This window comes from Paraburkholderia aspalathi (assembly GCF_900116445.1).
Classification (GTDB): Bacteria; Pseudomonadota; Gammaproteobacteria; order Burkholderiales; family Burkholderiaceae; genus Paraburkholderia; species Paraburkholderia aspalathi.
This window is the reverse complement of sequence record NZ_FPBH01000022.1, coordinates 1-57671: the sequence shown is the minus strand read 5'-3', so window position 1 is coordinate 57671 and position 57671 is coordinate 1. Positions and strand designations below refer to the sequence as shown.

Below are 57671 nucleotides of genomic sequence, written 5' to 3'. Positions count from 1 at the left end.
GCGGAGGTGGCGCCTTTGACGAGCTGGAAGCGCTCGTACTGATAGCGTTGATAGCCGCTGCCAAGCCCGGCTTCGACACGTCCGCCGCTCAACACATCGAGCGTGGCGAGTTCTTCCGCAATCACGAGCGGATGATGCAGCGGCACCGGCACGATCGCCGGACCGAGGCGCAGATGGTGGGTGCGTGCGGCGATATGGGACAGCAGCATCAGCGGCCGTGACGAGTGCGAGTAGTTCGTGAAGTGATGTTCGGCGAGCCACAGGTGGCTGAAGCCGAGCGTATCGGCGGCTTCGGCCATCGCGATCGCGCGCTGGTAGAGCTCGGCTGCCGGCTTCGGCTCCGGGGCAGGCAACGTCATGAACAAACCGAATTGCATCGTCGACTCCTCGGGTTACTGCGTGGCCTGATTCGCCGACAAGGCGACCGGCGCGCGGCCTTTAGCGCGGTAGAACATATAGGTCGCGCCGTACGGCACGAGCAGATGCGCGCCCTCGAGTTCGCACGACGGTTGCGGCGGCACACCGCCCGTGGTGTCGATGCGCTGGATCGAGCTGACGTCGGCGAAACGGCCCTCGCCCGGGCGCGGGGCCGCGACGAAGCGGGCCGTGTAGCGCGCCCAGGTCAGCGCATTGGCGCCCACCTGGCTTTCGGCGGCGACGTTGCCGATCACGTAGCTGCCGTCGTAGGAGAGAAAGTAGCGGCCCGGCGCGACGGTGCCGACGCTTTGGCCGGCGGCGTCGACGAGGGTTGCTTCGGAACCCAAAGGATCCCAGAGCAGCTGCGTGCCGTCACGGGCGACGCCAGGGATCGTGTCAGGCAGCGCGACTGGGCCCGCCTTGATGCGGCGGCATATGTAGGTTTCGTCGCCATGGGTGGTAATGACTTCCTGGAGCACCTCGTCCTGGTTGGCTCGCAAGGCCACGGGCAAGGACTCGTCTGCCGTCGGCGGGGGCGGTTTAGGCGGCGTCGCGCAGCCGGCGAGTGCGAGCAGGCAGCCGGCCACGAGGCAGGTCATCGACGGGCGCAGCAACTGCGCGGGGCGGGGCGGAAAACCAGTCATTGGCGGAAGGGGAAGGCGGGCGATGGTGCCATCACACCTGATCCGGCACGCCGCTGCGTGGCTCGACACGAAAGACTGCATTGAAAACCGCACGCAGTGGGTGGGACACGCATGCTGGCCGGCGCGCCCAGGCGCCAACCCTCCGCGGTTCGCATGAGCATGCATCCGTTCGTGATTCAGCTGAACGGGGGGCCGTGTCGGCCGATACTGGTTCGGGCTTGCCGCCGCGCCGCGCCTTGCGTATGGCGGCTTTCTCGCACACGTCTCGTCCGCTAACGGCCCGAGCGCCCACCCGAACCCGCGATGGAATTGAATCCTTCGAGTCCTTCTTCCGCTTCTTTGTCCGGCCCTGAGCCGCAGCTATCCATGCTGGTCGCCGACGACGAGCGCGCCTATGCGTATCTGGCGATGATCCGCCGCTACATTGGCGGCGCGGCCGACATTCACGACCTCGCGCAAGCCGCCGCGGCCCAAACTGCGCCAATCACCGCCGACGATTGCGTCGAACGGCTCGCCGATGCGGACCGTGTGTTTGCCGAATGGCTCGCGCCACTGCATCGCACGGCGGCTGAGGTTGCCGGGATCGATCCGGCGCGCATGGCGGATGCGCTCAACCACATGCACCACGAGTCGCGTCGTTTGACGATGTGCGACGACGTGCTACTCGATAACGTCGTCGAGTTGGCGCGCCTCGTGATCGACGAGCGCGTGCCGGGCGACTTCATCGAAACCGGCGTATGGCGCGGCGGCGTGACGATTCTGATGCGCGCCGCGCTGACCGCGTTCGGCGGCTTTGGTCGCAACGTCTGGGTGGCCGATTCCTTCGCGGGTTTGCCCGCGCCGAACCCTGCCACCGATTTGCGCGATGCCATCTGGCATCACCTGATGCGCGCGGTCGGCCTGCTGCGCAGCGATCTGGCGACCGTGCGCGAAGCTTTCGCGCGCGCGGGCCTGCTCGATCGCCGCGTGCGTTTTCTGCCGGGCTGGTTCGCCGATACGTTGCCGGACGCGCCGATCGAGCGCCTCGCGTTGATGCGTCTCGATGGCGACTGGTACGACTCGACCCGTGACGCACTCGAGGCCTTGTATCCGCGCCTGTCACCGGGTGGCTTCGTGATCGTCGACGACTATGGCCTGCCGACTGGCTGCGCACGCGCCGTTGACGAATACCGCGCCGTGCATCGCATCGACGCGCCGCTTACGCGTGTGAACACGCAAGCGGTCTACTGGCGCAAGCCATGGTGAGCATGACGGCGCATGTCGAACTCAGCGCGGTTCTGGAAGCGCGGCTTAGCGCACATTACGTGGCGCCGCCACAAGCGGTGGCCGTCGATCTGATCGTCAGCGATTGCGCGGATGCCAGCCGCCGTTTCACGTTTGGTCCGCGGATCGAGTCGACGTCGATCCCACCCGACGACGTGCACCGCGCCGCAGCCCGCATCACGCTGAGCCGCGCGTTGTTGAGCGCGATGCTCGACGATCCCACCGGCTTCGATCCGCGCAGTGCGGCGGCAATGGCGTTCGGCGGCGTGCGAATCGACGGCGCTGAGCGGCTCGCCGCTTACTGGTTGCAACTGCTCAAGCGACCCTCGGCGGCGGCCCGCATGGCGCTGGAGCGAGCCCGGCGGCGCGCACCCGCAGCGCTGGCGACCGTGCCGGCGCTGCAGGCCAGCGGCTGCGGCGATCAGGACCTGCACGCGGCACTCGCAGACACGCTCGATGCCTCCGTCCCGCTGGTGTTGCGCGGCATGGTGAGCTGGCCCGAAGTCGCCTGGACACTCGATGATTGGCGTACTCACGAGGGCGCTACTGTACTGCGCGCGAATCCGTCGAGCGGCCTTCCGCAAACCGTTGCCGACTTTATCGATGGATTCGCCGTACAGCCTCTCGCCAGCGCAGGCGCCGCCACCTACACGGAAGGCTGCCTCCTGCCGCCCGCATGGGAAGCGCGTTTTTCACTGCCGATGCTTCCGGCGCGCATGTTCGGCGCAGGGCAACTCTGGTTCGGGCGGGCCAGCGCCGCCGCACTTGTCACGCGTTTGCACTGCGATCTGGCGAATTCGTTTCTTGCACAGATTCACGGCCGCAAGCGGGTGCGGCTCTATGCGCCTGCTCAGGAAGGCGCCGTCTACGCGCTCGACGCATTCAACACGTATCGTCCTTGCCGCGTCGACGTAGCGGCTCCGGACCTGACACGCTTTCCGCGCTTTGCCGATGCGTCCAGCGTGGACGTCATGCTCGAACCGGGCGATCTGCTGGTGATTCCAACCGGTTGGTTTCACTGCGTCTGGGCGCTGGATCATGTGCTGTCGATCAGTCGTTTTGCTGACGACGAAAGTGCGTCGACGCTGCTCGACGGCAGGCTTTTACAACCGAATATAACGAGGACCGGATGATCGGCGTACCCCGAAGCGATTCGCCTTGCACCTCCTTTCTGCCATTCGTACGCGGCATGGCCGTGACAGCGCTGATTGCGTCGGCCACAGCGCTAAGCCCGTTATCCGCGCATGCACAGGCTTCGTCGGCAATGACGCAGGTCTGCACGACGCGTGCGAACAACGCGAAGCTGATCGCGCAGGACCGCGATGCTGGCGTCAGCAAGGAAGACGAGTTGCGCAAGGCGCAGCATGTAGCGGCGGCAATGCCGATTGAACGACAGTTGTACGCGCAGGCGGAATTGACGACCTTTATCGACCGTCTGTACGGACAGTACGCCAAAACGCCGCCGCAGCAGGCCTACGATAAGTACCTGGCGTACTGCGAAGAGCAGGCCGCGCGCGGCGCTGCGCAGGTCCAATGATGTGCCGTGCCGGATGCCACGCATTCCCCCTCACACAGACATGGCTTCGCATTTTCGGCCCGCTTTTCGCATGGGCCGAAACCGGCTCAGTTGGCCCAATTAGCATTAGACGACCCCGGACCGCCGCTGTGTTTCGTTTCACATCCGCATGACCGATGGCGGTCTATCTTCCCTTGCAGAGGATCCCATGACCGCTATCGCCAACGACGCCGTCTCCAGTTTTGCCACACCCAGCCTCGACTCGTCGTTCTCTTCAGAAGATCAGTCCATCCAGCAGCTGGAGCAGCAAGTCGATGCGATGATCAACCAGGTGTTGCAGCAAAGTTCGTCGTCGGTGGGACAGAACGCGATGGCGCAGAACGCGTCGGGCACGCTCGCGAGTTACATGAACCAGAACGGCATCAAGTCGCTCGACCCGAATCAGCTTTATCAACTGGCCAACAATCCGCCTGCCGGCACGCCGCCCGATGTGTCCGCCGCGGCGTCGTACATGCTGCAAAATCCGGACGTCTATAAGCAGATCGAGACGCACGACGTGTCAGGTGCTGACGGTATTTCCGGCGTGGGCAACTTCGAGTGGGCGGCGCAGGGTGGCCTCGATAGCGAGCCGTCGCCGAGCACGACCGATACGCTGGATTCGACCTCGACCCAAGGCGCCATGATGGATGCGCAAAGCGCGTCCGGCGCGCTGGCGAGCTACATGAGCCAGAACGGCATCTCGTCGCTCGATCCGGACCAGCTCTACAAGCTCGCCAATAATCCGCCCGCCGGCACACCGTCCGACGTGTCCGCCGCAGCGTCGTACATGCTGCAGAACCCGGACGTCTACAAGCAGATCGAGACGCACGACGTGTCCGGTGCGGACGGTGTTTCTGGCGTGAGCAACTTCCAGTGGGCCGCGCAAGGCGGCCTCGACCAGACGGTTTCCGGCAACGGTTCGTTCAATTTGCCCAACCTGAACACGGATCTGGCGCTCAATTCGCCCAATCTGAACCTTCAGCAGACGCTGTCCGTCTGATCGCCCAAGCGCGTGGCGGCTTACCGGCCGCCTTTCGCCTGATCCGCAAAAGACGGGCGGCCATGGTCCGGGCCTAACCGCAGAGAGCATTTTTGACCAAGACGACCTCCCATGAGACTGAGTATCCTAGGCGTAATCAGTCATTTCATGCGGGGAATTCAAGGTGGCGCATTATCTTTGCCATGAGCAGCCGGACTTACTCGAGTTTGAAACGAGCGTGATCGCCTCGCGGCCCGGCGCCGTCGTGCTAGGCCGCACGGCCTTGCACCCGGGCGGCGGAGGCCAGGTGTCGGACGCCGCAACCCTGACCCACGCGCACGGTGCCGTCCGCATTACCGGCGTCGCGCCGGAAGGCGGCATGCTCTGGCATCTGCTCGACGAACCGCTCGAACTGAATGGCGAGGTCCACGTGGCCGTCGACGCGGCCCGGCGTTCCACCGTCGCCCAGCTTCATACGGCCACGCATATTCTCAACGCCCTCGTGTATCAGCGCTTCGCCGGCGCACTCGTGACCGGCGCGCAGATCAATGCCGACGGCACCGCCCGCATGGATTTCGATCTGCCCGAGGCGGATAACGACGCATTGCGCCTGCTCGAGGAGCCCGCCAACGAGGTGATCCGCAGCGCCATGGACGTTCGGACCTACTACGTCAGCGCAGCGGAGGCAAAATCGACGCAGGGCCTGATCCGCAGTCTTTCAGTGGCGCCGCCGCCCACCTCCGACGGCACGGTGCGGATCGTCGAAATCGGCGACCTGGACCGGCAGGCTTGCGGCGGCACGCATCTGACCAACACGGCGCAATCGAAACCGATCCGCATCGTGAAGATAGAAAACAAGGGGCGCCGCAATCGCCGGGTCAGAATAGAGCTGGTTTGAAGGGCATCCCGGGAGACCGAGCTATGGACACATCGGATAAAAGCGAGCCGGAAGTAGTGTGCTGGCGAGACGGCGCGCTCGACGGCGCCTGTCTCGCGAGTGCCCGCTACGGCGAGCACAAATTCGACCGGCATCTGCACGACGAACTCGTCATTGTCATGACGCAGTCCGGTGCGGGGCAGTGTCATACGCGCACCGGCAGCGAAGTCGCCGGACCCGGCAGCGTGCTCGTGTTCGGACCGGGCGAATATCACAGCGGCGAGGTGTGGGAAGGCCGCGAATGGAATTACCGCGCCATTTATCTCGACATGGATGGCCTGGGCGCGCTGGGTGCTGTGTTTTCGCCCGACTCGCGTCCCGACAAACCGCTTCTGATCCCGCCGGGGCTCTATCAGGATGCGCATCTGGCCGGCCTGCTGGTCAAAGCGCATGCGAGTCTCGACCAGCACGGCTCGGTCTCGCTGATGGAGCGGCAGGCGAATTGGTGGGCGGCGATGGGAATGCTGGTCGGGCGCTACGGGCAATCGCGGCACGAGCTCGGCGAAGCACGGCGGGAGGCCCACAAGATGGCGCAGGTGCGTGAGTACGTCGCCGCCAACTATGCGCGCGATATTCCGGTCGATGAGCTGGCGGAACTGGTGGGGCTGAGCCGCTATTACCTCACGCGTGCCTTCTGTAAAGAGTTTGGACTGCCGCCGCACGCCTACGCGACGCAGGTGCGGCTACTTGCAGCCAAACGCATGCTTGCGGCGGGGCATAGCGCGGCGAGCGCTGCCGCGGCCGTCGGCTTTTACGATCAAAGCCATCTCAACCGGCTTTTCAAGCGGGCCTATGGGATCACACCGGGAACGTATGCGGCGCTGAAGCCTGGGCATTAAGTCCGCGCGTTGCACCTCTAACGTTACTCGGGAAGCGGAACGTCCTCGATCAGCGCCGACTGTACAGCGCGAATCCTGCGATCGACGAAGTAGCCACCCCCTTCCGTGTACCGCAGATAAAGACGGTCGCACAACGCGCACTGCCAGACGGCACAGCGGTTGTACGGGAAGTAACGTGGTGCGATGGGGGCGTCGGCCGACCAGTAGGTCGTTTTGCCCGGTAGGTATTCGCTGAACGTCGGTTCCGGATCGTCCTCCGGTGCAAGCGTGCCGATTTCCTTGAACTGCGTTTCGTCGAGAGAGAGAGGCTGCGAGTGCCAACCGTCAAGCGGCGTTTTTGTACACATACAAGGCGCGGCAGTGCGCTCTTCCGCACGTTGCGCGAGTTCAAGGAGCATTGCAGCGTTCAGATATTCCGCCATGAGGCACATGATTCCAGCAGGGTTGGGACGATGTTAGCTGGTTCGCCGCGACCCAAGCTACGCGGCGGGAACCAGTCAGCATCATGCACGCTCTGACGTCGTGCGTGAAGTCAGCCGTTCATCATCCGATCGCGATGCGGTACGACCCAGGAACGGTCGAAACTGCCATTGGCGATCGACTTCAACGCCGCCGTTTCTTTCGCATTCTGCCGCCGTGCGCCTTCGATCACCGCTTCCACGTCAGCCGGCGAGATCGCGAGCAAGCCGTCTTCATCGCCGACGATGATGTCCCCAGGATGAACCACCATCCCGCCGACCGTGACCGGCACGTTGATCTCGCCAGGACCGTTCTTGTAAGGCCCACGATGCGTCACGCCGCGCGCGTACACCGGAAAATCGCGCTGACGTAGCGCGCCGACATCGCGGATCGCACCGTCGATCACGAGGCCCTGCACGCCCAGACTCTCCGCGAAGCTGGCCATGATCTCGCCCATCAGCGCTTGCGTCAGTTCGCCGGCGCCGTCGATTACGAGCACATCGCCCGGCCGGCAAAAGTCGAACGCGCGATGGATCGCGAGGTTGTCGCCGGGGCGGGTGTGGACCGTAACCGCGGTGCCGGCCATCGGTTTGGGCTGATGATACGGCCGCAAGCCGACCATGCCGCTCGCGCGCGCCATGTTGTCGCTGAGAAGAGAAACCGCCAGTTCACGCAATGCGTCGAGCGTTGCCGGGTTGGCCTGAGGCGCGGATTCGTGTTCGCGCCAGCCGATGGGATTCGTAGTGACAGTCATATCGTTGCCCCTTGCGTGGCGAATTGCTTCTCGAGTTGATGGGACAGCCGCGGGTACACCGCGCGGGCGTTGTCTTCATAGATGTGCTGACGGTCCGCGGCGCTGAGCCATTCGATGGCGTCGATATAGCGCCGCGTGTCGTCGTAGTAGTGGCCGGTTTCCGGATCGATACCCTGAACCGCGCCGATGGTTTCCGAGGCGAACAGGATGTTCTCGACCGGAATGACTTTGGCGAGCAGTTCGGCGCCGGGCTGGTGATACACGCAGGTATCGAAGAACACGTTCTTCATCAGATACTCGCTGAGCAGCGGCCGCTTCATGTCCTGCGCGAGCCCGCGATAACGGCCCCAGTGATAGGGCACCGCGCCGCCGCCGTGCGGAATGATGAAGCGCAAGGTCGGGAAGTCGGCGAACAGATCGCCCTGCAGCAACTGCATGAACGCCGACGTGTCGCCGTTGATGTAATGCGCGCCCGTCGCATGAAAATTCGGATTGCACGACGAGGACACGTGAATCATTGCCGGCACGTCGAGGTCCACCATCGCTTCATAGAGCGGATACCACGAGCGGTCCGTAATCGGCAGCCCCGACCAATGTCCGCCGGACGGGTCCGGATTCAGATTGCAGCCGATGAACCCCAGCTCTTCCACGCAACGCCGCAGTTCGGCGATGCAATTGGCCGGCGCCACGCCCGGCGCTTGCGGCAACTGGCACACGCCGACGAAGTTGCGCGGAAACAGCGACACTACGCGATGGATGAGATCGTTGGATTCGCTCGACCAGACTGCATTGGCTTCGGCCGTGGCGAGGTGGTGTCCCATGCCGGCGGCGCGTGGCGAAAAGATCGTGAGGTCGGTGCCGCGTTCGCGCTGGATGCGAATCTGGCCGGTTTCGATGCTCTCGCGAATTTCGTCATCGGTAATGAGGGGCCGTGGCGGCGGCGAGCCGCCGTTTTTCAGCGCGGCGATCTGCTGCGCGCGCCAGGCCTCGTGCTGCGGCGGCGAGGTGGTGTAGTGACCGTGGCAATCGATGATCATGGTGTGAAAAATCCGTTGATGTCTTTGTGGATGTTTGTCTGCCTGCGCTGTGCGTTCGCTACGTTCGCTGTTTCACTGGTCAGGGCGCTCAGGTGCGCGGGGCAGGGTCGCCGGTCGCGAGCGAGGCGGCTTCATCTTCAGACGGCGTGACGCGCATCACGAGTGCGATGATTGTCGCGACCACCAGAAACGCTGCGATCGTCAGCAAGGCCAGCTTGAAATTGCCGGTGGCGTTGCGGACCAGCCCGATGCTCCAGGGGCCGACCAGGCCGCCGAACTGCGCGATGGTGTTGATCAGCGCAATCGTCGCGGCGCCCGCCGCGCCCGTTCTGAACGACGACGCGAGGCTCCAGAACAGTGGGTTACCCGCATAGATGAACAAACCGGTCAGGCACAGCAGCGCGTAGGCGATCACAGGGTTTGGCGCATACGCACTGCCGGCAATCGCCAATGCGCTCATGCCGTACACGAAGGCGAGGTGCTTCTTGCGGTCCCCCGTGCGATCGGAACTGCGGCTGATCAGGAACGTGCCCAACACGCCAAGCAGCGGCGGCGCGGCGGACAGAAAGCCGACCTCGATATTGCTCAGATGGCCGAGGCTTTTAACGATCTGCGGCAGCCATAGGAACAGGCCATAAATGCCGACCAGCGCGCAACCGAACAGACACGCGAGACTCCATACGCGGATGTCGCTCGCCACGCGCAGCAGCGGAAAATGTTTGGTGCCACCAACGGCTTCGCGTTCGGCTGCGAGCGTCGATTCCAGCCAACGCTTTTCGTCATCGGAGAGCCATTTGGCGTCGGCCGGACGTTCGGTCATGATGCGCAGCGTCAGCAGACCGAGCGCCATCGCCGGGATGCCTTCGAGGATGAACATCCATTGCCATCCCTGCAAACCGAGAATGCCGTTCGCGTAGGTCATCAACGTCGTGGAGATCGGACCGCCAAGCACCGCCGAAAACGAACCCGCGATGATGTAGCCACCCACCGCGCGTGCCCGGTAGCGCACCGGAAACCATTTCGTCAGATAAACCGCCACGCCCGGCAAAAAGCCCGCTTCCATCACGCCCAGCAGAAAGCGCAGCACATAGAAGCTCGAGTCGTTGAAGACGAAGGCGGTGGCTGCCGCAACCGCGCCCCACGTCAGCAGAATGCGCGCGATCCAGCGGCGTGCACCGACCCGATGCAGCAACAGGTTGCTCGGCACTTCCAGCAACATGTAGCCGACGAAGAAGATGCTGCCGGCGAAACCGAACACCGCTGGACTGAAGCCCAACTGCTTGTTCATGTCCAGCGCGGCGAATCCGATATTGATCCGGTCCAGATAGTTGAAGAACATCATCGCAAAGAGCAGGGGCATTAATCGCCCGTACACTTTGCGCATGGTGGTGGCTTCGTCGAATGAGGTCATGCTGTCTCCTACCTTGCTGCGACGGCTTCATGAGCCGTGGCGGCGTTCTTATGGTCGGCCTGCCGGATCGAACGCCGGCAGTGTCCCGATGGCCGCGTATTTGACGGCCGGGCTTCAGGGGTTACCGTTCGTGCCTGCAGGCGCTGATGCTGATGCGCTCATGAACGGACAGCGGCTGAAGCATGAGGCCCATGATAAGAACGCCCGGACGGAGAGTCCAAGACCGCTTGCTTATGCTTGTATAGGTTTTTACTTATAGTGTGGCGTCAGCAAGCGGCGCGGGGAGACAGGCGAGGAAGGCGCGTAGATGCGGTGAGGCGTCGTCCGTGCGAAAGGTGGCTGCGAGCGTCGATCGGTATGATGAACCGGGACCGCTGAGGTGGCGGTACACGACGTCCGTACGTCCATGGCGCGCAACCGATTCGCCGATAAATGTTACGCCCAGGCCCGCTGCTACGAGTGCAATCGCGGTCTGAATTTCATAGGCCTGGTGAGCGACGACCGGGGTTACGCCCGCATCGCGATAGAGCGTTTGCACCGAGCGTTTGAACTGTGCGTTCTGGTGCTTCGGATACAGAATCAAGGGCGTATCGGCGAGCTCGGCAATTCGCACGGTCTTGTGTGCGGCCAGCGGATGACCCGGTTCGAGCGCGACCATGACGCGCTCGCGCAGCAAGGGATAGGACGTGCAGCCTTCAATCGCGAGCGGCTGCCGCCCGATGCCGATGTGAATGCGCATGTCGCGCAACGCATCGGTTTGCTCCTCAGTGAGCAATTCGAAGAGCTTGAGTTCAACCTGCGGGAACGCGTTGTGAAACGCCTTGAGCGCGGGCGGCAGGATGCTGTACATCGCCGAGCGCGTGAAGCCGATGCTAAGCCAGCCGCGCCGGCCGACGCCGATTTCTTGCGCTGTAAGCGACACCTGTTCCAGCGAACCGAGTATCTGACGCGCCTCCGTGCAGAGGTAGTGGCCGGCTTCGGTCAGACTCAGCGGGCGTCTTGCCCGATCGACCAACTGCGTGCCGAGCCGCTCTTCAAGCGAACGGATCTGCTGACTGAGCGCGGGTTGCGCGATGTGCAAGCGCTCGGCGGCGCGGCTGAAATTGAGCTCCTCCGCCAGAATCACGAAGCACTGCAACGCCCTAAGATTCATATCCGTGTTTCCTGATCTTCAGTAGGAAGAGGATAACGGGTTATGCGGTGGACGGTGCAATGCTGGTGCGCTGGGGGAGGTTCTGGCGCCGCGGCGGCTCCTTCCTTAATCCAATCCGCCCTGGCACAGGTACTTGATCGACATGTAATCGTCGAGTCCGTACTTCGACCCTTCGCGGCCGTAGCCCGATTCTTTCACCCCGCCAAACGGCGCCGCTTCGCTCGACACAGCGCCTTCGTTGATGCCGATCACGCCCGCTTCGAGCTGGGCTGCGACGCGATTGATACGTCGCACGTCCTGCGTGTAGAAGTAGGCGGCGAGGCCGAACGGCGTGTCATTGGAAAGGCGGATCGCTTCGGCTTCGTCATCGAAGCGGAACAGCGGCGCCACCGGCCCAAAGGTTTCTTCGCAACAGACGATCATGTCGTCCCGTGCATCGGTCAGCACGGTCGGCGCATAGTAGTTCGGGCCGAGTTCGGTCAGGCGCTTGCCGCCTGTCAGCACTTTTGCGCCGTGTTTGACGGCATCTTCCACGTGCCGGGCAATCTTGTCGATTGCGCGTTCGTTGATCATCGGGCCGATTTGCGCGTCCGGATCGGTTGCGGGCGCAACCTTCAGCGCGGCGACCCGTTTCGCGAGCAGATCGGCGAAACGTGCGTAGACACCCGATTGCACATAAACCCGGTTCGGGCACACGCAAGTCTGACCGCCGTTGCGGAACTTGGAGGCCATCAGGCCGGTGACCGCAGCATCGAGATCGGCGTCGTCGAATACGATGAATGGCGCATTGCCGCCCAATTCCAGCGACAGTTTCTTCAGCGTGCCAGCCGATTCGCGGGCGAGATGCTTGCCGACCGGCGTCGAGCCCGTGAACGTGATCTTGCGTACGCGTCCGTCGGCGAGCCAGTCAGCGACCGCCGCAATGCCCTGGTCACGCGAAGCCGACAGCATGTTCAGCACGCCGTCCGGCAAGCCCGCTTCCTGGGCGAGCGCCGCCAGCGCGAGTGCCGTGAGCGGCGTATCTTCGGCGGGCTTGGCCACGACCGTGCATCCGGCTGCGAGCGCGGGCGCGATCTTGCGCGCAATCATCGCCAGCGGGAAATTCCACGGCGTGATCGCCGCGACCACGCCGACCGGTTCCTTCACCGCGCTCATGCGTTTGCCGCGCTGTTGCTGCGGGATCAGATCGCCGTAGATGCGAGTCGCCTCGTCGGCGAACCACGCGACGTACGAGGCGCCGTAGGCGACTTCGCCGCGGCTTTCCGCGAGCGGCTTGCCTTGTTCCGTCGACATCAGCTTGGCGAGGTCTTCGGTATTGGCGACGATCAGCGCATGCCAGCGACGCAGAATCTCCGCGCGTTCGCGCGGCAGCTTGTCGCGCCACGCGGGGAACGCGCGGGCCGCGGCGTCAGTGGCTGCGCGGGCGTCCGCTGCACCGCTGTTCGCGACTTCGACGATCAATTCGCCGGTGGCCGGGTTGGTGACGGGAAAGCGCGCCGAGTCTGCGGCGTCGGTCCACTTGCCGTCGATCAGGTTCTGCGGGCGAATCAGTTCTTTGCGGGTCAATGCGAGTGACATCGGGGTTGCTCCTTCGGGTTGCCCTGGATGAGGCGAGGGCGAGTCATCGATGCGGCGGCGCGGCCGCGCACTTAAGGTAGATTGCGGGCGACTAACACGTTGATCCTACGCGTACGCCGCAGTCAATGAAATCATCCCAGTGGGCCTTTGACGGTGCGCGGCGCTTTTTTTTCACGCCGCCACAGCATTTTCTGCTGAATGTGCGGTGAAGCGGCAGGCCGGGATGGGTGGTGAAGGCTGTGTTGCGCGGTCTGCGGTACGCGCTAGCTCGCGCCTCAACGTACCCGCCGCGGCCCCGTCGAAGCGCGTACGACGAGTTGCGGCGGTGGCGCGAGCACCATCGACGGTTGCTGTTCAGGCGTCTGGATCAGCCGGATCAGACTCTCGATCGACAACTCCGCGACGGCCGCCGTCTGGATCGCGATCGTCGTCAACGCAGGATGCACCTGGTGTGCGAGTTGAATGTCCGTAATGCCGATGACCGAGACGTCGTTCGGCACGGCGCGGCCAAGCGTTATCAATGCCTGGGCCGCGCCGATCGCGAGCAGATCGTTGGTCGCGAAAATCGCGGTGAGGTGAGGGCGGCTCGCCATCAACTGCATGCAGGCGGCGTAGCCAGCGTCGATCGAGTCGCGGATCTGCAGCACCGCGGCAGCGTCTGTTTCGATTCCGGCCTCGCGCATCACCGCGCGAAATCCGTTGGAGCGCGCGTCTTGCAAGCCGCCGCATCCATCGCCGATCAGAAGACCGATCTCGCGATGACCGAGTTCGAGCAGATGCCTCGCGGCAAGCGCACCCGCATGAGCAAAATCCACGGCGATGCAGGGCAGCGCGGGCGGAGCCTCAGGGTGTTCCCACATCGCCAGCAAGATCGGCGCGCTGTGCGTGGCCGACGCGCACAAGTCGTTGATCGCGATGTCCGTGTTCATCACGAGGACACCGTCTGCGAGCGTGCCGGCGATCTGGTTCAGGTACGCGCGGCCGATCTCCGCATCGTCATCAGTATTGCAAACCATCAGGAAGTACCCGGCTTTGCGTGCCGCTCGTTCGGCGGCCGAGACGAACTCTGGGTAGAACGGGTTCGAGATGTTCGACAGCATCAGGGCCAAGGTCGACGAGCGGCCCTCTGCCAGCGCGCGTGCGTTCAAGTTGGGCCGGTAGCCGAGATCGGCGATGGCCTTCAGTACGCGTTCGGCCGTCTCCGGGCGGACCTTCTCGCGGTTGCGCAGGACATTGGAAACGGTGGCGGCGGTGACGTGCGCGCGCTTTGCGACTTCGGAAAGGGTGACCATTTACTATTTATCCCATATTCAGGGAGCGCGATTCAAATGTTGCAAGCAACGGGCGACGTTGATAAGTTGCTGGAAAACACAGCGGAGACACTCATCATGACTTTTCCTCTCGGACTCGAATTTAAGCGATTAAATGCCTGCTGCACAAGAGCTGGCCGTTTATTTTTCCTAGAAATTTAAGCGGTTAAATCCAAAGGGCAACAACATGGCTACGATTCGTCTTACGAACGTGCAGAAGTCGTACGGTGACCATCCGCCGGTGATCCGGCGTGTAAATCTCGAGATCGCTCAGCATGAGTTCTGCGTGTTTCTCGGACCCTCGGGTTGCGGCAAGTCGACCCTGCTGAGAATGATCGCCGGTCTCGAAGACCTGAGCGAAGGCGAACTGCACATCGGCGGCCGCCTCATGAACGATGTGCCCGCCGCCGGGCGCGGCGTGGCGATGGTGTTCCAGAGCTACGCGCTGTTTCCGCACATGACCGTGTTCGACAACATGGCGTTCGGCCTGAAACTCGCGAAGCAGCCCAAGGACGTGATCGACCGGAAGGTGCGCGAGGCCGCGCGCATTCTGCAACTGGACGCCTTCCTTGACCGTTATCCGAAAGCGCTTTCGGGCGGGCAGCGGCAGCGTGTTGCGATCGGCCGCGCGATCGTCCGTGAACCCGGTGTGTTCCTGTTCGACGAACCACTGTCGAATCTCGACGCCGCATTGCGCGGCCAGACGCGTGTCGAAATCGCCCGCTTGCACCAGCGCTTCGCGAATGCGAGCGTGGTCTACGTAACCCACGATCAGGTCGAAGCGATGACGCTTGCCGACAGAATCGTGTTGCTGCATGCAGGAGCGGACGCCGAGCGCTTTGGCAGCATCGCGCAGAGCGGCGCACCGCTCGAGTTGTATCACCATCCGAAGTCGCGCTTCGTGGCGGGCTTCATTGGTTCGCCGCGCATGAATTTCATCGATGCCGTGGTCGATTCGATCGAAGCAGGCAAGGTAGCCGTCACGCTGACGGAAAGCGGCGAACGGCTGGTCGCTCACGTGGACGGTCAACGTCTTCAGCGTGGCCAGCCTGTCACGCTCGGCGTGCGCCCGGAACATCTGTGTCTGTCCGGCGACGAGCAATCCATTCAATGCGTCACGGTGCTATCGGAACGGCTCGGCGAGCACAGCTATATTCACGCCGATCACGCGGGCGGCACGCTCATCGCCAAGGCCGCGGGCGATACGCCGATCGGGTCGGGCGAGCGCATCTGCATTCACGTTCCGCCTGCCGCATGTCATCTGTTCGATGCGGACGGCGTTGCACTGCGGCGCAGCACGTTCGAGCCCGAGCGGGTCGCCGCTTGATCGCACAACCCTATTCCGCCAAAGAGCGGGTAAATCGTCTGGCAGCGAGCCGCTGCCAGCCAACAAGGTAGTCAAGGAGACATAAGATGATTTCTCTTCGCCTTCGCCGTCTGGCATACGCGTCGATTGCGGCCGCTCTGGTCGCAGGCACACTCTGCGCCACCGCGGCCGACGCGGCCACGCTGACCGTCAACGTATCGGCGCGCGGTAATCAGCGCTCGACGTGGCAGGACGCGTTCGACAAGTTCAAGAAAGCCAATCCCGACGTCGACCTCAAGGTGACCTACATCACCGAGGAAGCGTACAAGGTGCAGATGGGCGGCTGGCTCGCCACCGATCCGCCAGATGTCGTGTCGTGGCACGACGGCGAGCGCATGGCCTATTACGCGCAACGCGGCCTGCTCGAAGACCTGTCGTCGGACTGGAGCAAGAATGGCTGGTCGCAGCAGTATGCGTCGGTGAAGGAAGCCTCGACGTATAAGGGCAAGCAGTACGCCGCGCCGCTCGGTTACGACGCCTACGGCTTCTTCTATCGCAAGGATCTGTTCGAGAAGGCCGGCATCAAGGGCGAACCGAAAACGTGGGATGAATTTCTCGACGCCTGCAAGAAGCTGAAGGCCAGCGGCGTGGCACCGATCGCCGTTGCGGCGCGCGATAGCTGGACGCTTGCTGCTTGGTTCGACTATCTTGACCTGCGCATCAACGGCAACGCATTCCACCAGCAATTGATGGCCGGCGAAATTCCCTACACCGATGCGCGCGTTAAAAAGGTCTACACCGCGTGGAAAACGCTGATCGACGATCACTACTTCATCGACAACGCGCTCTCCTACGACCTCGATTCGATCGCACCGTTTCTCGTGAGCGGCAAGGCCTCGATGATGCTGATGGGCACGTTCTTCTCGGCGAGCATCCCCGCATCGGTCCGGCCGCAGACCGGCTTCTTCCGCTTCCCAGTGGTCGACGCGAACGTGCCGATGGCCGAAGACGGCCCGGTCAATGTGCTGCTGGTTCCGGCGAAGGCGAAGAACAAGGCCGATGCCCGCAGACTGCTGGCCTTCATGGAACAGCCGCAGATCAACGCCGATCTCGCGAAGGGTTGGGGGCAGTTGCCGTCGAACAGCCAATCCGCTGAACCGGAGGACGAGATTTCGAAGGTCGGTTTCCAGACCCTTGCCAACACGAAGGGCGGCATTGCGCAGTTCTACGATCGCGACATGCAGAAGGAAATGGCCGACGAAGGCATGAAGGCGATGCAGCAGTTCTACAGCGATCCGTCGCAACTCGACGCCGTGCTGGTCCGCCTCGAAGCGACCCGCAAGCGCATCTACAAGAAGTAAGCCCCCGGAGCGCCAGCAAGGCAGCAAGCGCTGGCGCTCGCCTTCGATCTTCTTCGATTTTCGACCAGGCCCGATCATGTCTCATTCCGCAGCGCGCCGCTTACCCGCGGCGCGGCACCGGCACGTCTCCACGACGCGCCGTCATCAGCACCGCGCGGCGCTTTTCTTCCTGCTGCCGGGCTGTGTGTTGTTTTGCCTGTGCGTGGTCTACCCGATCATCAGCAGTATTTCGCTCAGCTTTTACAACTGGGACGGCATGACGCCGAAGACGTTCGCGGGCTTCGATAACTACATCGAACTGTTTCATGCGGACACGTTCTATACGGCGCTCAAGAACAACCTGATCTGGCTCGCGCTATTCCTGTTGGCGCCGCCGCTCGGACTGCTGTTCGCGTTGTATCTGAACCAGCATATCCGTGGCATGCGGGTCGTGAAGTCGCTGTTTTTTGCGCCATTCGTGCTATCCGGCGTGGTGGTCGGGCTCGTGTTCAGCTGGTTTTACGATCCGGGTTTCGGCTTGCTGCGTCTGATCGTTGGTCATGGCATTCCTGTGCTCGGCGATCCGCACACGGTGACCTTCGGCATTATCTTCGCCGCGCTGTGGCCGCAAACGCCGTTCTGCATGGTGCTGTATCTCACCGGGCTGACAGGTATCAATCCCGAAGTGGTCGAGGCGGCTCGCATGGAGGGCGCAAAAGGCGTGCGTCTGCTATGGCACGTGATCCTTCCGCAACTGCGGCCAGCCACATTCATGGCAGTCGTCCTGACCGTGATTGGCGCGCTGCGCAGCTTCGACCTGATCGCGGTGATGAGTGGCGGCGGTCCCTTCGATAGTTCGACCGTGCTCGCCTATTACATGTACGACCAGGCGATCAAGTACTACCGCGAAGGCTATTCCGCGGCGATTGCCGTCGTGCTGTTCGCCATCATGCTCGTCTACATCGTGTTCCATCTGCGCCGCATGCTGCGCGAAGAACACTGATTTCCAGGAGTTACGCGTCATGTATCCCCTTCCCGTCGAACGCTGGAAACCGCTCAACCGCACGTTGTACAAAGCGTCGCTGCCGCTTGCGCTGCTGATATGGCTGCTGCCGATGCTGGCCGTGCTCGTCACGTCGATCCGCTCGTCGGACGAGTTGTCGCAAGGCGACTACTGGGGCTGGCCCAAGCATTTTGCGTTAATCGAAAACTACGGCACGGCACTCACGCAAACGCCGATGCTCCATTACTTCGCCAACAGTGTGTTAATCACGGTGCCCTCGGTGATCGGCGCGATCGTGCTCGCTTCAATGGCGGGTTTTGCGTTGGCGACCTACCGGTTCCCGGGCAATACCGCTGTGCTGTTCGCCTTTGTAGCCGGCAACTTCGTGCCGATTCAGATTCTGATGATCCCGGTTCGCGACATGGCGCTGAAAGTGGGCCTCTTCAACAGCGTATGGGCACTGGTGATTTTTCATGTGTCGTTTCAGACCGGTTTTTGCACGCTGTTTCTGCGCAACTTCATCAAGCAGTTGCCGTTCGAGATGATCGAGGCGGCGCGCGTGGAAGGGGCGAGCGAATGGACGATCTACTGGCGCATCGTGCTGCCGCTGATTCGTCCCGCGCTCGCCGCGCTGGGCATCCTCGTCTTCACGTTTGTCTGGAACGACTACTTCTGGGCGCTGTGCCTCACGCAAGGCGATGAGGCTGCGCCGATCACCGTGGGCGTCGCCGCGCTCAAAGGCCAATGGACCACGGCATGGAATCTGGTTGCCGCCGGCTCGGTACTCGCCGCTTTGCCCTCCGTGCTGATGTTCTTCCTGATGCAGAAGCATTTCGTCGCCGGCCTGACTTTCGGCGCAAGCAAGGGTTGATCGCCCGTTCGCCGTCATTTAACGAAGAGACTCTCTCATGCAACTTGGTGTTTGCTACTACCCCGAACAATGGCCGCGTTCGATGTGGGCCGACGATGCGAAACGTATGGTCGAGCTCGGCATCACGCATGTGCGGATCGCCGAATTCGCGTGGAGCCGGATGGAACCGCGCGCCGGCGAATTCGCCTGGGACTGGCTCGATGAAGCCGTTGAGACGCTCGCGGCTGCAGGCCTGAAACTCGTGCTGGGCACACCGACCGCGTCGCCGCCGAAGTGGCTGATCGACGCACACCCGGACGTGTTGCCGGTGCGTGCGGATGGTTTGCGCTGGAATTTCGGCTCGCGTCGCCACTACGATATTTCCAGCGAAACCTACCGGCGTGAGTGCGTACGCATTGTCACCGTGATGGTGGAGCGCTATGGACGGCACCCGTCTATCGTTGCGTGGCAGACGGACAACGAACTCGGCTGCCACGAGACTGTGCCGAGTTATTCGGGCGCGGCGCTGGCGCGCTTTCAGACGTGGTTGCAGCATCGCTACGAGCGCATCGAGGCGCTGAACGATGCATGGGGCAACGTGTTCTGGAGCATGGAGTATCCGTCGTTCGATACGATCGGCCTGCCGAACCGCACGCCCACGGACGCCAATCCGATCCATTTGCTCGACTTCCGCCGTTTCATGTCGGATGAGGTGGCGAGCTTCCATCGCGAGCAGATCGACGTGCTGCGTCAGCATGCGCCCAAGGCGGATCTGCTGCATAACTTCATGGGCTTCTTCACGACTTTCGATCATTACCGCTTTGCCGAAGACAACGCGCTCGACGTGGCGGCGTGGGACAGCTATCCGATCGCGCGCACGGAATCGATCGCACTGCCAGAAGAGCAGAAGGCGCGTTACGCACGTACCGCGCATCCGGACGTCTCGGCGTTCGATCACGATCGCTACCGCGCGATCGGCGCCGGCCGTTTCTGGGTGATGGAGCAACAGGCTGGGCCGGTGAACTGGGCGCCGTGGAATCCGGTGCCCGCGAAGGGCATGGTCAGGCTATGGGCATACGAAGCATTCGCGCATGGTGCGGAACTGGTGTCGTACTTCCGCTGGCGTCAGTGTCCGTATGCGCAGGAACAGATGCATTCGGGTCTCAACTTACCGAACAACGAACTGTCGCCTGGCGGCCTCGAAGTGCAGCAGGCGGCGCATGAAATTGCCTCGTCCGCGGCGCTATCCGGACTCGGTGCGCCGACGCGCGCGGCCACCGCGATCGTGTTCGACTACGAGACGCAGTGGATGTTCGAGATTCAGCGTCATGGCAAAACCTTCGATTACCAGACGCTGGCGTTCGACTACTACGAGGCGCTGCGTGAACTCGGCCTCGACGTCGATATCGTGTCGAGCAAAGCCGATCTTTCGCCGTACCGGTTAGTGGTGGTGCCGAGTATTGCCGTGATCAACGACACGCTCGTCGACCAGATCGAGCAGAGTTCGGCGCAATGGGTATTCGGTCCGAGGAGCGGTTCGAAGACCACGACCTTTGCCATTCCTTCGAGCTTGCCGCCCGGCGCGTTGCAACGCGTTCTGCCGATGCAGGTGCTCGAAGTCGAAACGCTGCGTCCGACGCTTACGCCAGCGCTTTCGATCGGAGACACGCAGGGCGTTGCACTGCATTGGCGCGAGCACGTTCGCGCCAATGGCGAGACAACCGTCGACGCGCAATTCGACGACACGTGGCCCGCGATCCTCACCCACGGAAGGGTTCGCTATGTGGCGGGTTGGTTGTCGCACGCGTTGCATCGCGAGGTGTTGCAGCGGGCCGCGAAAGATGCCGGCATCGAGACGCAGCACCTGGCTGATGGCTTGCGCATTCGCCGGCGCGGCGATCTGACCTTCGCGTTCAACTTCGGGCCGGAGCCAGTGCAAGCGCCTGCGCCAGCCAATGCGACGTTTGTGCTGGGACATTCGGAATTGAAAACCGGCGACGTCTGCGCGTGGAGGAACACGTAGGCCCTCGCGTCTGAACGTTTTATCAAGGTAGAAGAAGGCGTTATTGGAGGCAGAAATTTAAGCGCTTCAACCCGGAACAGGCGGCCTCTAGAAGAACCGCCATTCAATCGATGGAGGATGACAGATGAACAGAAGAGAAATGCTCGGATGGCTCGCATCTGCTGGGGCTGCCGCTGGTGTCGGCGCAACGGTCGGCGTGCCCGCCGTTGCCGGCGAACTTGGCGTGTTCGGTCATGGCCGCGGGTTTGCAAAGGGTGCGGACGTGTCGACGCTGCTGGAACTCGAGGCCAACGGCGCGAAGTTTTACGAGCACGGTATGCCGCTCGACTGTCTCTTCATTCTGAAGAGTCACGGTGTCGACTCGATCCGCATCAAAGTGTGGAACGATCCTGGCAATCCGAACTTTTTTCCGGCTGACCAGAGTCCCGCCGCCGGTTACAACAATGCCGAACATGTTCGCGTTCTGGCTCGCCGCGCCGCTGCGCTCGGCATGCGCATACTGATCGATTTCCACTACAGCGACTGGTGGGCCGATCCGGGCAAGCAGTATCCGCCACACGACTGGGCCGGCAAGGATATCGAGCAAACCTGCGCGTTGCTGTCCGAGTACACGTCGAAGGTCCTTACGATGCTCAAGCGCGATGGCGTGCATCCGGAGTGGGTTCAGGTCGGCAATGAAATCACGGGCGGCATGCTGTGGCCGCTCGGCAAGTACGATCAGTGGGACAACCTCGCGCAACTGCTGAAGGCCGGGCACGATGCGGTCAAATCGGTCGATGAACGGATCAAGGTCATGCTGCACCTCGACAGCGGCGGCAACAACGCAACGAGCCGCTGGTGGTTCGACAGCGCGGTGCAACGCGGCGTCACGTTCGATGTGATCGGCCTGTCCTACTACCCGCAGTGGCAAGGCGCGCTAAGCGACTTGCAGAACAATGCGAACGATATGGCGACGCGCTATGGCAAGGACGTGATGGTCGTCGAGACCGCGTATCCGTGGACCACGAGCGACGGCGACTCGGAACCCAACTCGATGACCAATACCGGCTCCACGACCTTCCCCCAGACACCGGCCGGCCAGGCGCAATTTATCGGCGCGGTGACGGATATCGTGAAAGCGATACCCGGCGGGCACGGCAAGGGCGTGTTCTGGTGGGAGCCGGAATGGATCCCGACGCCGAACGTGGGATGGAAAGTCGGCGCGGGCGATCAGTGGGACAACAACACGTTGTTCGATTTTCACGGCAACGCATTGACGTCGCTGGATGCGTTCAGGAAGCGCTAGCTCTGGCGTTAACCGCTAGTGCGGATAGCAGGCACTACTGCGCGGGTGCCTGCGATTTCTGCTGGTTGGCACAGTCCGAAGTGAACGCCATGCTGGCCTGATCGGGCGTCATGTGAGGGGCGTTCGGACTGTAGATTTTTTCGACGATGGCGGAGACTGCTTGCCGGTCGGATTTACCTTTGTAGTACTTGGCCGCTTGATCAAGTGCCTGCGCTTTCGTCTTCTTGTGGGCACGCCACGAGGCCACCTGGCCGGCAATATCGCCGATTGCAAAACATTGATCGCTGACTGTTTGTGCAACGGCTTCAACGGCCGGCTGCGCGAGGCACAGTGCGAGCACGGCCGATACAACTACGCGTTTCATTGACTGAATCCTGTCGTTAGATGGGCGACGGTGCAAAGGCAGTGGTATTGACCATTGCCATGCCCGCACGAATCAATAACGGCGTAGTTTATCGGGAAGTGACGGACGGTGCCTTTTACTCGCACTGCCCGCCTTTTCAATGCCCAAACGACTCCGCTTTCGCGCCGGTCCCTGCCGCCACATGCGGCCGTGCCGCCTGCTTGATCAGCAACGCCACGCACGAAATCAGACCCGCCACCGCAACCATCGCGAAGATGCCGCCAAAGGTGAAGTGGCGGCGCGTCAATTCAGCCACGAGGAATGAGCCGGCGATCCCGCCGAAGCGGCCGATCCCCAGCATCCACGCCACGCCCGTGCCGCGACCTTGTGTCGGGTAGAGCGCGGCGGCAAGCGCCGGCATCGACGATTGCGCGGTATTCATCAGCACACCCGCGACGAACACGATAAACACCAGCGCGCCGACATTGCCAACTGCCTGGCCGATGAAATACACGCTCACCGCGGTCAGCGCATAGCAGGCCGCGATGATGCGGTTCGCGTTGAAGCGGTCCATCAGCACGCCGCACAGTACGGCGCCTACGCCGCCGAGCGGGAACAGTGCGGAAATCAGCGTCGCGCGTTGCGGCGTGAGTCCGGCGTCCTTCAGCAGTATCGGCATCCAGTTGATCGACGCGTAGAAGATCACGAGGCCCATGAAATAGGCGATCCACAGCATCACCGAGCCGACGATGTACGAGCGCGACAGCACCACGCCCATGCCCTTGCCGCCGGTTTGCGGCGCGGTTTCGGTCATGACGAAGCCGTCGGCCTGCGCGGCGTCGCTCGAAATGCGTGCCAGCGCTGCACGAATCCGTTCGACTGGCTTGCTGTTGGCCACCATATAGCGGACCGATTCCGGCATCTTCAGCACCAGCACGATCAGCAGCAACAGCGGCGTGACGCCGCCGAGCACCAGCACGCTGCGCCAGCCGAAGTGCGGAATCATCCACGCAGCGAGAAAGCCGCCGAAGGCCGCGCCGAGCGGAAAACCGCAGAACATCAGATTGATCACGGTCGCGCGGCGGCGATCGGGGCAGTACTCGCCCATCATCGTCACGGCGTTCGGCATGGCCGCGCCGAGGCCGACGCCGGTGACGAAGCGCAATATCGTGAGGTGTTCGATGCTGTTCGAGAACGCCGAAGCAAGGCAGGTCACGCCGAACAGCAGCACCGAGCCGAGCAGCATCGAGCGTCGCCCAAGCCGGTCGGACAGCGGACCTGAGACGAGCGCGCCGCACGCGAGGCCGAACAGCGCCGCGCTTAACACCGGCGCGAGTGCCGGCCTGGTGATGCCCCATTCGGAGATCAGCGACGGTGCAATGAAGCCGATCGCGGCCGTGTCAAAACCGTCCAGCAGGACGATGATGAAACACATGAAAAAGATGAGCCACTGGAACGGCGAGAAGGGGTGGTCGTTGATAAACGTTTGAACGTTCACAGCGTTGCTGCGGCTCATGCTGGTCTCCTGACTGCACAATACGTAAAGGCCCGCCGTAAAGAGCCTTCCTTTCTTTTACGATCGTACGCCGGTTGGACGCGGTGCACGATGCCTATGCCGGTGGCGCGCTCGGTAAGCCGTCGCCGATGGTCGCGCCGGCCGTGATGATGAGGCCCGAACCGGCCGTGCCAGGCGCGTTGCCGTTGGTGCGCTGGAACGCCTGTAGTGCATACAGATCGATGCGCTTCGACAATGCATAGTACTCGGACAGGTTGACCTGCCTTGACCTGCGAGAAGATACAGCCGATCCGGGCGTCAATAAATTCGGCTGATTTGTTCGTATAAAGAACGCTGATTCTCTATAAGAACAGGCCGAACTGTAAGTAGTTTGACAACGAGGGGCAACGCGGGATTACCCGACTATGGCGCCGCTGCCTCATCGAATGAGGCAGCGCGACAGGACAGTGGGAGTGGCTGGGGATGCCGCGGCGCTGGGTGCGCCGGGATGGGGCGTAGCAGGTGTGGGGGCGAGCACCGGGGGCGGCGCCCGGGGTCGTGCTCAGAAGATCACGTAGACCTTCCGCATGGTTTCCTCGACTTCCCAAAGACCTTCGGTATTGGCTTCGAAAAAGAGCGTGTCGCCGCTTTCGAAATGGATGGTCTCTTCGTTATCGGGCGTGAAGCGGCCGCGTCCCGCGATGAAGTGCATCACCTCAGCCTGCTTGACCGAGCGGCGGTATGTGCCCGCCGTGCATTCGAAAATACCGGTGTCGATGGCTTCGCTGCCCTTGATCACGCGCTGCACGCCGGACACCTGAATCGGCGTCGTGCCCGGCAGCCCCGCCTTGCCCCAGTCCTCGAGATTCTGCAGATTCACGCTTTGCTTGATGCTTTGAACCTTCATTTTCACGTTACCTTTTGAATGTGCATGAGCCGATTCATCGGCCGCTTGTGTTTGCGTCGGCGTTCGTCACGGTTTGTTCGATCTTGCCCAGCCGCACGACGGTGACCCCAGGCCGCAACTGCCGCAGCGACGGCATCACGAGCATGCAGTTGTCGTAAGGCGTGACCACTGCTTCGCCGTTCGACCAGCCGATGACCGTGCCGGCATCCGGAAAGATCTCCAGGCCGGTGTAGGGCGCAGCGAAACGAAAATCCATGCTGGTCGCGACCACCGGCTGCGTGACGCGGACGATGTGCTGGGTGGGCGGCAGCGGCGCCAGCCAGCCGTCCGGCAGATCGGCTTCATCGATCACACCTGCCAGCAGCAGGAAGCGCGCGGTCGTATCGCGGGCCACGGCGACCGCGCTTCGTTCCCAGTGTTGTCCGCATTCGATCAGCAACGCATGCTTTGCGCTATCCGTCGTGCCGAAGCCTTCATAATCGCGCATGCGGCGGCCTTCGGGATGGCCCTCGTCGCAGATCACCGTAGCGGGCGTGCCGAGACGCACCGCAAGGTCGATGCCTTTCTGCAGCGGTCCCGCCACGATCAGCGGCTTGCATTTCTCATGCATCGAATGCAGATCGAGGAGTGCGTCGACCGTGTCGATCACCGGGCGCATCTCGCGTGCACGGGTCAATTCGCTTGACGTGCGCGACGTATCGTCGAGCACTGCGGCGGTCCACACGCGGTTGAAGTCCTGATCGACGAAGCGGGCGGCGTCGGGCTTGGCCGGGTCGAAGCGCCGATATGCAGCGACGTTCGCAAAGGCTAGCGTGAGGCGCCCACGACGCGGCCTCAACGCGCGCCGCAGCAGTTCGTCGACGACGATCGCCCCGCACACTTCATTGCCGTGCGTAAGCGCGTTGATCATCACGTGCGGTCCCGGCACGCCGGAATCGAACGTATGAACGTAGGCGACGCCGGACGACGATTGCTCGTGAACCGAGATATCCGGGAATTCGACTTCGATGGGATAGGTTTCCATGCTCATTCGAACGTGTCCTCGCAGAAGGTAGGGATCGACAGGCTCAGGCGAGTTTAGCCGCGATTGCCTGGCCGACTTCGGTGGTGTTCGCCTTGCCGCCGAGGTCGCCCGTATGCGGGCCTTCGACCAGCGTTGCTTCGATCGCCGCGAGAATCGCGTCATGCGCCTCGCGTTCCTTGCCTTCGTGATTGCCGAGGAAGTCGAGCATCATCGCGGCGGACCAGATCATCGCAATCGGATTGGCGATGTTCTTGCCGGCGATGTCAGGCGCCGAACCGTGCACCGGTTCGAACAGCGACGGAAACTTGCGATCCGGGTTCAGATTGCCCGACGGTGCAAGGCCGATCGTGCCCGTGCAGGCAGGACCGAGATCGGAGAGGATGTCGCCGAACAGATTAGTGGCGACCACCACGTCGAAGCGATCCGGGTTCAGCACGAAGCGCGCGCAGAGAATGTCGATGTGCTGCTTGTCCCACGCCACGTCCGGGTACTGCGCCGCGACGCCGGCCGCGCATTTGTCCCACCACGGCATGCTGATCGCGATGCCGTTGCTCTTCGTCGCTACGGTGATCTTCTTGCGTTCGCGCCGTTGCGCGAGGTCGAACGCGAACTTCAGCACACGTTCGCTGCCGTGCCGTGTGAACACGGATTCCTGCAGCACGAACTCACGCTCGGTACCTTCGAACATCACGCCACCCACCGACGAATATTCGCCCTCGGTGTTCTCACGCACGATCCAGAAATCGATGTCGCCAGCCTTGCGGCCCGCCAGCGGCGAAGGCACACCGGCGAAGAGCCGGGCAGGGCGCAGGTTGATGTACTGGTCGAATTCGCGCCGGAACTTCAGCAGCGACCCCCACAGCGAGATATGGTCGGGCACCGTGTCGGGCCAGCCGACCGCGCCGAACAGAATCGCGTCGGCGGATTGCAGTTGGGTTTTCCAGTCGTCCGGCATCATCTTGCCGTGCTTGGCGTAGTACTCACAGCTCGCCCATTCGATGTGCTGATACTCCAGTTCGATGCCGAAGCGCTTTTTCACCGTCTCCAGCACGCGAATGGCTTCCGGCATCACTTCGACGCCGATGCCGTCGCCGGGTATGACCGCAATCCGATAGGTCTTCGACATGTTCCTGCTCCTCCGTTGGGAATTTCGATGGTTCGATAGCGCTTATTTTATTCCTGCTGTTTGAGCTTAAAATAGTCGCTTTAGTTAAGCCACTGTGCACGAATCGTGTACAAACAATCTGCCACCGAGCGACCTATGAACGCCGTCCCATCACCCGATCTAGGCGATTTGCGCGTGTTTTGCGAAGTGGCGCGCAAATCGAGTTTCAGCGCGGCGGCGGAGGCGTTGTCGGTGTCCGCGGCGTACGTCAGCAAACGCATCAATGTGCTCGAGACTACGCTCGGTACGCGTTTATTGCACCGTTCCACGCGGCGCGTCGCGATTACGGAGGCTGGTGAACGGGTCTACACCTGGGCCGAAAAGATTCTCGACGACGTCGACCAACTGGTGGAAGACGTCTCGACCACGCGCCGCATCCCCGGCGGCAAGTTGCGCATCTCGAGCAGCTTCGGCTTTGGCCGCCGTTTCGTCGCTCCCGCGCTGGCCCGGTTCTCCGACCGGTATCCGCAACTGAGCGTGCGGCTCGATCTGTTCGACCGCCTCGTCGACGTGGGCGGCGAAGGCTTCGACCTCGATATCCGTATCGGCGACGAAATCGCGCCGCATCTGATCGCCAAACGGCTTGCGTCGAATCATCGGGTATTGTGCGCGTCGCCGGAATACCTCGCGCGGCACGGCGCGCCGCGTCAACTCGCGGACCTGTCGACGCACGCGTGTCTTGCGATCAAGGAGCGCGACCACCCATTCGGTCTGTGGCGTTTGACGGTGCGCGGCGAGGCGGCATCGATCAAGGTCACCGGACCGCTGTCGACCAATCACGGTGAGGTGGCCGTGCAATGGGCGCTGGCCGGACGCGGAATCGTGCTGCGCTCGATGTGGGATGTGCGACCCTTGCTCGACAGCGGCCAGTTGCAGCAGGTGTTACCGGACGTCACGCAACCTGCGAACCTGTGGGCGGTGTATCCGGCGCGGCTCGCTCAGTCGGCGAAGGTGCGGGTATGCGTCGACTTTCTGAGCGAGGAGTTCGCGCAATGGAGTCCGCCGCCTGATACCACGGCAGCGGAAAAGGCGAGCTGAATTCGAAAACGGCCAGCGTCAGATTTCCAGCCGGTAACCCACGCCGTACACGGACGCGATAGGCTCGCTATCCGGCCGCGCGCCTTGCAGCTTGCGGCGCAAGTTCTTGATATGGCTGTCGATGGTGCGGTCGGTGACCACCCGGTGATCGTCGTAGAGATGACTCAGCAGGTAGTCGCGGGAAAAAATGCGCCCCGGCGATTTCATCAGCAGCGCGAGGAGCCGCAATTCAAGCGGGGTGAGCTTGAGTTCCTTACCGTCGAGTAAGGCGTGATGAAACTGCTCGTCGACCTGGAGACCCTGTGAACCCGGTTGCCCCTGTGGCAAGCCGTCCGCAGCCGCCGCGGCGGGCGTTGCACGGCGCAGGATCGCCTTGACGCGCGCCACCACTTCGCGCGGACTGAACGGTTTGCAGACGTAGTCGTCGGCACCGATCTCAAGACCCAGCAGACGATCGATTTCGTCGATGCGCGCAGTCAGGATAATCACGGGCAACGCCGAAAATTGCCGTAGCTCGCGGCAGATATCCATGCCGCTGCGGCCGGGCAGCATGAGGTCGAGCAGCATCAGCGCCGGTGGCGTTGAGCGAATGAAGGGCATCACTTGATGACCATCGTTGAGGATCGTGGTGACGAAGCCCTCAAGCTGCAAATAGGCTTCCAGCACGGCGGCGAGCTTGGGTTCATCCTCGACGATCAGGATGTGCGAAGGGCGCCCTTCGGTCATGTTGTCACGTCTCCTTCCGATGGAAAGCGGGCAGTGATCCAGACGCCGCCCATAGGCGAGGCCTTGGCGCCGATCGTGCCGCCATGCGCCGTCACGATAGCGTGGCACAGCGAGAGGCCCAAGCCCGCACCGCCGTTCTGACGGCTGCGTGATTCGTCCACGCGATAGAAACGGTCGAACAGATGGGCGAGTGCGGTTTCGGGCACACCGGGCAGGGAGTCCTGCACGTCGAGTTGCCAACCGCCGGCGCTTTGCGAAAGCGACACGCGCACCTGGCCGTCCGGATCGGTATAACGCAACGAATTCTGCAACAGGTTTTTCAGCAGCTGTACGAAACGCGCGGGATCGACCGCGAAGGTCGTGTCCGCAATGTCCGGCATGCAGGTCAGGTCGAGCTCGATTCGTTTCGCCTTGAACGACTCCCGCATGGCCTCGATCGACGCGCGCGCCAGTTGCCCGACATGGGTCGGCGTCTTGCGATAGCTGAGTGCGCCGACATCGCTCAGCGACAGCTCGTACAGATCTTCGATGAGCTTGTTGAGCATGTTCACTTCGGTTTGCAGCGAAGTGAGCGAATCGCGGTTGAACACATGCACGCCGTCTTCGATGGCTTCCAGCTCGCCGCGGAGCACGGCGAGCGGCGTGCGCAGCTCGTGTGAAATATCCGCGATGAAATCGCGCCGGGAGCGCTCGGTTTTTTGCAGCGAATCGGCTAATACGTTGAAGTCGCCCGCCAGCCGGCCAAGCTCGTCGCGTCTGCCGGCCGGCACCCGGGCCGTGTAGTCCCCGCCGGCCAGGCGGTGGGTCGCATTCATCAAGCGCTTTACCGGTGCGAGCACGATACGCGCGAGGACCAGAGCGACTAGCGCCGCGAGCACGATCGCCACGCCCGCAATCTCCCAGGTCGCGCGCTTCTGCTGCGCCTGAAAGGCGATGTCGGCCGCGTCCGAAAGGGTGTCGGGCCCGTTCACGGCAAGCCAGCCGACCACCTTGCCGGCGTAGACGACGGGGCGCATCGTGCTGCCGGGCGGGGGCGGCTGGCCGGTGCTCGCCACGAGTTCATGGCGGGCGTCGTACAGTGTGACGGGCGGCCCCTCGGGCGGCGTGTCACGGGTCACACTGTCATGCGACGGGGGCGAGACGGGAGACGACGCCAAAGCGACTGAAGGGGGCGGCCGGTCATAGCGACTGTCGCCGCCCACTACACCGCTTGCCGACACACGGTCGCGCTCCATCGCGATGTCGGGACCGGACGGTGGCGCCGGTGGCAGGCGCATGCCCCAGTGCGGCCCTTCGGACGGGCCGGAGAGCGGCCCAAGCAGTTGCTGTACGCTGCCGCTCCCGGGAAAGGTTCGCCAGCCCGGCAGCTTGCCCGTCTGCGCTGTGGCGAGCTCTTCGCGCAAGGCGTCGTGCGCGGCGCCGTCCAGCAGCGCGAGCCATGCCTCGGGATGCTCCCGCAGGAAATTCCAGTTGCCGTGAGCGGAGTATTCGCTCGTCACCTTCGCCATGACGGCTTTGATGCGCCCGGCGTTGCGTTCCCGAACATAGTGCAGGAAGCCGTTTTCGAAGCTCACGCGCAAGGCGTAGCCCATCGTCAGGGAAATCGCCAGACAGGCGATTAAAACGGCGAGAAACATTTTCCACGTAATGCCAAAGCGCATCTTCGTTCGCTGCTGCCGCGCGCGCGAGAGAAAGGTCCCTAAAGGGCGGCTTGGACGAATTCGGATAGTTTCACTTTGCATGGCTGAATTCTAGATGAATGCTACGTCAATCCACACTTGCCGACGAATCTCCACAACTTCTCCATCCTTTCTTCGTTGTCTCTGCGTGTTGTCTGGATATGATGGTATGGCACTTTTACCGTGGTCTCAAAGAGGCCATGTCCGGTGATCAGATCCGTCAGTGGAGCAATCTCATGCAAGTCTCCTCACCTGTGAACCGTGCCGAGTCGCGCGGTTTCCGGCCCGGCCGAAAGACAGCAACAGCTGCCGCTACGCGCGGCACCGCTGAAAACGGCGCTAACGCACCACTCGCCACCGACGTCATGAAGATACGTGGCTGCCGCGTGTCCGCACCGCTCATGCAGCCGTGGGGCGAGTGCTGCCGGATTGTCGAATGGATCAACCGCAACGGTGAATACTCTTGCGTTGCCGTGCCAGGCGCCGCGACCGTGGCCGAGATTCGGGAACGCGTGCGGATGCATCGCAACGGTCAACGCCACACGCTGGCGGACGACCCTTCTGCACCTGCGGGACGCGGGCGTCTGCGGCGCGGTTGAGTGCTGCATAACCTCGTTGCTGCGTGTAATTCAGGCCGGTAGAAAGGGATTGTAATTGAGCCAAAAAAACTTCGTTATCCTACGGCTGTCTGACTTTCAAGATCAACTTTGAACACGTCCATTATGCGCATCATTATTGTCGTCCTGGTCGTGGTATCGATTTGCTGCGCTCCGATTCGCCATGGTTTGCGCCAGGAGAGTATTAATGCTCTCGCACTTGGGAATCACAGTGTTTCTGCCGGCGTTGTTGATGAGCTGAATAGCTGCGCGCCACGGCCACACTATGCCTCAGGGTTCAGGCCAATCGTTCCGGCAGACTTCCATTACGGATTCGGTGGCCTGCTGGCAGCGACCAGTGACCTGTATTCCGACTATGTGGGCTATGCCGACATCATCGACGTGATCGATGCCGCGATGACGGGGCCTATCATGCAGCTCGCGTTAGAAGAAGGCCAGAAATAACGCAGTATGGCGGCAAGCACGCAACGTGTCGTGCTATGCCGTTCGCTTTCGCCTGCCTCAAGTAAGGCTTGGTATCCGCACCATTCGAATCATTCGAACCATTCGATCTATTCAAGCGACGGTACGAACATATAGCCTCGTCCGCGCAAGGTCTGAATGAACCTGGGATTGCCCGGGTCTGTCTCAATCACGCCGCGCAAGCGGCAGACCGCAACATCCAGACTGGCCTTCTGGCTCTCCGCTCTTCCTAGCTGGCTGTTGACCATCGAACGCGTCAGGATTCGCATCGGATTGCTTGCGAAAAGCTTGAGCAACGCAAACTGGCCGGAGCGCAGCGAGATTTCGCAGCCGTCCTTGAGCAGGCGCCGCGTAGCGAAGTCGATCTGGTAGTCGCCGAACAACACCTTCTCACGAATTTCCGGCGCGTCGCAAAGCGATCGATTGCAGCGTTGCACGGCGCGTTTGATTCTGGCGGTCAATTCGTATGGATCGATCGGGTCGACGATATAGTCGTCCGCACCCAATTCGAAGGCGACGATTTTGTCGACGATCTCATCAGAGGTGCTTTGCACGAAGATGGGCATGTCGTAGCCGGCTAGCCGCAGTTGCCGGAGCGCCTCGCGCGCCTCGCTCATCGGCGACTCGGCGCGCAATAGAATCGCTGACGGACACTCCAGTTCCACCCGGCTGACAAGCTGAGCCGCGCTATACAGCACCGAGAGTGCGATCTGGTTCTTGTGAAGATGAAAGCGCAACTGATCCCGAATGGTTTGATCGGGTTCGACTACAAGAAGGCTGATCGTCATAAATCTGCGTTACCTCCCAACCGGAATCGACGGTTGCAGCCCGTGCGATGTTCACGTTCAGCCAATTCAACCATCTGCTGCTTTGGAGCGACCTATCGAACTCAGAAAGCGGACCGGACACGGTCGCGCTGATGATGAGCGAATGATAGATAGCAACGTTGGAGCAACGATGGTGAAAATAAGGAGACTTTGTGAACTTGGGGCGGGAGGGCGCAGATGCGGTGCTTTGAGCGGGCACCGAACCGGGTCATACCGGTTGGGCGCCTCTGCGCGGCTGAAAGCGGGAAGGAATGATGCAGATAACGCCCGCGGTCTTCATGTCATGACCGCGGGTGTTGGAAAGCAGAACGGCGTGATCAGAACGATGTGCCGATCTGAAACTGGAATACCTGGTACTTGTCGGTGGAGTGTCTGATCAGCGGGAAACCCAGCGACAGCTTGAGTGGGCCGATCGGCGAAATCCACTCAAGACCCGCGCCGTAGCTATACCGCAGGCCGTTGGCGCCATTGCTGTTGCCTTCTGTGCCCCAGACATTGCCCGCATCCATGAAGGTGAAGACGCGCAGCGTGCGGTCCCAGCCGCTGCCCGGCAGCGGGAAGGTCATCTCGATGTTGGCCACGACCATGCGCGAGCCGCCGATCGGGTCGCCGGTCGTCTTGTCGGTCGGGCCGAGCGAGCCCGATTCGTAGCCGCGTACCGAGCCGATACCACCCGCGTAGTAATTCTTGAAGATCGGATAGGCTTTTCCGGCGAAGCCGTTGCCGTAGCCACCTTGAAAATTCAAGCCGAGAATGTAACCGCGTGAGAACGAGTAGTAATACTGCGCCTGCACATCGGTCTTGTAGTACTCGGTGTTGCCAGCCGGTGTGCCCACTTCACCATTGGCCTGGAAGAAATAGCCGCGGCTTGGCACCAGTGCGCTGTCGCGGTTATCCCGAGCCCAGGCCGCGGTGAGCGGCACGTTGTTCACCACGCTGCCGAATTCGGCTACGTAGTCCTTGTAGCTCTGCGGTGTCGACGAATCAATGGACAACCGGTTCTGTTCGAGGCCGGCGCCGAAGTAAACGGTATCGGATTCGGAGAACGGAATGCCGAACTTCAGATCCGCACCCACGGTGATGATCCGGAAACTCGTGTCGGTGTAGTAGTAAAGCGGATAGGAGGTGCGGTAGTAGACGTCGGTGATCCGCTTGATGCCGTCCACCGTGAAATACGGATCGGTTTGCGTCACGGTCAGGGTGCGGTAGGTCTTCGCGGTGTTCACGTTCACGGCGAGGCTGGTGCCGGAACCGAACACGTTATCCTGCGAAATCCCGGCTGACAACACCACCTTGTCGGTGGACGAAAAACCCGCGCCCAAGGTAATCGCGCCGGTCGGCTTTTCGCTCACCTTGACGTCCACATCGACCTGGTCCGGTGAGCCTTCCACCGGCACCGTGGTGACGTCCACGTCCGTGAAGTAGCCGAGACGGTTGACCCGGTCTTTCGACAGCGAGAGTCGGTTCGAATCGAACCACGAACTTTCGAGCTGACGCATTTCGCGGCGCACCACCTCATCACGCGTACGGGTGTTGCCGACCACGTTGATGTGACGTACGTACACGCGGCGGCTCGGGTCCACTTGCAGCGTCAGGTCGACCTTGTGATGTTCCTGATCGATCTGCGGCAGCGCATTGACAGTGGCAAACGCGTAACCGTATTCGCCGAGCCTATCGACGATCGCCTTGGTAGTGGCTTGTAATTTTTCAGCGGAGAAACGCTCGCCGGGGTTGATATTGACCAGCTTCTTCAGCTCGGCTTCGCGATCGAGCAGATTGCCGGCGAGCTTGATCGACGAAACCGTGTACGGCTCGCCTTCGTGCAGCGTGACCGTGAGGTACATCTCCTTCTTGTCCGGCGAAAGCGATACCTGGGTCGACTCGAAGTTGAACTCCAGATAGCCGCGATTCAGGTAGTACGTGCGGATGCGCTCCAGGTCGCCGGTCAGCTTGTCTTTCGCGTACAGGTCGTTCTTCGTGTACCACGAGAACCAGTTCGGCGTGGACATCTGCATTTCGTCGCGCAACGTGTCCGTGCTGAAAACGTTGTTGCCGATGAAGTTGATCTGGCGGATCTTCGCGTTCGGCCCTTCTGCGACCGAGAACAGTATCGCGACCCGGTTGCGGTCGATCGGCGTGATCGTGGTGGTCACTTCGGCGGCATAGTAGCCACGCGTCAGGTACTGGCGTTTCAACTCCTGCTCGGATTTATCGACTAACGCCTTGTCGTAGTAGCGGCCTTGCGAAAGCCCGACCGCACCGAGTGCCTTGGTCAGATTTTCCTTGTCGAACTCGTGAATGCCGGCGAAGTCGATCGTGCCGACCGCGGGGCGCTCCTGAACGTGAACGATGACGACATTGCCTTCGGTCGAGATATTGACGTCATTGAAGAAGCCGGTGGCGTACAGCGCGCGAATCGATTCCGAAGCCTTATCGTCGTCAAATGTGGCGCCCTGCTTGATGGGCAGGTAGGCAAACACGGTACCGGGTTCGACGCGCTTCAAGCCCTCGATCCGGATGTCCTGCACCACGAACGGCTGCGCTGCGTGGGCTGCCCCGCTTGTCAGCGCGACACCGACGAGCGAGAGTGCGCCGGCGATACGGCTCGTTAAAACTTGAAGATTCATCTTGGGTTTTCAGTCCTGATGCAGCGCGCGGAGCGCAGACGGGAGCGCTCGAAGGCAAGCGACGCATTCGAAACGACGTTCCATGACACTGGAAAGCGCGAAGTATAGGGACGCGTTTTCTGCCGATCGTTACTGAAAACTTTCCGACCATTCCGGCCGCCAGGGTGCGCAGCGTGCACCCGCGCAGGCTGACGCCGATTGGAGCGCGAGCTTCGAAATAATGCGTTACAGACTCAAAAGAAGCGTAGTCCGCGCGTAACCTGGCGGCGACTTTGCACTGCTATCGTCAAATTGTCGATTCCGCTACCTGCGTAACGCGATCTGGAGAAGTGGTCATGATTGAATTTTTTTCACCGGCGGTTCTTGCTGCTGTCTTGCGCGTGAGTTCCTCACCGATCTATTCAGTCCATCTTGCGATGGCATCGGTGCGCACGCTTCGCGCCGTGCCCGGCGACACGGTGAGTGAGGCGGCAGGCCGCTACGAGGTTACAGGGGAGGGCGCGCGTCATGTCTGACCCGTCGACCTTCGTGCTGAATTCGATCACCGATATGCAGTTGACGGCGGACGGTCAATATCTGCTGATTCACGGCAATCAACCCACGGCGGCGCTGCACCGTTCGGTGCTCAACGACCTGCTGGTGGCGCTGCCGAACGCCATAGAACACGCCGACCGCGTGATTCATAACAATCAGGACATGGGCTTCGCGCTGCACTGCCAGGGTTGGGAAGTCGGCCGGCTGAACGGCATGGAAATGGTGGTGATCCGGTTCCGTCTGTCCGGTAGCGCGGGGTTGTCGTTTTCGTTGCCTGCGGAGCAGATTCCCTATCTGCTTCAGGCGCTGGGCGGCGCTGCGAGCGGGGCAGGCACGCCAGCGGACCCCCGCGCCAAGGACGTCACACTTCAATAGCGCAGTGTGTATTCGCTGCTGTTCATCCTGACGCAAGTCAGGGCTTCCGTTCGCCTTGATGCGTCTGTCATCCTTTCCGATCCTTATCTGTTTTGATACTACGCGGTGTATTTCGACGCCTACGCTTAAGGCCTCTCGTTTCTTTCGTGCTGGGTACGGCTGGATGCATGCCGCTTGCCGGGCACGCGCAATTAGTCGGTGCGTCTGCGATTCCGGAACCGCTCGACGGCGTCTGGGGTCTGCGGCTCGATCCGCAACTGACCGAGCAACCCCTGCGGCCGGGCGACAAACCCGTTACTGCGGCCATCGCCGATTCGGTGACCGCGACCACCGACACCGACGTTTCGCTAAAAGGTCACGCGCAACTGCGGCGTTACGCATCGATCGTTAAAGGCGATGCGCTGCACTACGACGTCGATACCGACAAGGTCGACGCGTACGGACAAGTGCGACTCGTCGACAACGGCAATGTGTTCGACGGCCCGGACGCGCATTTCTACGTCGAAGCGAATGAAGGCTACATGAGCGTGCCGAAGTACCGGTTTCATCTGACGGGAGGGTGGGGTAGTGCTCAACGCGTCGATCTGGTCGATAGCGAGCGCACGGTCGTTCATCACGGTACGTACAGCACTTGCCAATGCGAATCCGATCCCGCGTGGTATCTGAAGGCCTCCGAATTCGACATCGACAGCGGCGGCGATGAGGGAATCGCACACAACGGTGTGCTTTTTTTCCAGGGCGTGCCGTTGCTGGCGAGCCCGTGGCTATCGTTTCCCTTGTCCGGCGCACGTCGCAGTGGCCTCCTGCCGCCGACGTTCTCGATCAGTTCGACCAATGGTGTCGACGTTGCGTTGCCGTATTACTTCAACCTCGCGCCGAACTACGATTTAACTCTGACGCCTCGCATCATGTCGAAGCGAGGCGAGATGTTGACGGCGGACTACCGCTATCTGCAGCCGAACGATTCGGGGACGATCTCGGTCGCGTGGCTGCCACACGATGCGATCACCAACACCGATCGTTACTCGATCGCGCTGAAACAGAACTGGAACTTCGGCTCGGGCTTCGGCGCCTACGTCAATTACAACCGGGTGTCGGACTCGACAGTGGTCACCGACCTTGCGTCGGGTGTTGCGTTTCCGACGGGCTCCACCACGCTGTATCAGCAGGAAGCGGGTTTGACTTACTCAAACGGGCCGTGGAGCGTGCTGGCTCGCGAGCAACGGTGGCAGGCCTTTACCAGCGACTCGACCTATAACCGCGAACCGCAGGTCAATGTTAAGTACGCGCGTTATAACGTGGGGGGCTTCGACTTCGGCGCCGAAGCGGATGCGACGCGCTTCACGATTTCGTCGGCCGATGCAACGCAAGGCAGCCGCTTCGTTTTCAACCCTTACGTCAGCTATCCGATCGAGCGTCCAGGCTGGTTCATCACGCCGAAGCTCGCATGGCATTTCGCGGCGTATGACCTGACTACGATCGGATCGGATGCGCCCGCCGGGCAGCCCAAGACGTTTAACGTCAACGTGCCGACCTTCACCCTCGATTCGGGTATGCGCTTCGAGCGAAGCGTGCGGCTCTTCGGGCAGTCGTATATCCAGACCCTCGAACCGCGGCTGTTCTATGTGTACACGCCTTACCGCAACCAGGCATACGCGCCGCTGTTCGATACGGCTACGGCCGATTTCGGGTTGGCTGAACTGTTCATGCCGAACAGCTTCGTCGGCAATGACCGGGTGTCCGATGCCAACCGCGTTACGGCAGCGCTGACGACGCGCTTCATTGATGCGACGAACGGCGATGAGCGGTCCCGTTTCGTCCTTGCAGAGCAGTACGACTTTCGTACGCCCCGCGTGACGCTCAACACAGACGATGCGATTGGCACCGTGGCGCGCACGAGTGTGATTGTCGGCGCGTCGTACAAGCTGGGGGCGGGTTTTTCAGCGGAACAGGCCGTGGAGTACAGCCAGGCCAACCACTATCTGACGAATGCGGAAGCCGGCTTTGGCTGGTCGCCGGCTTCACGGGAGGTGTTGAATGTCGCGTATCGCTATACGCGCGCCAACACCACGCTCGATTATCAACCGGTCAATCAGTTCATCGTGTCCGAGCAATGGCCGTTAATGCACAACGTTGTGAGCGTGGCGCGCGTCAATTACGACATGAGCGCCCACCGGCTGATCGCGGGCCTGCTGGGACTTCAATACGATGCGGATTGCTGGTCGCTCGGCGTGGCGTTCGAGAAATACACCAACGCCACCAGCTCGACCACGTCGCCCAGCACCGGCACGCGTGTGTTGATGCAACTTCAGCTCAAAGGCTTTTCGCAGGTCGATAACGGTCTGCTCAATCAGTTTCGCGCGAATGTGCCAGGCTATACACCGGCGACAACGGAAACCGAACCGACATCCCGGTTTAGCGATTATCCGTAAGGGGCTGCTGGACTAGTTGTGGTTCTGCGAGAACAGCGTTTCGAGCGGATAGTGACTCTTCACGAACGGCGACTTGATGATCACGTAGCTGAAGTACTTCTCGATGCCGATATCGCGTTCCAGCAGACCCTCGATGATGCTTTGGTAGTGGCTCACGCTGCGAGTGACAAACTTCAGCAGGTAATCGTAGCCGCCACTCGCCAGATGGCACTCCACGATTTCGTCGACGTCTTTGATCGCGTTCACGAACTTGATGAAGTCTTCCCGCCGATGATCGGCGAGCGTGACTTCGGTAAACACGATCTGCACGTCGCCGAGCTTTTCGAGCTGGATCTGTGCGCCGTAACCGATGATGTAGCCGGCCTTCTCCAGACGCTTGACCCGGATCAGGCAAGGACTGGGCGAAAGGCCGACCGCGTCGGCAAGCTCGACGTTGGTTATGCGGCCTTTCTTCTGCAACTGGGAAAGTATGCGCAGGTCAATCCGGTCCAGCTTGCTGTCGCTGCTCATCGTAACGTTATCGCTCCGGCGATGGGTGAGAGGGTCTCGAAGGGCCCTCTACTCTAGCACGCAGCGGCATGAATTTTGACCTTCAGCGCGGCCCGGACATCGGCTTGCGCCAGAACGTCGTCGAGGGTTTTTTCGAGGCGTTCGAACAGCAGATCGAACTCGGCCTCGGTGTACGAGAGCGCCGGCGCAAAGCCGAGAATATTGTCGCCGAACGCGCGGAAAATCAGGCGGTTTTCATACGCCGCCGCAGCGATCCGCTCGGACAGTTTCAGCGCAGGATCGAATCCGGTCTTGCTGTCCTTGTCCGATACCAGTTCGAGTGCGCCGAGCAGGCCGCGATGGCGCGAGTCGCCCACCAGCGGGTGCGCGAGCAGCGCGTCGAGGCCGCGAGCGAAACGCGGGCCGCGTGCCACGCCGTTCGCAAGCAGGCCGCCTTCGTGATAGAGGCGCAGCACTTCGAGGCCAATTGCCGCGCTGACCGGGTGCGCCGAATACGTATGGCCGTGGCCGACGATCGCTTCGGCGTCGCCATCGGCGATACCTTGATAGATTTCATCAGACATCAGCACGGCGCCCATCGGCGCATAGCCGGAGGTCAAACCCTTTGCCACCGTCATCAGGTCCGGTTCGACGTTCTCGCCCTGGCACGCGAACAGCGGACCCGTGCGGCCAAAACCGGTGATGACTTCATCGGCGACGAACAGAATGCCGAGCTTACGGCAGCTTTCGCGCATCGCTTTCAACCAGCCGACCGGCGGCACGATCACGCCGCCCGAGCCCTGGATCGGTTCGCAGAAGAAGGCTGCGACGTTGTCCGCGCCGAGTTCGGCCACCTTCGCTTCGAGCGCGGCCACCGAGGCGGCGATCAATGCGGCGTCGTCGGCGAAATCGTTGCGGTACGCGTACGGCGAGGGCAGATGATGCTGGTTCGGCAGCGGCAGATCGAAATTGCGGTGGAAGGCTGGCAAGGCGGTGAGCCCCGCACCCATCGTCGACGAGCCGTGGTAGCCGCGTTGCAGCGCGATGATGTGTTTCTTCGACGGCCGGCCGGTCGCATTGAAGTAGTGCGTGATGAAACGGATGGCCGAATCGACTGCATCGGAGCCGCCGAGCGTGAAGTACACGTGTTGCAGCGAAGCGGGCGACACTTCCACCAGTTTTTGCGCCAGTTCGATCGCCGGGGCCGAGCCGAAATGGAAATAGCTGGTCGCGTAGGGCAGTTTCTTCATCTGCTCGGTGGCGACGTCGACAATGCTTTGCTGGCCGTAGCCCACATTCACGCACCACAGGCCGGAGAAGGCGTCGAGTAGTTCGTTGCCGGCCGCGTCGCGCAGGAACGCGCCGCTGGCGGACTCGAGGACGGTGACGCCGCGGGCTTCGTGCACGCGGTAGTTGATAACCGGGTGAATCAGATGCTTGCGGTCGGCTTCAATGAGCGAATGGATCGGCATGATGGGTTCTCGTCGCGGGAAAGGGCTGTTGACCGTTCCATACTACTGACCCAGGGCAATCGCCTGCTCACCTAAACAAATGCCTGAAAAGCGCGTCCGACGCGTTTTGACGTGTGACCTCAGCATTTTCTGCTGCGGACGCTGAAAAGCCGCGACGGGCGGGCGTTTCATTCAGCGCCGCGGCGCCGCGCTCAGTGTCCCGGAGTCAGTATCCCTGGGTCCGGTCAATCTGACCGAGCATCGGCAGGCCTTCGCGATGGCGGCGCAGATTCTCGAGCACCACGTCGACGGCGCTCTCGGGCCGTGTCGAGCTGGCGATATGGGGCGTGAGACGCACACGTGGATGCGTCCACAACGGATGACCGGCGGGTAGCGGCTCGGGATTGGTGACGTCGAGAATGGCGTTGTGCAACTGGCCGCTGTCCAGCGCTGCCAGCAGATCGGGCTGATTCAGATGCGGACCGCGCCCCGTTTGAATCAGCGACGCGCCGCGCGGCAGCTTCGCGAACAATTCAGCATCGAGCAGGCCGCGTGTGGCGGGCGTGAGCGGCAACAGGCAGATCAGAATGTCGGTGCGGGCGAGAAACGCATCTAGTGCGCCTTCGCCTGCATAACAATCGACGCCTTCGATCTCGCGCGGCGAACGGCTCCAACCCGCGCAGGTGAAGCCGAACAGCCGCAGCTTTTCCAGCACCGCCGTGCCCAGCACGCCGAGTCCCAGCACGCCAATGCGGCGAGCGCTGGCCGGCTGGGCGGGCAGTTCACGCCAGATTTGCTGTTGTTGCTGATGGCCGTAGTCGAACAGATCGCGATGAATCGTCAGCACGGCTTGCGTGACGTACTCGACCATCCCTTCAATAATGCCGGGCTCGATCATCCGTACCACCGGGATATGCGCCGGCACGCCCGACAGGTCGAACTGGTCGATGCCCGCGCCGACCGAGAACACGATTTCGAGGTTCGGGAAGGTGCGGGTGGGATCTTCCGGCGGTTGCCAGGCGGCGAGGTAGCGGATCGCGGCCGGGTCACCGAGATCGGGCCAGACGTGGAACGGCAGGTTCGGTGCTTTCTGCGCGAAAAGTTTGGCCCATTGCGCACCACGCGCCGGGTCGGCTTTATAAAGGAAGGCCATGGTGGATCAGCAGATTGCCTGGTTGATGATGCCGTATTGCAGATAGGGCGCGTCCTTGCGGGCGGCCGCAAGATCGGCCGGCGTGGCATGCCGAACCATTTTGACCACCGTATCCACCCGCGGCAGCCCTAACTGCTCCAGCCATTCGGTCAGCCCGCTTTCGCCCGGCGTATCGATACGCACGAACACGCCTTCGTTCAGCGCGAGCCAGTGGCTGATCAACGCTTTGGCGCGACTGGAATCTTCTGACTCTGGGGCGACCACCGGTCCGATCGCAAAGCCCCGTCCGAAGCGGCGAAACAGGGCAAAGCCGACCAGTTCGCCGTCGCGATCGAGGGCGATTCCATCGGCGGCGCTCAACAGGGCGGGCAAGACTTCTCCGCGATCCAGACCGCTTGCCTGCGAGGCCAGTTCGACCAGCCGAGCCGTATCGCTCGAACCGAGCGGGCGCAGGCGCTCCCCAGGCGGCAATGAAACGAGGGGCGGCTGAAATGCGGCGCCCTGATGTTGGTCGATCGTGCCGATCGCGCGAAAGCCGAGCTTTTCATACAAAGGCTGCCCCGCCGTGGTGGCGTGCAGCAACGTGACCCGGCCGCCGAGTTCTTCCAGCACCAACTCCATCAACTTCCGGCCGATGCCGCGCCCTTGCTGCTCGGGGGACACGATCACCATTCCGAGCGAGGCCCGGTCGGCGCCGTATTTCCAGCACAACGCCGTGCCGATCACGCCGCTCGCATCTTCCGCGACGAAGCCCACGCCAAGTTGAGCGACGAATCTCCAGTCGTCCGGGCGATGCGGCCATTTGAGCTCGACCGTCAACGCATGCGCGGCGGGGATGTCCTCGTGGGTAAAGCGTCTGTAGGTAATCGGATCGGACACGCCGTACTCCCTGGATGGCTGAAGGCTTACGCCGTCACTTTGTCATTCGGTGCGCGGTGTGACTAGGACGATCTTTTTATCCGGGCCGCTCGAGAGGGCCGCATCGCAAATCGATGCAAAACGCCGCGTTTCATCGTGCATTACAAGCGTGTTCTGCTGCGTGGGGATTTTTGTCGGCGATATATGCCGCGCCTGCGGCTCTACGATTTTGCCATGGCGGCGGCGCGCTCGAGACGCACCGCCCGGGACCCACAGCAGTCACACAGGAGACCCTTCTCATGGACAGCTTCAATCCGGACGACGTCGCGATTCGCAGCGGGCATTTTATCGGCGGTGAGTATGTCGACGAGAGCGAGCGCGGCGGTGAGCGCCGCATCGAGGTGGCGCGCCCCTCGGACGGCGTGATCTATGCCTCCGTGCCGGTCGCCGGCGGCGAGATGGTGGACCGCGCGGTGGAGAACGCCTGGCAAGCCTTCAGAACAAGCGGCTGGGCGCGCATGGCGCCGCGCGAGCGCGCGAAGATCCTGCGCCGCTTCGCCGAGCTGGTCGAAGCCGATGCGCCGTTCCTGGGCCGTCTGGAGGCGCTCGGTTCGACGCGTCCGATTGCTCAGGCAGTGGGCTGGGACGTGCCGTTCACCGCCGAAGGTATTCGCTTCTACGCTGAGTTCGCCGACAAGGTGGGGGGAGACGTGGCCGCGACCGATCATGACCACCTCGGCATGACGATCGCTGAACCGTACGGCGTGATCGGGGCGATCGCGCCATGGAATTTCCCGCTGGTCATGGCGTCGTGGAAGATCGCGCCTGCACTGGCGGCGGGCAATGCCGTCGTGCTGAAGCCCTCGGAAATGACGCCGTTCTCGGTGTTGCGGCTCGCCGAACTGGCCGTGCAGGCGGGTGTGCCGGCCGGCATCTTCAACGTGATTCAGGGCGATGGCCGTGTCACCGGTGACGAACTGGTGCGCCATCCGAAGATCAGCAAAGTTACCTTCACCGGTTCCACGCGTACCGGCGCCGCGATCATGGCAGCCTGCGCCAACAGCGGCACGAAGCCGGTCACGCTCGAACTGGGCGGCAAGAGTCCGCAAATCGTGTTCGCCGACGCCCCGCGTCTCGACGACGTGGCGCGCCGGATCGCCGGCGCTATTACCGGCAATGCTGGCCAGGTGTGCGTGGCGGGTTCGCGGCTGCTGGTCGAGCGAAGCCTGGCGGAACCGCTCGCCGAGCGCATCGGCAAGGTCTTCGCCGAGTTGAAACCTGGTGCGACGTGGGCCGCTGGCACGACGTTGTCGCCGATCATCTCCGCGCCACAGGCGGCGCGCATCGAAGGAATTGTCGGGCGCACGCTGGAGGCGGGGGCGACACTGCGCTTTGGCGGCGTGCGAGCCGACGTTGGGGCGAATGGTGCGTTCTATACACCTACCTTGCTCACGGACGTCACCGCTCACTCCGAAGCCGTGCGCGAAGAAGTGTTCGGCCCCGTGCTGACACTGCAAACCTTCGACACCGAAGAAGAAGCGCTCGCGCTCGCCCAGCATCCCGAGTACGGCCTCGCTGCCGGTGTGCACACCGCCGACCTCGGCCGGGCGCTGCGCCTCGTGCGCGGCCTCGAAGCGGGAACGGTCTGGGTCAACCGCTACGGCCGGACTTCCGACTTCATGATCCCCACCGGTGGCTACAAGCGTTCGGGCATCGGCAAGGACCTCGGTCGCCAGGCTTACGAGGCAAACCTGCGCTTCAAGAGCGTGTTGATCGACTTGCGGCCTTGATGTCAGCAAGGACTCGTAAGCGGAAACCCGTACGCGGTTTCACGGGTTCGGCTTTCACCGGTCCGTGCAACGAACCGGCCAGAGCCGAATCCCGCAAAGCCAATACGGACGGGGCTTTCAGCCCACCCACCGCAGACTGTGCTGCGCAGCGGCCTCAAAACGCATGGTTTGTGTCATCAGCGGCGCCCTAATCAGGAACATCTATGTTTTTGCGCTGATTAAATCTTTAACAGAAGTGAGCTTGAACTGTTTTCGTCACTGAACTCAATGTGAGTTCACCACCACGATAGGACTGCACCATGATCGATTTCGAACCGAAGTACATCACCTTCGACTGCTACGGCACGCTGACCAAATTTCGCATGGCCGACATGACCCGCGAAATGTTCGGCCATGTGCTGCAAGGCGACGACCTGGAGAAGCTCGTTACGTTCTACTCCGGCTATCGTCGTGACGAAGTGCTCGGTGCATGGAAGCCGTATCGCGACGTGGTCGTCAATGCGTTGCGCCGCGCCTGCAAGCGCATGAATGTCGAATTCAATGAAGTGGAAGCCGAGAAGATCTACACGGCGGTGCCGACCTGGGGTCCGCATCCGGACGTACCGGAAGGCCTCTCGCGTCTGGCGAAGAAGTACAAGCTGGTGATTCTCTCGAACGCGTCGAACAACCAGATCCAGAGCAACGTCGACAAGCTCGGCGCGCCGTTCCACGCCGTCTTCACGGCAGAGCAGGCGCAGTCGTACAAGCCACGCATGCAAGGCTTCGAATACATGTTCGACCAACTGAACTGCAATCCGGAAGACGTGCTGCACGTGTCGTCGAGCCTGCGCTACGACCTGATGACCGCACACGACCTGGGCATCAAGCACAAGGCTTTCGTCAAGCGCGGCCACGAACCGTCGACGCCGTACTACCAGTACTACGAAGTCAACGACATTCCGCATCTGGCCGCGGAACTCGGCCTGTAAGCGACGTTTGCACATTGATCGCCTCGCTCATTGCCCATCTCAAGGACAGACCGGATGAAGCTCGATTCCTATTGGCTCGACACCGCACCGCCGCTCGTTTCGGCGTGTGAAGGTCCGGTCGAAGGCCAAACCGATGTCGTTGTGATCGGCGGCGGCTTCACCGGACTCTCGGCGGCACAGGCCTTGGGCAAGCGCGGCGCTTCGGTGACGGTGCTCGACGCAGGGCGCATCGGCGGCGGCGCGTCCGGGCGCAACGGCGGGCAGGTCAATACCGGCGTCGCGCAGGACTTCGTCGCGCTGGTTGCGCAACTCGGTGTGGAGCGGGCGAGCGCCTGCTACCGCGCGTTTTCGGATGCGGTCGATACGGTCGAGCGTCTGATTCGCGAGGAAAGCATCGATTGCAATTACAGCGCGACCGGCAAGCTGAAGCTGGCGTCGAAACCGCATCACCTGGCGCATCTGGAGAAGACGGCGGAGTTGATCCGGCGCGAAGTCGATACGGATATCGAATTAATCGGACGTGAGCGGGTTCGCAGCGAGATCCAGTCGGACAGTTTTTACGGCGGGCTGCTACAACGGCACGGCGGCCAGATGCATATGGGCAAGTTCACGGTCGGGCTCGCCGATGCCGCGGTTCGCCGCGGCGCGAAGCTGTATGAAAACGCGGCGGTCACCGCGATCGCGAAGGACGGCGCCGGCTTCAAGATCACCACCGCACGCGGTGAAGTGCGCGCAAAGCAGGTGTTGATCGCCACCGGCCCGTCGCGGCATGGTCCGTTCGGCTGGTACCGGCGGCGGCTTGCGCCGGTGGGTTCGTTCATCGTCGTGACGGAACCGCTGGCGCCGGAACTGCTGGCACAGGTGTTTCCGAACCGGCGCGCGTATACCACCACGCGGTTGATGCATAACTACTTCCGCGTGACGCCCGATTCACGTTTGCTGTTCGGTGGCCGCGCACGCTTCACGGCGTCCGAGCGGCCATCGGACGCGAAGAGCGGCAGGATTCTGCAGCAAGGTCTCGCGGCGATGTTCCCGATGCTGGCCAATGCGCGCATCGACTATTGCTGGGGCGGCCTCGTGGATATGACCGCGGACCGCCTGCCGCATGCCGGGCAGCACGATGGAATTTACTTCTCGCTGGGTTACAGCGGCCACGGCACGCAGATGTCGACGCACATGGGCCAGGTGATGGCCGACGTGATGGACGGCCACGAAGAGCGCAATCCGTGGCGCGAGTCGGAGTGGCCGGCGATTCCAGGCCACACCGGCAAACCCTGGTTCCTGCCGCTGGTGGGGACGTACTACCGCATCAAAGACATTTTCTATTGATTCTTCACTGTTGCATTTGCCATTAAAAACCACGCTGCTATCCCTGTCACCCTCGCGGAGAAGTTCGATGAATAAGGAAACCTCACAATATGACGCTCTTCAACTCGGTACCGAGTTGGAGCGCTTGACGTCAAAAGGCGCGTCGCGGCGCGGCGTGCTGCGCGCGATGGCCGCGGCCGGGATGATGTCGGTGACGGGCGCGGGTCTTCTGACCGCGAGCGGCGAGGCATTTGCGCAAGCGAAACCGAAGCAGGGCGGCAAGATCCGGGTGGCGACGCAGTCCGCATCGGCCGCCGACACGCTCGATCCGGCAAAGGGCGCGCTCGGCACGGACTATGTTCGCGGCTTCATGTTCTACAACTGCCTGACCGAACTCGATTCGCATCTCGGCGCGAAGATGGCGCTCGCCACCGCGCTGGAGACGACGGATGCGACGGTGTGGGTCGTCAAGCTGCGCCCCGGAGTGCAGTTCCACGACGGCAAGTCGCTCGCGCCGGCAGACGTGGTGTATTCGATCATGCGCCATAAGGATCCGGCGACGGCGTCGAAAGCGAAGACGCTCGCCGATCAGATCAAGGAAGTGAAGGCGACGGGTCCGAACGAAGTGACGATCACGCTCGAAGGTCCGAACGCCGATCTGCCGGTGATTCTCGCCACCTCGCATTTCCAGATCATCAAGGACGGCACCAAAGATTTCAAAACGGCGGTCGGCACCGGCCCGTTCAAGGTCAAGGAATTCTCGCCGGGCGTGCGTACGGTTGGCGTGAAGAACGAGAAGTACTGGAAGCCGGGCCTGCCGCATCTGGACGAAGTCGAACTGATCGGCATTGGCGACGAGTCGGCGCGTGTGAACGCGCTGCTCTCGGGCGACGTGCAACTGATCAACGCGGTGAGCCCGCGTTCGACCACGCAGATCAAGGGTGCCGGCGGCTTCTCCGTGCTGGAGACGAAGACGGGTCTGTACACCGACCTGGTGGTTCGCGACGAAGGCGGCATTACCGGCAACGACGATTTTCGGCGAGGCATGATGTACCTGCAGGACCGCGAGCAGATGCGCCGCGCGATCTTCCAGGGGTACGGCGCGATCGGCAACGACCAGCCTATCGATCCGACCAACAAGTACTACCTGGCCGGCTTGCCGCAGCGTACCTTCGATCCGGACAAGGCGAAGTTCCATTTCCAGAAGGCGAAGGTCGGCAGCGCGCCGATCCAGATTTTTGCTTCGCCGGCAGCAGAGGGCTCGGTTGAAATGGCGATGTTCCTGCAGCAGGTCGCGCCGCAAGCCGGTCTGAATCTGCAGGTGTCGCGCGTGCCGTCCGATGGTTACTGGTCGAACCACTGGATGAAGCATCCGCTGGGTTTCGGCAACGTCAACGCGCGTCCGAGCGCCGACGTGATCTTCACCCAGTTCTTCAAGTCGGACGCACCGTGGAACGAAGCGAACTGGAAGAGCCCGAAGTTCGACCAGATGCTGCTTGCAGCACGCGGCGAACCGGATGATGCTAAGCGCAAGAAGATTTACGGCGACATGCAGGTGCTGGTGCATGAAAACGGCGGCGTCGGTATTCCGCTGTTCCAGAGTTCGCTCGATGCCTACACGACGAAACTCAAGGGCCTCGGCTCGATTCCGCTGGCTGGCCTGATGGGCTTCATGTTCGCGGAAAACGTCTGGCTGGATGCTTGAGCTGGTCTTGCCTGACATGCAGTAAAGAAGGGTTTCCAGTTTGACGAACTGGGAAGTCGAACCCGGCAATACGCACGCCGCCTGTTTGCGGCGTGCGGCTTTACCCTTGGAGCCGACTTTCGATGAAAGCACATGCGCAACGACTCATCGCCGCGCGCCTTGGCCTCGCGCTGCTTACGCTACTGCTGGTCTCCGCGGTCGTGTTCGCCATCACTGGGCTGCTTCCCGGCGATGCCGCTCAACAGGCGCTCGGCCAGGCGGCAACGCCGGAAGCCGTCGCGGCATTGCGGCATCAGTTCGGGCTCGACCAACCGGCGCTGCAACGCTACTTCGAGTGGCTTTTTCATATTGTCAGCGGCAACTTCGGCACCTCGCTGTCAAACAATCTGCCCGTGAGCGAGTTGATCGCCACGCGCCTGCCGAATTCGCTAGTGCTGGCTGGGCTGACGGCGCTGGTCTCGGTGCCTGTGGCCTTGCTGATCGGTATTTCGTCGGCAATGTTCCGCGGTTCGCTGCTCGATCGCACGCTCAACGTGCTCACGCTGTCGACGGTAGCCGTGCCGGAATTTCTGATCGCCACCATCGCCGTGCTGATCTTCGCCGTCAAGCTGCGCTGGCTGCCGGCGCTGTCGTATCTCTCGGAGGTCCATTCGTTCGGCGCGCTGCTGCGCATCTACGCGATGCCGGTGATGACGCTGTGCTGCGTGATCGTCGCGCAGATGGCGCGCATGACGCGAGCCGCGGTGCTCGATCAGCTCAATTCGTCGTATGTGGAAATGGCGGTGTTGAAGGGCGCGTCGCCCGCCCGTGTGGTGTTGCGGCATGTGTTGCCCAACACCATCGGCCCGATTGCCAATGCGGTGGCGTTGAGCCTGTCGTATCTGTTCGGCGGCGTGGTGATCGTGGAATCGATCTTCAACTATCCCGGCCTCGCGAGCCTGATGGTGGATGCCGTCACCAACCGTGACATGCCGCTCGTGCAGGGCTGCGTGATGGTGTTCTGCGCGGCGTATCTCGCGTTGGTGCTGATCGCCGACCTGTGTCAAATCGTATCCAATCCGAGGCTGCGTCGATGATGAGCCAACCTACCAATCCCCACGTTCCTCATGTTCCCCACGCCACTACCGAGCTGTACGACCTGGGCGTCGATGAACCCGTCATCGAGACGCCGGTCGTCGAAACGGCAACGCTTAAGCAGGGCGTGTTGAAACGGCTGGTGCATCGCTTCTCCGTGCTCGGCCTGATCGGCCTCGTGCTGGTGACCTTCTGGCTGATCGTCGCGTTCATTGGGCCGCTGGTTGCACCGTATAAAGGCGGAACGCTGACGTCGACGGAGATCTTCGGCCGCTATAGCGCGGCCTATCCGCTCGGCACCGACTATCTCGGCCGCGATATGTTGAGCCGGATTCTCTACGGCGCGCGCTATACGATGGGCCTCGCGCTGGCTGCTGCCGTGCTCGCCAGTTTGATCGGCACGTTCTTCGGTTTGCTCGCCGCGGTGTCCGGGCGTTGGGTCGATGAAATCCTGAGCCGTCTGTTCGACGCGTTGATTTCGATTCCGAGCAAGGTGCTCGCGCTCGTGGTGATTGCGGCGTTCGGTTCGTCGATCCCGATGTTGACGACTGTTGCCGCTTTGGCCTATATCCCCGGCGCATTCCGTATTTCGCGCTCGCTCGCGGTGAACCTGATGGGGCTGGAGTACGTGCAGGTGGCGAGAGCGCGCGGCGAAGGCATCTTCTATATCGCACGTGTCGAGGTGCTGCCGAACATGATTCATCCGATGCTTGCCGATTTTGGTTTGCGCTTTGTGTTCATCGTGCTGTTGCTGAGCGGGCTGAGTTTCCTCGGTCTTGGCGTGCAGCCGCCAAATGCCGATTGGGGTTCGCTTGTGCGCGAGAACATCGGCGGTCTGTCCGAGGGCGCGCCTGCCGTTCTGATGCCGGCCGTTGCGATTGCGACGCTGACCATCGGCATGAATCTGCTGATCGACAACTTGCGGCGTCGTGGCCGTAGCCATGGAGGTGCATGATGGCTGATCGGGACATGATTGAAGTGAAGGGGCTGCGGGTTGTCGCCGGTGCCGCGCCGGGGCCGGTGACGGAGATCGTCAAGGGCGTCGATTTTTCGGTGAAGAAGGGCGAGGTCCTGGCGTTGATCGGCGAGTCCGGCTCGGGCAAGACGACCATCGCGTTGTCCTTGCTCGGCTATGCGCGGGCAGGATGTTCGATCAGCAGCGGCTCGGTGCGCGTCGGCGAGGTGGATGTGCTGTCGCTCGACGCGAAGGGCCGTCGCGCATTGCGGGCACGGACTGTGGCGTATGTCGCGCAGAGTGCGTCGGCAGGCTTCAATCCGGCGCGCACGATCATGGATCAGGTGACCGAGCCGGCATTGCTGCATCACCTGATGACGAAAGACGCGGCGCGCGCGAAAGCGATCGACCTGTTTCGCGCGTTGGCGCTGCCCGCGCCGGAGACGATCGGCGAGCGGTATCCGCATCAAGTGTCCGGCGGCCAGTTGCAGCGCTTGATGGCCGCGATGGCGTTGATCACCGATCCCGCTGTGGTGGTGTTCGACGAGCCGACCACCGCGCTCGATGTCACCACGCAGATCGAAGTGCTCGCGGCCTTCAAGAAAGTGATCCGCGAACTCGGCACGACCGCCGTGTACGTGTCGCACGATCTGGCTGTGGTCGCGCAGATGGCGGACCGCATCGTCGTGCTGAATGGCGGCGCGGTGAAGGAGAACGGCGTGGTCGCGCAAGTGCTTGATGCGCCGGTGGATACTTATACGCGTCAACTGCTTGCCGCTACGCGCCGTCCGGAAGCGGAGCTGGAGACGCCGAAGAATCTCGGCAAGCACATTCCGCCGCTACTCGAAATTCGCGGACTCTCGGCGGGTTACGGACGTATCGATCGCTTCGGCAATCCCGCCGTGCGCGTGCTCGACGACGTCAGTTTGTCAATCCCGCGCGGCAGCACGCTCGGCGTGATCGGTGAATCCGGCTCCGGCAAGACAACGCTCGCGCGCGTGGTGGCGGGTCTTGTCGATCGTGCGGGCGGCGAAGTGTTGTTCGACGGCAAGCCGTTGCCCGCACAACTGTCGCGCCGCACGCCGGAGCAGTATCGGCAGATCCAGATCGTGTTTCAGAACGCGGATACGGCGCTGAACCCGAGCCATTCGATCGCAGATATTCTGGGCCGTCCACTCGCGTTCTATCACCATCTGAGTGGCTCGGCTGCGAAGAAACGCATGTTGGAGCTGCTCGATCTGGTGAAGCTGCCGGCGTCGATTGCCACGCGCACGCCTGCCGGACTGTCCGGCGGCCAGAAGCAGCGCGTGAATCTGGCGCGCGCGCTGGCGGCCGATCCTGCGTTGATTCTCTGCGACGAAGTGACCTCCGCGCTCGATACGGTGGTCGGCGCGGCGATCCTCGACCTGCTGGCCGAATTGCGCCGTGAACTCGGCGTGTCGTACATGTTCATCAGCCACGACATCTCGACCGTGCGGGCGATCTGCGACGAAGTGGTCGTGCTGTACGCGGGGCATCGCGTGGAAGCCGGGCAGCGCGATGTGCTCGCGGCGCCGCCGTATCACCCGTACACGGAATTGCTGGTGGATTCGGTGCCCGCTTTGAAACCGGGCTGGCTCGATGCGCGCCGCGAGATCGGTTGCGCCACGTTGCCGGCGATGGGTGAGAGCGCGGATATTCCCGAGTTGTGCGCGTTTCGCGCGCGCTGCCCAGTGCGTATCGACGGCATGTGCAATATGACGCCGCCGTCCCTTAAGAAATTGCCTTCGGGCGCGGAGATTCTTTGCCATCATCCGGCCGCCGAGTTGAATCGCTTGCAGACCGAAGAGGCGGCCCCGGTATGAACGGACGATTTGTGCGACTCGCGGAGACGGGGCGCAAGACGTTTCCGATTACCGTGGACGGCGTCGTGCGCGAAGCCGCCGAGGGCGACACCTTGATGGTTGCCTTGCTGACCGGCGTGAGCACGTTGCGCGATTCCGAATTCGGCGATGGCCGCCGCGCCGGTTTTTGTTTGATGGGTGCGTGCCAGGATTGCTGGGTCTGGACCGCACAAGGCGAACGCATGCGGGCGTGCAGTACGCCTGCGGCGCCGGGCATGTCGATCGTGACGAAGCTGGCCGAAGCCGCGGAGGGTGTATGGCCCCGCGTGTAGTGATCATCGGCACCGGGCCGGCGGGCGTGCGCGCTGCAGAGGCGCTGGTTGAAGCGGGGCTGCGGCCGACGGTTATCGATGAAGGGCGGCGTGACGGTGGCCAGATCTATCGGCGGCAACCGGAAGGGTTTTCGCGCAGCTACGAGACCTTGTACGGCACCGAAGCTGAACGCGCCGCTTCGCTGCACGAAAGCTTCGATGCGCTGAAGGGCAAGATCGATTATCTGCCGGAAACGCTGGTCTGGAATATTTCGCCGAACACCGTGCATCTGGCAAGCGGCACGCGCTACCAGACGCTAAGGTTCGATTCCCTGATCGTTTGCAGCGGCGCGACGGACCGGCTGATGCCGGTCAAGGGCTGGCACCAGGCCGGCACATATAGCCTCGGTGGCGCGCAGGTTGCGCTGAAATCTCAGGGCTGTGCGATCGGTTCGCGCATCGTGATGATGGGCAGCGGCCCGCTGCTGTATCTCGTTGCCGCACAATACGTGAAGGCGGGCGCACAGGTGGCCGCCGTGCTCGATACGTCGACGTTCATGCAGCGTGTGGCTGCGCTGCCGCGTTTGCTGGCGATTCCTGCCGCGCTCAAAAAGGGTATTGCGTTGACGCGTGTGCTCGCAAAGGCTCGCGTGCTGGTATATCGCGGCGTGCAGCCTTTGGAGATTCAAGGTTCGCCGCAAGAGGGCGTGAGCGGCGTCGTGGTTGCGTTGCCCGGCGGCGAACGCTTGGCGCTGGCGTGCGATGCCGTTGCGCTCGGTTATCACCTGCGTCCCGAGACGCAGCTTGCGGACCTCGCGGGGTGCCGCTTCCTGTTCGACGAAAACACGCAGCAGTGGCTTCCGCAAATCGACGACGACGGCCGTAGCAGCATCAAGGGCGTCTACCTCGCGGGAGACGGCGCAAGAGTGCGCGGTGCGGACGCAGCCGAACGTTCGGGCCGTCTCGCGGCCTTGGCGGCGTTGCGCGATCACGGCATGCATGTTGGAGGCGTCGAGCAGTTGCGCGCCGAACTCGCACGTTTCACGCGCTTTGCCGCGGGCTTGCGCGAAGCCTTTCCGTGGCCGGCGAAATTCGCCGCGTCCTTGCCGGATGAAACGATCGTCTGCCGTTGTGAAGCGATTACAGCCGGCGAGTTGCGTCGTGTGGTGCACGCGACCGGCGCGCAGGAAGCCAATCGCGCCAAGGCGTTTTCGCGCGTCGGCATGGGCCGCTGCCAGGGGCGTTATTGCGGTCACGCAGGCGCTGAGATCATTGCGGCGGCGGCTTGTGTGCCGTTGTCCTCGGTGGGACGGCTGCGCGGCCAGGCGCCCGTTAAACCGCTACCTGTGGCGCTTACCGAAGAGGTGAGCGAATGAGTACGACGACTACAAACGAAGCCGATGTGATCGTGATCGGTGGCGGCATCATGGGGACGACGACCGCCTTCTTCCTGCGTCAGCGTAAGCGTTCGGTGATCCTGCTCGAACGTGGGCTCACGGGACAACAGGCGAGTGGCGTGAACTTCGGCGGCATCCGGCGGCAGGGTCGCGCGTTGCCACAACTGGCGATGGCGAATCGCGCGCTGCGCACATGGCAACGCTCCACGGAACTGCTCGGTGAGGACATCGAGTTTCTGGCGTCGGGGCACACACGTGTGTGCTACCACCAGAAAGACGTGGAGAACTTCGATCAATATGCGATCGACGCCCGCGCTTATGGTCTTGACCTCAAGGTGCTGCACGGCGACGCCATGTTCCAGCGCTTTCCGTTTCTCGGGCGCGAGGTGCTGGCGGCATCGATTTCGCCACTCGATGGCCACGCCAATCCGCGTCTCGCAGCACCTGCATTTGGTCGTGCGGCCGCGCGGCTTGGCGCCCAGGTGATCGAGAACACCGAGATCGTGCGTGTTGAAAAAGAAGGTGAGCGGTTTCGCGTGGAGAGCGCGGGCGGCGAGGTGTATTGGGCCGCGCAACTCGTGATCTGCGCGGGCGCCTGGGCGAGCCGTCTCACCGAACAGTTCGGCGAACCCGTTCCGCTTGTCGCGAGCGGACCGCAGATGGCCGTGACCGAGCCGGTGCCGTATGTGTTCAAGTCGTCGATGGGTGTGTTCACATCGATCAAGGAAGAGAGCATCTATTTTCGCCAGATTCCGCGCGGCAATATCATTCTCGGCGGCGGTCCCGCTGGGCCGGCGGATGCCGTGACGTGCCGCGCATCGGTCCTGCCGCGCAATACCGTGCGGCAAGTCGCACAGTTGCGGCGGCTCGTGCCCGCGATGGTGCCGCTGCATGTGATTCGCGTGTGGAGCGGCGTGGAAAGTTATCTGACGGACGGTGAGCCGGTGATCGGGCCGAGCAGCAAGGTCGACGGTCTTTACTACGCGTTCGGTTTTTGCGGGTCCGGTTTTCAGATCGGTCCGGGTGTTGGCGAGACGCTGGCCGAGCTCGTCGATACAGGTCGTACGGACATTCCCCTCGACGTGTTTTCCGTCACCCGGTTCGCGAGGCAAGCCGCGCCCCGCTCGACTATCGCGACGTCATGAAACAGTCCATCAGCCTCAATGCCGCCCGGGCGTTTATCGAAGCCCATTTCGACGAGCCGGTGACGCTCGCGCAACTCGCCGCGCTGTCCGCGCTCAGCGTGTCGCGCTTTGCGACGGTGTTTCGTCAGCAGTATGGTTCGTCGCCTTATCGCTATCTGTGCGGGTTGCGGATTCAGCGGGCGCAGACTCTGTTGCTCGAAGGTGTGCCGGGATCGGTTGTTGCCACGGAGGTGGGATTCTTCGATCAAAGCCACTTCGGCCGGCATTTCAAGCGATGCTGCGGGATGACGCCCAGCATGTTCATCGCGCGCGCTGGCGCGAACGCGGCGAAGAATGCAGTGAAGCACGGTGGTGTCGTTCAGGCTACTGCGCCGCGTTCAGCTTCCGCCATAACGTCGTCTTGCTGATGCCGAGCGCCTGGCAAACCGCATCGCGATCGCCGTCGCAGGCGGCGAGGGCGGCGCGGATTTCGTCTGCTTCCACGTGACGGCTGCGCTCGCGTAACGTTAGCGCTGCTTTCTTCGTGCGCGTGTGGGGTTGATCGAAGATTTCAGGTGCGACGGTGCGCAGAACCTCGCGCGTGAAGAGGGTTTCTGGTGCGCTGTTTGAATCCGTGCCCGTGCCCATATCCGCATCTGCCAGTTCAACCGCAATCCGCTCGATCACGTTCTGTAGTTCACGCACGTTTCCCGGCCACGTGTGACGCTTAAACGGCTCGCTGAGACTAGCGAGAACGCGCTTCGCCGCATCCGCATCGGGCAGGCGAGCCGCCAGTCTCGGCTCACGCGACGCCGCCTGCAGCAACAGTTCGATCGCGAGCGGCAGCAGATCGTTTGGCCGCTCACGCAGCGGCGGCAGTGCGATGCTCAGAATGTTGAGCCGGTAGTAAAGATCGGCGCGAAAACTGCCGACCTCGATGCCCTCGGTCAACGCACGATGCGTCGCCGCGACGACCCGGATGTCCACTCGCGTCGGCTCCGTCGAGCCAAGCCGCACGACTTCACGTTCCTGCAGTACGCGCAATAATCGGCTCTGCAACGACAGCGGCATTTCGGCGATTTCATCGAGAAACAGCGTGCCGCGGTGCGCCACTTCGATCAGCCCCGCCTTGCCGCCTTTGCGTGCGCCGGTGAACGCGCCTTCCTCATAGCCGAACAACTCGCTCTCGAGCAAGGCCTCAGGAAACGCGCCGCAATTGATGGCGACGAAGGCGAAGTCGCGCCTCGCGCTCAGCTGATGCATGCTCTGCGCGACCATCTCCTTGCCGGTGCCGCTTTCGCCGAGAATCAGCACGGTGGCGTCCGATTTGGCGTAGCGCTGCACGAGCGTGCGGACCCGTTCGATCGAATCGGATACACCGACGATATCGCCAAGCTGATAACGCGCGCTGAACTGCTGCACGCGTTGCCGCGAGCGCAAGGTGCGGTCGAGCCGTTCGACCGCGCGCGATTCCTGAAACGTCAGCACGGTGCCTGCCGCCGAGCTGCTGCTCGCGAGCGGCCCGCGATGCACGATGTAGCTCGCGCCACGCACCGTGCAGAACGTGTCGCCGTCCGCGTCCGGCAAGCTGCCGGCGAGATCCGGTGCGAGATCGAGCAGCGCGCGGCCCACGGCCTGTGCTGCATCGATGCCGAGGACGCTGGCAAGCCGCTGGTTCATCGCTTCGACGCGTCCTTGCGCATCGAGTGCGACGACGCCGTCGCGCAGATGCTGCAGCAGATTGTCGAGCCGTTGACGCCGAACCGTTTCGCGGCGGGTGGCCTGTGCGACTTCGAGTGCGGTATCGAACGCAGCGCGTACCGAGGCGCGTGAGTACAGAAACACCGCGCCCATGCCGGCGTTCGCCGCGAGATCGGCGATGAGCCCCGGGCCGACCACGGCCTGGATGCCGCGATCGCGCAGGTCGAGAACGACACTCTCCGCATCCTGCGCCGATTGATACGACGCAAAGGTCACGTCGATGCCGTACGCGGCGATGAAACGCCGCACTTCGTCTGGCGTGTTGCCGTGCGTGACGAGTGCGACTTTGGCGCCGTCGCGCCGCGCTCGCGCGAGCGCGTGCATCACGTCGAAGCCGGTTGGACCGATCAGCACGACCGGTACGCTGACGCGCGTTTTCAGATACGCGCCGTTGGAGCCGCCGGCAATCACGACATCCGGACGCCCGGCACCGACCGCGTCGATCTCATGCACGGCGTCTTCGAAGCCATGCGCGACGATGCGCAGATCGGCGCGTTCGACGTACTCGCCGGCAATGTCGAAAAACAGATCACGCAGACGGCTGATGCTGACGGCCCAGATACGAGGGCGCTGCGCGGGGTCGAAGGGGGGCGTGCTCACGGCGGGGCTCGTTGTCTGGAGAGAGGCGGGAAGGGCGAGAAGTCCGCCTATTATGCACCTGTCGTTTTCGAATTTGAAATATGCGATTTCACTTGTGAAATCGGGTGGCTCTATGGCCGGGACAGGATTTTTTGTTAAATCAGGCACTTAGCGGCGTGCGTTCCGCATGGCCCATTCTTTGCGTTATAGCCTCCGTTTTCACCGGTTCCCGCATCGAAACCCCGCAAGACAAGCTCAGCGCGCTAATTGCCGCACGAACGCAACCCCCGCAGTTGGAGACGAAATTATGAGTGAAGCCGATAACAGCACGCCGAACGCAGGCGCCTTCAAACCGAAGAAATCCGTTGCGCTGTCCGGCGTGACGGCTGGCAACACTGCCCTTTGTACGGTCGGCAAGACCGGCAACGACCTGCATTACCGCGGCTACGACATTCTCGACATCGCCGGTGCCTGCGAATTCGAAGAGATCGCGTATCTGCTGGTCCACGAAAAGCTGCCGACGCAGGCTGA

The 57671-nt window shown here is 62.3% G+C and carries 52 protein-coding genes and 3 pseudogenes (1 of these 55 running past the window's edge); 31 read left to right on the top strand and 24 right to left on the bottom strand.

Annotated features, from left to right (window positions below):
* Together BM438_RS28630 and BM438_RS28625 are read right to left on the bottom strand one after the other, a co-directional pair.
* Positions 1-377: the 5' portion of an LLM class flavin-dependent oxidoreductase gene (locus BM438_RS28630; protein ID WP_093641288.1), read on the bottom strand. Its footprint begins 712 nt before the window's first position; only the first 377 of its 1089 coding nucleotides appear in the window; its start codon is at positions 375-377; its stop codon lies beyond the left edge, outside the window.
* Positions 378-392: 15 nt separating this feature from the next.
* The gene (locus BM438_RS28625; RefSeq protein WP_244179467.1) at positions 393-1142 is read right to left on the bottom strand and encodes a DUF3455 domain-containing protein; all 750 of its coding nucleotides are present in this window, start codon (positions 1140-1142) and stop codon (positions 393-395) included.
* Positions 1143-1364: 222 nt separating this feature from the next.
* On the opposite strand from BM438_RS28625, the gene BM438_RS28620 reads away from it, so the two are divergent.
* The 7 genes and pseudogenes from BM438_RS28620 to BM438_RS28595 all read left to right on the top strand — a co-directional run bounded on the left by BM438_RS28620 (position 1365) and on the right by BM438_RS28595 (position 6634).
* Complete coding sequence (locus BM438_RS28620; protein WP_208620718.1) at positions 1365-2306, top strand: TylF/MycF/NovP-related O-methyltransferase; 942 nt, start codon at positions 1365-1367, stop codon at positions 2304-2306.
* Positions 2300-3457 carry a cupin-like domain-containing protein gene (locus tag BM438_RS28615; protein WP_093641282.1) on the top strand — a complete coding sequence of 386 codons (1158 nt, stop codon included), beginning with the start codon at positions 2300-2302 and terminating at the stop codon, positions 3455-3457. The genes BM438_RS28620 and BM438_RS28615 overlap by 7 nt, the downstream gene beginning before the upstream one ends.
* A complete protein-coding gene (locus BM438_RS28610; protein ID WP_093641280.1) occupies positions 3454-3861 on the top strand; it encodes a hypothetical protein in 408 nt (135 codons plus the stop codon). Before BM438_RS28615 ends, BM438_RS28610 begins: the two co-directional genes overlap by 4 nt.
* 352 nt (positions 3862-4213) lie before the next feature.
* Positions 4214-4469, top strand: a pseudogene (locus BM438_RS47205) (hypothetical protein); the annotation flags it as partial.
* A 41-nt stretch (positions 4470-4510) separates the two neighbouring features.
* A pseudogene (locus BM438_RS47200) lies at positions 4511-4831 on the top strand (hypothetical protein); the annotation flags it as partial.
* Between the two features lie 211 nt (positions 4832-5042).
* Entirely contained in the window at positions 5043-5756 is a 714-nt protein-coding gene (locus BM438_RS28600; RefSeq protein WP_093641275.1) for an alanyl-tRNA editing protein, read from the top strand.
* 23 nt (positions 5757-5779) lie between these two features.
* On the top strand, positions 5780-6634 hold the full coding sequence (locus BM438_RS28595) for an AraC family transcriptional regulator (protein ID WP_093641272.1): 855 nt from the start codon (positions 5780-5782) through the stop codon (positions 6632-6634).
* A 23-nt stretch (positions 6635-6657) separates the two neighbouring features.
* Here BM438_RS28595 and BM438_RS28590 read toward each other — a convergent pair whose 3' ends face one another.
* The 7 genes from BM438_RS28590 to BM438_RS28560 form a co-directional block, all read right to left on the bottom strand.
* On the bottom strand, positions 6658-7056 hold the full coding sequence (locus tag BM438_RS28590; RefSeq protein ID WP_093641269.1) for a hypothetical protein: 399 nt from the start codon (positions 7054-7056) through the stop codon (positions 6658-6660).
* A gap of 110 nt (positions 7057-7166) precedes the next feature.
* Positions 7167-7847, bottom strand: coding sequence for an RraA family protein (locus BM438_RS28585; protein WP_093641266.1), 681 nt, complete (start codon positions 7845-7847; stop codon positions 7167-7169).
* On the bottom strand, positions 7844-8884 hold the full coding sequence (locus BM438_RS28580) for an amidohydrolase family protein (protein WP_093641263.1): 1041 nt from the start codon (positions 8882-8884) through the stop codon (positions 7844-7846). The genes BM438_RS28585 and BM438_RS28580 overlap by 4 nt, the downstream gene beginning before the upstream one ends.
* Positions 8885-8972: 88 nt before the next feature.
* Entirely contained in the window at positions 8973-10295 is a 1323-nt protein-coding gene (locus BM438_RS28575) for an MFS transporter (RefSeq protein ID WP_093641261.1), read from the bottom strand.
* Between the two features lie 253 nt (positions 10296-10548).
* On the bottom strand, positions 10549-11448 hold the full coding sequence (locus BM438_RS28570; protein WP_093641258.1) for a LysR family transcriptional regulator: 900 nt from the start codon (positions 11446-11448) through the stop codon (positions 10549-10551).
* Between the two features lie 105 nt (positions 11449-11553).
* Positions 11554-13026 (bottom strand): NAD-dependent succinate-semialdehyde dehydrogenase, encoded by a 1473-nt coding sequence (locus BM438_RS28565; protein ID WP_093641255.1) that lies wholly within the window; start codon positions 13024-13026, stop codon positions 11554-11556.
* Positions 13027-13301: 275 nt separating this feature from the next.
* Positions 13302-14318, bottom strand: coding sequence for a LacI family DNA-binding transcriptional regulator (locus BM438_RS28560; RefSeq protein ID WP_093641252.1), 1017 nt, complete (start codon positions 14316-14318; stop codon positions 13302-13304).
* Between the two features lie 205 nt (positions 14319-14523).
* Here BM438_RS28560 and BM438_RS28555 point away from each other — a divergent pair, with 205 nt between their 5' ends.
* From BM438_RS28555 to BM438_RS28530, 6 genes are all read left to right on the top strand, one after another.
* The gene (locus tag BM438_RS28555) at positions 14524-15663 is read left to right on the top strand and encodes an ABC transporter ATP-binding protein (protein ID WP_093641249.1); all 1140 of its coding nucleotides are present in this window, start codon (positions 14524-14526) and stop codon (positions 15661-15663) included.
* A gap of 86 nt (positions 15664-15749) precedes the next feature.
* Positions 15750-17003, top strand: coding sequence for an ABC transporter substrate-binding protein (locus BM438_RS28550; RefSeq protein WP_093641246.1), 1254 nt, complete (start codon positions 15750-15752; stop codon positions 17001-17003).
* A 76-nt stretch (positions 17004-17079) separates the two neighbouring features.
* Positions 17080-17985: a carbohydrate ABC transporter permease gene (locus BM438_RS28545; protein WP_093641242.1), complete on the top strand. Its 906-nt coding sequence runs from the start codon at positions 17080-17082 to the stop codon at positions 17983-17985.
* 19 nt (positions 17986-18004) lie between these two features.
* Positions 18005-18856, top strand: a complete 852-nt coding sequence (locus BM438_RS28540) for a carbohydrate ABC transporter permease (protein WP_054039330.1) — start codon at positions 18005-18007, stop codon at positions 18854-18856.
* Positions 18857-18893: 37 nt separating this feature from the next.
* Positions 18894-20858 carry a beta-galactosidase gene (locus BM438_RS28535; RefSeq protein ID WP_093641239.1) on the top strand — a complete coding sequence of 655 codons (1965 nt, stop codon included), beginning with the start codon at positions 18894-18896 and terminating at the stop codon, positions 20856-20858.
* Between the two features lie 124 nt (positions 20859-20982).
* A complete protein-coding gene (locus tag BM438_RS28530; protein ID WP_093641236.1) occupies positions 20983-22143 on the top strand; it encodes a glycoside hydrolase family 53 protein in 1161 nt (386 codons plus the stop codon).
* A 34-nt stretch (positions 22144-22177) separates the two neighbouring features.
* Here BM438_RS28530 and BM438_RS28525 read toward each other — a convergent pair whose 3' ends face one another.
* The 6 genes and pseudogenes from BM438_RS28525 to BM438_RS28500 form a co-directional block, all read right to left on the bottom strand.
* On the bottom strand, positions 22178-22507 hold the full coding sequence (locus BM438_RS28525) for a hypothetical protein (protein WP_093641233.1): 330 nt from the start codon (positions 22505-22507) through the stop codon (positions 22178-22180).
* 136 nt (positions 22508-22643) lie between these two features.
* Positions 22644-24002 carry an MFS transporter gene (locus BM438_RS28520; protein ID WP_093641230.1) on the bottom strand — a complete coding sequence of 453 codons (1359 nt, stop codon included), beginning with the start codon at positions 24000-24002 and terminating at the stop codon, positions 22644-22646.
* Between the two features lie 94 nt (positions 24003-24096).
* A pseudogene (locus BM438_RS28515) lies at positions 24097-24267 on the bottom strand (porin); the annotation flags it as partial.
* A gap of 276 nt (positions 24268-24543) precedes the next feature.
* Positions 24544-24888: a cupin domain-containing protein gene (locus BM438_RS28510; protein WP_093641227.1), complete on the bottom strand. Its 345-nt coding sequence runs from the start codon at positions 24886-24888 to the stop codon at positions 24544-24546.
* A 34-nt stretch (positions 24889-24922) separates the two neighbouring features.
* Positions 24923-25918: a M14 family metallopeptidase gene (locus BM438_RS28505; RefSeq protein ID WP_093641224.1), complete on the bottom strand. Its 996-nt coding sequence runs from the start codon at positions 25916-25918 to the stop codon at positions 24923-24925.
* A gap of 37 nt (positions 25919-25955) precedes the next feature.
* Complete coding sequence (locus tag BM438_RS28500) at positions 25956-27038, bottom strand: tartrate dehydrogenase (protein WP_093641222.1); 1083 nt, start codon at positions 27036-27038, stop codon at positions 25956-25958.
* A gap of 135 nt (positions 27039-27173) precedes the next feature.
* Between BM438_RS28500 and BM438_RS28495 the strand changes: the two genes are divergently transcribed.
* Positions 27174-28115 carry a LysR substrate-binding domain-containing protein gene (locus BM438_RS28495; protein ID WP_093641219.1) on the top strand — a complete coding sequence of 314 codons (942 nt, stop codon included), beginning with the start codon at positions 27174-27176 and terminating at the stop codon, positions 28113-28115.
* Positions 28116-28133: 18 nt separating this feature from the next.
* On the opposite strand, the gene BM438_RS28490 is transcribed toward BM438_RS28495, so the two are convergent.
* Entirely contained in the window at positions 28134-28841 is a 708-nt protein-coding gene (locus tag BM438_RS28490) for a response regulator (RefSeq protein WP_093641216.1), read from the bottom strand.
* Entirely contained in the window at positions 28838-30502 is a 1665-nt protein-coding gene (locus BM438_RS28485; protein WP_093641213.1) for an ATP-binding protein, read from the bottom strand. Before BM438_RS28485 ends, BM438_RS28490 begins: the two co-directional genes overlap by 4 nt.
* A gap of 254 nt (positions 30503-30756) precedes the next feature.
* Here BM438_RS28485 and BM438_RS46340 point away from each other — a divergent pair, with 254 nt between their 5' ends.
* Together BM438_RS46340 and BM438_RS28475 are read left to right on the top strand one after the other, a co-directional pair.
* Entirely contained in the window at positions 30757-31119 is a 363-nt protein-coding gene (locus BM438_RS46340) for a DUF2866 domain-containing protein (protein WP_234486647.1), read from the top strand.
* 108 nt (positions 31120-31227) lie between these two features.
* A complete protein-coding gene (locus BM438_RS28475; RefSeq protein ID WP_143131763.1) occupies positions 31228-31581 on the top strand; it encodes a hypothetical protein in 354 nt (117 codons plus the stop codon).
* Positions 31582-31688: 107 nt separating this feature from the next.
* Here BM438_RS28475 and BM438_RS28470 read toward each other — a convergent pair whose 3' ends face one another.
* Positions 31689-32387, bottom strand: a complete 699-nt coding sequence (locus BM438_RS28470; protein ID WP_093641208.1) for a winged helix-turn-helix domain-containing protein — start codon at positions 32385-32387, stop codon at positions 31689-31691.
* 356 nt (positions 32388-32743) lie between these two features.
* The gene (bamA, locus tag BM438_RS28465) at positions 32744-35053 is read right to left on the bottom strand and encodes an outer membrane protein assembly factor BamA (protein WP_208620716.1); all 2310 of its coding nucleotides are present in this window, start codon (positions 35051-35053) and stop codon (positions 32744-32746) included.
* A 335-nt stretch (positions 35054-35388) separates the two neighbouring features.
* Here bamA and BM438_RS28460 point away from each other — a divergent pair, with 335 nt between their 5' ends.
* The 3 genes from BM438_RS28460 (at position 35389) to BM438_RS28450 (ending at position 38394) form a co-directional block, all read left to right on the top strand.
* On the top strand, positions 35389-35568 hold the full coding sequence (locus BM438_RS28460; protein ID WP_093641205.1) for a hypothetical protein: 180 nt from the start codon (positions 35389-35391) through the stop codon (positions 35566-35568).
* Complete coding sequence (locus BM438_RS28455; protein WP_093641202.1) at positions 35561-35962, top strand: hypothetical protein; 402 nt, start codon at positions 35561-35563, stop codon at positions 35960-35962. The genes BM438_RS28460 and BM438_RS28455 overlap by 8 nt, the downstream gene beginning before the upstream one ends.
* A 146-nt stretch (positions 35963-36108) precedes the next feature.
* Positions 36109-38394 (top strand): LPS-assembly protein LptD, encoded by a 2286-nt coding sequence (locus tag BM438_RS28450; protein ID WP_208620715.1) that lies wholly within the window; start codon positions 36109-36111, stop codon positions 38392-38394.
* A gap of 12 nt (positions 38395-38406) precedes the next feature.
* On the opposite strand, the gene BM438_RS28445 is transcribed toward BM438_RS28450, so the two are convergent.
* The 4 genes from BM438_RS28445 to BM438_RS28430 all read right to left on the bottom strand — a co-directional run bounded on the left by BM438_RS28445 (position 38407) and on the right by BM438_RS28430 (position 42366).
* On the bottom strand, positions 38407-38904 hold the full coding sequence (locus tag BM438_RS28445) for an Lrp/AsnC family transcriptional regulator (protein WP_054039304.1): 498 nt from the start codon (positions 38902-38904) through the stop codon (positions 38407-38409).
* Between the two features lie 53 nt (positions 38905-38957).
* On the bottom strand, positions 38958-40355 hold the full coding sequence (locus BM438_RS28440) for an aspartate aminotransferase family protein (RefSeq protein WP_093641196.1): 1398 nt from the start codon (positions 40353-40355) through the stop codon (positions 38958-38960).
* A gap of 205 nt (positions 40356-40560) precedes the next feature.
* Complete coding sequence (locus BM438_RS28435; RefSeq protein WP_093641193.1) at positions 40561-41487, bottom strand: 2-hydroxyacid dehydrogenase; 927 nt, start codon at positions 41485-41487, stop codon at positions 40561-40563.
* Between the two features lie 6 nt (positions 41488-41493).
* Positions 41494-42366 (bottom strand): GNAT family N-acetyltransferase, encoded by an 873-nt coding sequence (locus BM438_RS28430; RefSeq protein ID WP_093641190.1) that lies wholly within the window; start codon positions 42364-42366, stop codon positions 41494-41496.
* A 278-nt stretch (positions 42367-42644) separates the two neighbouring features.
* On the opposite strand from BM438_RS28430, the gene BM438_RS28425 reads away from it, so the two are divergent.
* From BM438_RS28425 to BM438_RS28375, 11 genes are all read left to right on the top strand, one after another.
* Complete coding sequence (locus BM438_RS28425; RefSeq protein ID WP_093641188.1) at positions 42645-44135, top strand: aldehyde dehydrogenase family protein; 1491 nt, start codon at positions 42645-42647, stop codon at positions 44133-44135.
* Positions 44136-44434: 299 nt separating this feature from the next.
* Positions 44435-45103 carry a haloacid dehalogenase type II gene (locus BM438_RS28420; RefSeq protein WP_093641185.1) on the top strand — a complete coding sequence of 223 codons (669 nt, stop codon included), beginning with the start codon at positions 44435-44437 and terminating at the stop codon, positions 45101-45103.
* Positions 45104-45157: 54 nt separating this feature from the next.
* On the top strand, positions 45158-46432 hold the full coding sequence (locus tag BM438_RS28415; protein ID WP_093641183.1) for an NAD(P)/FAD-dependent oxidoreductase: 1275 nt from the start codon (positions 45158-45160) through the stop codon (positions 46430-46432).
* Between the two features lie 67 nt (positions 46433-46499).
* Positions 46500-48116, top strand: coding sequence for an ABC transporter substrate-binding protein (locus tag BM438_RS28410; protein WP_093641180.1), 1617 nt, complete (start codon positions 46500-46502; stop codon positions 48114-48116).
* Positions 48117-48238: 122 nt separating this feature from the next.
* The gene (locus BM438_RS28405; RefSeq protein ID WP_093641177.1) at positions 48239-49192 is read left to right on the top strand and encodes an ABC transporter permease; all 954 of its coding nucleotides are present in this window, start codon (positions 48239-48241) and stop codon (positions 49190-49192) included.
* A complete protein-coding gene (locus tag BM438_RS28400) occupies positions 49189-50145 on the top strand; it encodes an ABC transporter permease (protein WP_093641174.1) in 957 nt (318 codons plus the stop codon). The genes BM438_RS28405 and BM438_RS28400 overlap by 4 nt, the downstream gene beginning before the upstream one ends.
* Entirely contained in the window at positions 50145-51989 is a 1845-nt protein-coding gene (locus BM438_RS28395) for an ABC transporter ATP-binding protein (RefSeq protein ID WP_093641171.1), read from the top strand. The genes BM438_RS28400 and BM438_RS28395 overlap by 1 nt, the downstream gene beginning before the upstream one ends.
* The gene (locus BM438_RS28390; RefSeq protein WP_054039288.1) at positions 51986-52300 is read left to right on the top strand and encodes a (2Fe-2S)-binding protein; all 315 of its coding nucleotides are present in this window, start codon (positions 51986-51988) and stop codon (positions 52298-52300) included. Before BM438_RS28395 ends, BM438_RS28390 begins: the two co-directional genes overlap by 4 nt.
* A complete protein-coding gene (locus BM438_RS28385) occupies positions 52285-53655 on the top strand; it encodes an FAD/NAD(P)-dependent oxidoreductase (protein ID WP_093641168.1) in 1371 nt (456 codons plus the stop codon). Before BM438_RS28390 ends, BM438_RS28385 begins: the two co-directional genes overlap by 16 nt.
* On the top strand, positions 53652-54821 hold the full coding sequence (locus BM438_RS28380) for an NAD(P)/FAD-dependent oxidoreductase (protein WP_093641165.1): 1170 nt from the start codon (positions 53652-53654) through the stop codon (positions 54819-54821). Before BM438_RS28385 ends, BM438_RS28380 begins: the two co-directional genes overlap by 4 nt.
* Positions 54818-55228, top strand: a complete 411-nt coding sequence (locus BM438_RS28375; protein ID WP_093641162.1) for a helix-turn-helix domain-containing protein — start codon at positions 54818-54820, stop codon at positions 55226-55228. The genes BM438_RS28380 and BM438_RS28375 overlap by 4 nt, the downstream gene beginning before the upstream one ends.
* Here the strand turns inward: BM438_RS28375 and prpR are convergent.
* On the bottom strand, positions 55185-57161 hold the full coding sequence (gene prpR, locus BM438_RS28370; RefSeq protein ID WP_093641159.1) for a propionate catabolism operon regulatory protein PrpR: 1977 nt from the start codon (positions 57159-57161) through the stop codon (positions 55185-55187). The genes BM438_RS28375 and prpR overlap by 44 nt on opposite strands.
* 286 nt (positions 57162-57447) lie before the next feature.
* Between prpR and BM438_RS28365 the strand changes: the two genes are divergently transcribed.
* Positions 57448-57671, top strand: a 224-nt coding sequence (locus BM438_RS28365; RefSeq protein WP_279630563.1) for a citrate/2-methylcitrate synthase, incomplete at its 3' end; no start/stop codon positions are given.

Coding starts and splice junctions, on each gene's coding strand:
- BM438_RS28555 (WP_093641249.1), top strand. CDS start 14,524: ATGGCTACGATTCGTCTTACGAACGTGCAGAAGTCGTACGGTGACCAT.
- BM438_RS28415 (WP_093641183.1), top strand. CDS start 45,158: ATGAAGCTCGATTCCTATTGGCTCGACACCGCACCGCCGCTCGTTTCG.
- BM438_RS28420 (WP_093641185.1), top strand. CDS start 44,435: ATGATCGATTTCGAACCGAAGTACATCACCTTCGACTGCTACGGCACG.
- BM438_RS28595 (WP_093641272.1), top strand. CDS start 5,780: ATGGACACATCGGATAAAAGCGAGCCGGAAGTAGTGTGCTGGCGAGAC.
- BM438_RS28410 (WP_093641180.1), top strand. CDS start 46,500: ATGAATAAGGAAACCTCACAATATGACGCTCTTCAACTCGGTACCGAG.
- BM438_RS28400 (WP_093641174.1), top strand. CDS start 49,189: ATGATGAGCCAACCTACCAATCCCCACGTTCCTCATGTTCCCCACGCC.
- BM438_RS28500 (WP_093641222.1), bottom strand. CDS start 27,038: ATGTCGAAGACCTATCGGATTGCGGTCATACCCGGCGACGGCATCGGC.
- BM438_RS28445 (WP_054039304.1), bottom strand. CDS start 38,904: ATGAGCAGCGACAGCAAGCTGGACCGGATTGACCTGCGCATACTTTCC.
- BM438_RS28580 (WP_093641263.1), bottom strand. CDS start 8,884: ATGATCATCGATTGCCACGGTCACTACACCACCTCGCCGCCGCAGCAC.
- BM438_RS28545 (WP_093641242.1), top strand. CDS start 17,080: ATGTCTCATTCCGCAGCGCGCCGCTTACCCGCGGCGCGGCACCGGCAC.
- BM438_RS28535 (WP_093641239.1), top strand. CDS start 18,894: ATGCAACTTGGTGTTTGCTACTACCCCGAACAATGGCCGCGTTCGATG.
- BM438_RS28570 (WP_093641258.1), bottom strand. CDS start 11,448: ATGAATCTTAGGGCGTTGCAGTGCTTCGTGATTCTGGCGGAGGAGCTC.
- BM438_RS28575 (WP_093641261.1), bottom strand. CDS start 10,295: ATGACCTCATTCGACGAAGCCACCACCATGCGCAAAGTGTACGGGCGA.
- BM438_RS28565 (WP_093641255.1), bottom strand. CDS start 13,026: ATGTCACTCGCATTGACCCGCAAAGAACTGATTCGCCCGCAGAACCTG.
- BM438_RS28560 (WP_093641252.1), bottom strand. CDS start 14,318: ATGGTCACCCTTTCCGAAGTCGCAAAGCGCGCGCACGTCACCGCCGCC.
- BM438_RS28485 (WP_093641213.1), bottom strand. CDS start 30,502: ATGCGCTTTGGCATTACGTGGAAAATGTTTCTCGCCGTTTTAATCGCC.
- BM438_RS28530 (WP_093641236.1), top strand. CDS start 20,983: ATGAACAGAAGAGAAATGCTCGGATGGCTCGCATCTGCTGGGGCTGCC.
- BM438_RS28380 (WP_093641165.1), top strand. CDS start 53,652: ATGAGTACGACGACTACAAACGAAGCCGATGTGATCGTGATCGGTGGC.
- BM438_RS28505 (WP_093641224.1), bottom strand. CDS start 25,918: ATGAGCATGGAAACCTATCCCATCGAAGTCGAATTCCCGGATATCTCG.
- bamA (WP_208620716.1), bottom strand. CDS start 35,053: ATGAATCTTCAAGTTTTAACGAGCCGTATCGCCGGCGCACTCTCGCTC.
- BM438_RS28585 (WP_093641266.1), bottom strand. CDS start 7,847: ATGACTGTCACTACGAATCCCATCGGCTGGCGCGAACACGAATCCGCG.
- BM438_RS28540 (WP_054039330.1), top strand. CDS start 18,005: ATGTATCCCCTTCCCGTCGAACGCTGGAAACCGCTCAACCGCACGTTG.
- BM438_RS28610 (WP_093641280.1), top strand. CDS start 3,454: ATGATCGGCGTACCCCGAAGCGATTCGCCTTGCACCTCCTTTCTGCCA.
- BM438_RS28590 (WP_093641269.1), bottom strand. CDS start 7,056: ATGGCGGAATATCTGAACGCTGCAATGCTCCTTGAACTCGCGCAACGT.
- BM438_RS28525 (WP_093641233.1), bottom strand. CDS start 22,507: ATGAAACGCGTAGTTGTATCGGCCGTGCTCGCACTGTGCCTCGCGCAG.
- BM438_RS28510 (WP_093641227.1), bottom strand. CDS start 24,888: ATGAAGGTTCAAAGCATCAAGCAAAGCGTGAATCTGCAGAATCTCGAG.
- BM438_RS28470 (WP_093641208.1), bottom strand. CDS start 32,387: ATGACGATCAGCCTTCTTGTAGTCGAACCCGATCAAACCATTCGGGAT.
- BM438_RS28455 (WP_093641202.1), top strand. CDS start 35,561: ATGTCTGACCCGTCGACCTTCGTGCTGAATTCGATCACCGATATGCAG.
- BM438_RS28375 (WP_093641162.1), top strand. CDS start 54,818: ATGAAACAGTCCATCAGCCTCAATGCCGCCCGGGCGTTTATCGAAGCC.
- BM438_RS28440 (WP_093641196.1), bottom strand. CDS start 40,355: ATGCCGATCCATTCGCTCATTGAAGCCGACCGCAAGCATCTGATTCAC.
- BM438_RS46340 (WP_234486647.1), top strand. CDS start 30,757: ATGCAAGTCTCCTCACCTGTGAACCGTGCCGAGTCGCGCGGTTTCCGG.
- BM438_RS28550 (WP_093641246.1), top strand. CDS start 15,750: ATGATTTCTCTTCGCCTTCGCCGTCTGGCATACGCGTCGATTGCGGCC.
- BM438_RS28385 (WP_093641168.1), top strand. CDS start 52,285: ATGGCCCCGCGTGTAGTGATCATCGGCACCGGGCCGGCGGGCGTGCGC.
- BM438_RS28625 (WP_244179467.1), bottom strand. CDS start 1,142: ATGCAGTCTTTCGTGTCGAGCCACGCAGCGGCGTGCCGGATCAGGTGT.
- BM438_RS28615 (WP_093641282.1), top strand. CDS start 2,300: ATGGTGAGCATGACGGCGCATGTCGAACTCAGCGCGGTTCTGGAAGCG.
- BM438_RS28395 (WP_093641171.1), top strand. CDS start 50,145: ATGGCTGATCGGGACATGATTGAAGTGAAGGGGCTGCGGGTTGTCGCC.
- BM438_RS28405 (WP_093641177.1), top strand. CDS start 48,239: ATGAAAGCACATGCGCAACGACTCATCGCCGCGCGCCTTGGCCTCGCG.
- BM438_RS28495 (WP_093641219.1), top strand. CDS start 27,174: ATGAACGCCGTCCCATCACCCGATCTAGGCGATTTGCGCGTGTTTTGC.
- BM438_RS28490 (WP_093641216.1), bottom strand. CDS start 28,841: ATGACCGAAGGGCGCCCTTCGCACATCCTGATCGTCGAGGATGAACCC.
- BM438_RS28425 (WP_093641188.1), top strand. CDS start 42,645: ATGGACAGCTTCAATCCGGACGACGTCGCGATTCGCAGCGGGCATTTT.
- BM438_RS28460 (WP_093641205.1), top strand. CDS start 35,389: ATGATTGAATTTTTTTCACCGGCGGTTCTTGCTGCTGTCTTGCGCGTG.
- BM438_RS28435 (WP_093641193.1), bottom strand. CDS start 41,487: ATGGCCTTCCTTTATAAAGCCGACCCGGCGCGTGGTGCGCAATGGGCC.
- BM438_RS28390 (WP_054039288.1), top strand. CDS start 51,986: ATGAACGGACGATTTGTGCGACTCGCGGAGACGGGGCGCAAGACGTTT.
- BM438_RS28620 (WP_208620718.1), top strand. CDS start 1,365: ATGGAATTGAATCCTTCGAGTCCTTCTTCCGCTTCTTTGTCCGGCCCT.
- BM438_RS28520 (WP_093641230.1), bottom strand. CDS start 24,002: ATGAGCCGCAGCAACGCTGTGAACGTTCAAACGTTTATCAACGACCAC.